This window comes from Mesobacterium pallidum (genome assembly GCF_019966535.1).
GTDB classification, from domain to species: Bacteria; Pseudomonadota; Alphaproteobacteria; order Rhodobacterales; family Rhodobacteraceae; genus Mesobacterium; species Mesobacterium pallidum.
Genome location: NZ_JAIMID010000027.1, coordinates 1 through 56,633, shown reverse-complemented (window position 1 = coordinate 56,633; position 56,633 = coordinate 1). Strand labels below are relative to the sequence as shown.

48 protein-coding genes (1 of these 48 running past the window's edge) are annotated in these 56,633 nt (G+C 67.1%); 12 read left to right on the top strand and 36 right to left on the bottom strand.

The annotated features are described in order from the left end of the window. The 11 genes from cydB to MF270_RS25270 form a co-directional block, all read right to left on the bottom strand. Window positions 1–590: the 5' portion of a cytochrome d ubiquinol oxidase subunit II gene (gene cydB / locus MF270_RS25320; protein WP_238368436.1), read on the bottom strand. It extends 574 nt beyond the left edge of the window; only the first 590 of its 1,164 coding nucleotides appear in the window; its start codon is at window positions 588–590; its stop codon lies beyond the left edge, outside the window. Between the two features lie 5 nt (window positions 591–595). After that, window positions 596–2,221, bottom strand: coding sequence for a cytochrome ubiquinol oxidase subunit I (locus MF270_RS25315; RefSeq protein WP_238368435.1), 1,626 nt, complete (start codon window positions 2,219–2,221; stop codon window positions 596–598). Window positions 2,222–2,303: 82 nt separating this feature from the next. Continuing rightward, on the bottom strand, window positions 2,304–4,022 hold the full coding sequence (gene cydC, locus MF270_RS25310) for a thiol reductant ABC exporter subunit CydC (RefSeq protein WP_238368434.1): 1,719 nt from the start codon (window positions 4,020–4,022) through the stop codon (window positions 2,304–2,306). After that, complete coding sequence (locus MF270_RS25305; protein ID WP_238368433.1) at window positions 4,019–5,638, bottom strand: ATP-binding cassette domain-containing protein; 1,620 nt, start codon at window positions 5,636–5,638, stop codon at window positions 4,019–4,021. Before MF270_RS25305 ends, cydC begins: the two co-directional genes overlap by 4 nt. 132 nt (window positions 5,639–5,770) lie before the next feature. Beyond that, on the bottom strand, window positions 5,771–6,916 hold the full coding sequence (locus MF270_RS25300) for an iron-containing alcohol dehydrogenase (RefSeq protein ID WP_238368432.1): 1,146 nt from the start codon (window positions 6,914–6,916) through the stop codon (window positions 5,771–5,773). After that, a complete protein-coding gene (locus tag MF270_RS25295) occupies window positions 6,913–8,295 on the bottom strand; it encodes an aldehyde dehydrogenase family protein (RefSeq protein ID WP_238368431.1) in 1,383 nt (460 codons plus the stop codon). Before MF270_RS25295 ends, MF270_RS25300 begins: the two co-directional genes overlap by 4 nt. 210 nt (window positions 8,296–8,505) lie before the next feature. Continuing rightward, window positions 8,506–9,870 carry a glutamine synthetase family protein gene (locus MF270_RS25290; RefSeq protein WP_238368430.1) on the bottom strand — a complete coding sequence of 455 codons (1,365 nt, stop codon included), beginning with the start codon at window positions 9,868–9,870 and terminating at the stop codon, window positions 8,506–8,508. 68 nt (window positions 9,871–9,938) lie between these two features. After that, window positions 9,939–10,970, bottom strand: coding sequence for a TRAP transporter substrate-binding protein (locus MF270_RS25285; RefSeq protein ID WP_238368429.1), 1,032 nt, complete (start codon window positions 10,968–10,970; stop codon window positions 9,939–9,941). Window positions 10,971–11,028: 58 nt separating this feature from the next. Next, window positions 11,029–12,354 carry a TRAP transporter large permease gene (locus MF270_RS25280; RefSeq protein WP_238368428.1) on the bottom strand — a complete coding sequence of 442 codons (1,326 nt, stop codon included), beginning with the start codon at window positions 12,352–12,354 and terminating at the stop codon, window positions 11,029–11,031. Then, a complete protein-coding gene (locus MF270_RS25275) occupies window positions 12,344–12,865 on the bottom strand; it encodes a TRAP transporter small permease subunit (RefSeq protein WP_238368427.1) in 522 nt (173 codons plus the stop codon). Before MF270_RS25275 ends, MF270_RS25280 begins: the two co-directional genes overlap by 11 nt. Continuing rightward, a complete protein-coding gene (locus MF270_RS25270; RefSeq protein ID WP_238368426.1) occupies window positions 12,862–13,629 on the bottom strand; it encodes an N-formylglutamate amidohydrolase in 768 nt (255 codons plus the stop codon). The genes MF270_RS25275 and MF270_RS25270 overlap by 4 nt, the downstream gene beginning before the upstream one ends. Before the next feature lie 121 nt (window positions 13,630–13,750). Between MF270_RS25270 and MF270_RS25265 the strand changes: the two genes are divergently transcribed. Beyond that, a complete protein-coding gene (locus tag MF270_RS25265) occupies window positions 13,751–14,629 on the top strand; it encodes a MurR/RpiR family transcriptional regulator (protein ID WP_238368425.1) in 879 nt (292 codons plus the stop codon). A gap of 175 nt (window positions 14,630–14,804) precedes the next feature. Here the strand turns inward: MF270_RS25265 and MF270_RS25260 are convergent, their stop codons facing one another. The 11 genes from MF270_RS25260 to MF270_RS25215 all read right to left on the bottom strand — a co-directional run bounded on the left by MF270_RS25260 (window position 14,805) and on the right by MF270_RS25215 (window position 25,235). Then, a complete protein-coding gene (locus MF270_RS25260) occupies window positions 14,805–15,269 on the bottom strand; it encodes a MaoC family dehydratase (protein ID WP_238368424.1) in 465 nt (154 codons plus the stop codon). A gap of 81 nt (window positions 15,270–15,350) precedes the next feature. Then, window positions 15,351–16,685: a sigma-54-dependent transcriptional regulator gene (locus MF270_RS25255; protein WP_238368423.1), complete on the bottom strand. Its 1,335-nt coding sequence runs from the start codon at window positions 16,683–16,685 to the stop codon at window positions 15,351–15,353. A 3-nt stretch (window positions 16,686–16,688) separates the two neighbouring features. Further along, the gene (locus MF270_RS28275; RefSeq protein ID WP_272490877.1) at window positions 16,689–16,814 is read right to left on the bottom strand and encodes a hypothetical protein; all 126 of its coding nucleotides are present in this window, start codon (window positions 16,812–16,814) and stop codon (window positions 16,689–16,691) included. Beyond that, window positions 16,811–18,079 (bottom strand): c-type cytochrome, encoded by a 1,269-nt coding sequence (locus MF270_RS25250; protein ID WP_238368422.1) that lies wholly within the window; start codon window positions 18,077–18,079, stop codon window positions 16,811–16,813. Before MF270_RS25250 ends, MF270_RS28275 begins: the two co-directional genes overlap by 4 nt. Then, window positions 18,076–19,296, bottom strand: a complete 1,221-nt coding sequence (locus MF270_RS25245; RefSeq protein ID WP_238368421.1) for a formate dehydrogenase subunit gamma — start codon at window positions 19,294–19,296, stop codon at window positions 18,076–18,078. Before MF270_RS25245 ends, MF270_RS25250 begins: the two co-directional genes overlap by 4 nt. Before the next feature lie 167 nt (window positions 19,297–19,463). Continuing rightward, entirely contained in the window at window positions 19,464–20,057 is a 594-nt protein-coding gene (gene fdh3B / locus MF270_RS25240) for a formate dehydrogenase FDH3 subunit beta (protein WP_238368420.1), read from the bottom strand. A 12-nt stretch (window positions 20,058–20,069) separates the two neighbouring features. Continuing rightward, window positions 20,070–23,054: a formate dehydrogenase subunit alpha gene (locus MF270_RS25235; RefSeq protein ID WP_238368419.1), complete on the bottom strand. Its 2,985-nt coding sequence runs from the start codon at window positions 23,052–23,054 to the stop codon at window positions 20,070–20,072. Window positions 23,055–23,200: 146 nt separating this feature from the next. Beyond that, window positions 23,201–23,386: a twin-arginine translocation signal domain-containing protein gene (locus MF270_RS25230; RefSeq protein ID WP_238368418.1), complete on the bottom strand. Its 186-nt coding sequence runs from the start codon at window positions 23,384–23,386 to the stop codon at window positions 23,201–23,203. A gap of 70 nt (window positions 23,387–23,456) precedes the next feature. Then, entirely contained in the window at window positions 23,457–24,074 is a 618-nt protein-coding gene (locus tag MF270_RS25225; RefSeq protein ID WP_238368417.1) for a TorD/DmsD family molecular chaperone, read from the bottom strand. Further along, window positions 24,071–24,646 (bottom strand): DUF3306 domain-containing protein, encoded by a 576-nt coding sequence (locus MF270_RS25220; protein ID WP_238368416.1) that lies wholly within the window; start codon window positions 24,644–24,646, stop codon window positions 24,071–24,073. Before MF270_RS25220 ends, MF270_RS25225 begins: the two co-directional genes overlap by 4 nt. Before the next feature lie 55 nt (window positions 24,647–24,701). After that, a complete protein-coding gene (locus MF270_RS25215) occupies window positions 24,702–25,235 on the bottom strand; it encodes a DUF3305 domain-containing protein (RefSeq protein WP_238368439.1) in 534 nt (177 codons plus the stop codon). 364 nt (window positions 25,236–25,599) lie between these two features. Between MF270_RS25215 and MF270_RS25210 the strand changes: the two genes are divergently transcribed. Continuing rightward, window positions 25,600–27,543, top strand: a complete 1,944-nt coding sequence (locus tag MF270_RS25210; protein ID WP_238368415.1) for a 4Fe-4S binding protein — start codon at window positions 25,600–25,602, stop codon at window positions 27,541–27,543. Here MF270_RS25210 and MF270_RS25205 read toward each other — a convergent pair. Then, window positions 27,537–28,274, bottom strand: a complete 738-nt coding sequence (locus MF270_RS25205) for a hypothetical protein (protein ID WP_238368414.1) — start codon at window positions 28,272–28,274, stop codon at window positions 27,537–27,539. The two genes, MF270_RS25210 and MF270_RS25205, sit on opposite strands and share 7 nt — an antisense overlap. Before the next feature lie 53 nt (window positions 28,275–28,327). Between MF270_RS25205 and MF270_RS25200 the strand changes: the two genes are divergently transcribed. The 4 genes from MF270_RS25200 to MF270_RS25185 are packed head-to-tail and all read left to right on the top strand — an operon-like array spanning window position 28,328 to window position 30,764. Continuing rightward, window positions 28,328–28,519, top strand: a complete 192-nt coding sequence (locus MF270_RS25200; protein ID WP_238368413.1) for a DUF6494 family protein — start codon at window positions 28,328–28,330, stop codon at window positions 28,517–28,519. 3 nt (window positions 28,520–28,522) lie between these two features. Further along, window positions 28,523–29,584 (top strand): iron-sulfur cluster carrier protein ApbC, encoded by a 1,062-nt coding sequence (gene apbC, locus MF270_RS25195; RefSeq protein ID WP_238368412.1) that lies wholly within the window; start codon window positions 28,523–28,525, stop codon window positions 29,582–29,584. 29 nt (window positions 29,585–29,613) lie between these two features. Then, window positions 29,614–30,288 (top strand): biotin/lipoate--protein ligase family protein, encoded by a 675-nt coding sequence (locus tag MF270_RS25190; RefSeq protein WP_238368438.1) that lies wholly within the window; start codon window positions 29,614–29,616, stop codon window positions 30,286–30,288. Further along, the gene (locus MF270_RS25185; protein WP_238368411.1) at window positions 30,285–30,764 is read left to right on the top strand and encodes a DUF6505 family protein; all 480 of its coding nucleotides are present in this window, start codon (window positions 30,285–30,287) and stop codon (window positions 30,762–30,764) included. Before MF270_RS25190 ends, MF270_RS25185 begins: the two co-directional genes overlap by 4 nt. A gap of 63 nt (window positions 30,765–30,827) precedes the next feature. Here the strand turns inward: MF270_RS25185 and MF270_RS25180 are convergent, their stop codons facing one another. After that, a complete protein-coding gene (locus MF270_RS25180; RefSeq protein WP_238368410.1) occupies window positions 30,828–31,817 on the bottom strand; it encodes a ParB/RepB/Spo0J family partition protein in 990 nt (329 codons plus the stop codon). Continuing rightward, window positions 31,814–33,016 (bottom strand): AAA family ATPase, encoded by a 1,203-nt coding sequence (locus tag MF270_RS25175; RefSeq protein WP_238368409.1) that lies wholly within the window; start codon window positions 33,014–33,016, stop codon window positions 31,814–31,816. Before MF270_RS25175 ends, MF270_RS25180 begins: the two co-directional genes overlap by 4 nt. A gap of 624 nt (window positions 33,017–33,640) precedes the next feature. Here MF270_RS25175 and MF270_RS25170 point away from each other — a divergent pair. After that, complete coding sequence (locus MF270_RS25170) at window positions 33,641–34,672, top strand: replication initiation protein (RefSeq protein ID WP_238368408.1); 1,032 nt, start codon at window positions 33,641–33,643, stop codon at window positions 34,670–34,672. Between the two features lie 134 nt (window positions 34,673–34,806). Next, window positions 34,807–36,768, top strand: a complete 1,962-nt coding sequence (locus tag MF270_RS25165; protein ID WP_238368407.1) for a sensor histidine kinase — start codon at window positions 34,807–34,809, stop codon at window positions 36,766–36,768. 383 nt (window positions 36,769–37,151) lie between these two features. Here MF270_RS25165 and fdhF read toward each other — a convergent pair whose 3' ends face one another. Together fdhF and MF270_RS25155 are read right to left on the bottom strand one after the other, a co-directional pair. Further along, a complete protein-coding gene (gene fdhF, locus MF270_RS25160) occupies window positions 37,152–39,914 on the bottom strand; it encodes a formate dehydrogenase subunit alpha (RefSeq protein ID WP_238368406.1) in 2,763 nt (920 codons plus the stop codon). A 356-nt stretch (window positions 39,915–40,270) separates the two neighbouring features. Beyond that, complete coding sequence (locus MF270_RS25155) at window positions 40,271–41,965, bottom strand: NAD(P)H-dependent oxidoreductase subunit E (protein ID WP_238368405.1); 1,695 nt, start codon at window positions 41,963–41,965, stop codon at window positions 40,271–40,273. Window positions 41,966–42,110: 145 nt separating this feature from the next. Between MF270_RS25155 and MF270_RS25150 the strand changes: the two genes are divergently transcribed. Next, entirely contained in the window at window positions 42,111–42,338 is a 228-nt protein-coding gene (locus MF270_RS25150) for a sulfurtransferase TusA family protein (protein ID WP_238368404.1), read from the top strand. 50 nt (window positions 42,339–42,388) lie between these two features. Here MF270_RS25150 and MF270_RS25145 read toward each other — a convergent pair whose 3' ends face one another. The 4 genes from MF270_RS25145 to MF270_RS25130 are packed head-to-tail and all read right to left on the bottom strand — an operon-like array spanning window position 42,389 to window position 46,498. Further along, a complete protein-coding gene (locus MF270_RS25145) occupies window positions 42,389–44,518 on the bottom strand; it encodes a molybdopterin-binding protein (RefSeq protein WP_238368403.1) in 2,130 nt (709 codons plus the stop codon). Next, complete coding sequence (gene mobB, locus MF270_RS25140) at window positions 44,515–45,006, bottom strand: molybdopterin-guanine dinucleotide biosynthesis protein B (RefSeq protein WP_238368402.1); 492 nt, start codon at window positions 45,004–45,006, stop codon at window positions 44,515–44,517. Before mobB ends, MF270_RS25145 begins: the two co-directional genes overlap by 4 nt. Beyond that, window positions 45,003–45,632: a molybdenum cofactor guanylyltransferase MobA gene (mobA, locus tag MF270_RS25135; protein ID WP_238368401.1), complete on the bottom strand. Its 630-nt coding sequence runs from the start codon at window positions 45,630–45,632 to the stop codon at window positions 45,003–45,005. Before mobA ends, mobB begins: the two co-directional genes overlap by 4 nt. Beyond that, window positions 45,629–46,498, bottom strand: a complete 870-nt coding sequence (locus MF270_RS25130) for a formate dehydrogenase accessory sulfurtransferase FdhD (protein WP_238368400.1) — start codon at window positions 46,496–46,498, stop codon at window positions 45,629–45,631. The genes mobA and MF270_RS25130 overlap by 4 nt, the downstream gene beginning before the upstream one ends. Window positions 46,499–46,580: 82 nt before the next feature. On the opposite strand from MF270_RS25130, the gene MF270_RS25125 reads away from it, so the two are divergent. After that, window positions 46,581–47,096: a DUF2478 domain-containing protein gene (locus tag MF270_RS25125; protein ID WP_238368399.1), complete on the top strand. Its 516-nt coding sequence runs from the start codon at window positions 46,581–46,583 to the stop codon at window positions 47,094–47,096. 374 nt (window positions 47,097–47,470) lie between these two features. Here MF270_RS25125 and MF270_RS25120 read toward each other — a convergent pair whose 3' ends face one another. After that, complete coding sequence (locus MF270_RS25120) at window positions 47,471–48,703, bottom strand: urate hydroxylase PuuD (protein WP_238368398.1); 1,233 nt, start codon at window positions 48,701–48,703, stop codon at window positions 47,471–47,473. 100 nt (window positions 48,704–48,803) lie between these two features. On the opposite strand from MF270_RS25120, the gene MF270_RS25115 reads away from it, so the two are divergent. Continuing rightward, a complete protein-coding gene (locus MF270_RS25115) occupies window positions 48,804–49,724 on the top strand; it encodes a LysR family transcriptional regulator (protein WP_238368397.1) in 921 nt (306 codons plus the stop codon). A gap of 260 nt (window positions 49,725–49,984) precedes the next feature. Here MF270_RS25115 and uraH read toward each other — a convergent pair whose 3' ends face one another. Further along, on the bottom strand, window positions 49,985–50,341 hold the full coding sequence (gene uraH / locus MF270_RS25110) for a hydroxyisourate hydrolase (protein WP_238368396.1): 357 nt from the start codon (window positions 50,339–50,341) through the stop codon (window positions 49,985–49,987). 370 nt (window positions 50,342–50,711) lie between these two features. Between uraH and MF270_RS25105 the strand changes: the two genes are divergently transcribed. Then, entirely contained in the window at window positions 50,712–52,127 is a 1,416-nt protein-coding gene (locus MF270_RS25105) for a uracil-xanthine permease family protein (RefSeq protein ID WP_238368395.1), read from the top strand. 50 nt (window positions 52,128–52,177) lie between these two features. Here the strand turns inward: MF270_RS25105 and MF270_RS25100 are convergent, their stop codons facing one another. From MF270_RS25100 to MF270_RS25090, 3 genes are all read right to left on the bottom strand, one after another. Continuing rightward, entirely contained in the window at window positions 52,178–53,005 is an 828-nt protein-coding gene (locus tag MF270_RS25100) for a bifunctional allantoicase/(S)-ureidoglycine aminohydrolase (protein ID WP_238368394.1), read from the bottom strand. Between the two features lie 285 nt (window positions 53,006–53,290). Then, window positions 53,291–54,028 carry a hypothetical protein gene (locus tag MF270_RS25095; protein WP_238368393.1) on the bottom strand — a complete coding sequence of 246 codons (738 nt, stop codon included), beginning with the start codon at window positions 54,026–54,028 and terminating at the stop codon, window positions 53,291–53,293. Window positions 54,029–54,165: 137 nt separating this feature from the next. After that, complete coding sequence (locus MF270_RS25090) at window positions 54,166–56,316, bottom strand: malate synthase G (protein WP_238368392.1); 2,151 nt, start codon at window positions 56,314–56,316, stop codon at window positions 54,166–54,168. Window positions 56,317–56,633 lie beyond the last annotated feature (317 nt).

Sequence of the window (56,633 nt, the reverse complement as noted above, 5' to 3'; positions counted from 1 at the left end):
AGCCAGGCCGCGCCATGCATCAGCAGCATCGACAGCGACACCACGCCCGCCAGCAGCGCAACGGGGCGCAGCAGGCCGAAGAGCTTGCCAAGCGCGCTGCCGTCGTAGCGCGGCATCAGCGTGTCGGTCAGGTGGAACGGCACGCCCAGCAGCACGTTGCCCACGGCCACGCCGAACAGCAACGCGGGCACCGCCCCGCCGATGAACAGCGCCCAGTCCCAGGTCTCGCGCCAGCGTTTGCCGTCGCGTTTGGAGCGGTACTTGAACGCCACCGGCCGCAGGATCAGCGCCGCCAGCACCAGGAACATGGCCAGGTAGAAGCCGGAAAAGCTGATGGCGTAAAGCGGCGGCCAGGCGGCAAAGATCGCCCCGCCGCCCAGGATGAACCACACCTGGTTGCCTTCCCAGACCGGGCCGACGGTGTTGATGGCCTGGCGCCTCTCGACATCCGTTCTGGCGACGAAGGGCAGGAGCGCGCCCACCCCCATGTCGAACCCGTCGGTCAGCGCGAACCCGGTCAGCAGCACGCCCAGCAGCACCCACCAGATCACGCGCAGGATCTCGAAATCGATCAATTCGTGCAGGATCATGTCGCTTACTCCGCCGGGGTCGAGGCGGCACCGGGCGCAAAGGGCCCCTTGCCATCATGGGTGCGCAGGCGGTGTTCGTGCCGCTCCTGCCACTTGCGGGTCTCTTCCACGTCCTGGGTCGGGCCCTTGCGGATGTATTTCACCATCAGGCTGACCTCGATCACGAAGAGCACCGTGTAGAAGATTACGAAACCGGTGAGGGTGATCAGCAGGTCCGTCACGCTCAGGTGGCTGACCGACAGCGCGGTCGGCAGCACCCCGTCAACCGTCCAGGGCTGGCGGCCGTATTCCGCCACGAACCACCCGAGCTCGGCCGCGATCCAGGGGGCGGGGATGATCGCGACGGCGCCATACAGCGACCAGCGCGGGAAGTTCATGCCCTTGAACGACGCGCGGTAGAAGAAATAGAGCATCACCGCGATGAAGCTGAACCCCAGCCCCACCATGATGCGGAACGCCCAGAACAGCGGCGCCACGCCGGGCACCGTGTCCTCGGCCGCCTGCGCGATCTGTTCCGGCGTCGCCTCGCGCGGGTCATCCACGTAGCGCATCAGCAGGAAGGCATAGCCCAGGTCGTCCGAATGCTGCTCGAAGGTGGCGCGCACCTCGGCCGGGGCGGCGTCCCGCTCGGCCCGGATGGTCATCAGCGCGTCATAGGCGATGATGCCGCGTTCGATCTTCTGCGCGTTGTCGGCCACCAGTTCGTTGATGCCCGGAATCACGGTGTCAAGCGACCGGGTGCCGATCAGCCCCATGGCCCAGGGGATGTGGATCGCGTAATGCGTCTCGCGCGCCTCCTGGTCGGGGAAGCCGACGAGGGTAAAGGGCGCGGGCGCAGGCTCCGTCTGCCACATCGCCTCGATCGCGGCGAGTTTCATCTTTTGCGTCTGGCTGGCCGAATAGCCCGACTCGTCCCCCAGCACGACCACCGACAGCGCCGAGGCGAGGCCAAAGCTGGCCGCCACGGCGATGGACCGGCGGGCGAGGTTCTCGTGCCGACGTTGCAGCAGGTACAGCGCCGAGACACCCAGCACGAAGACGCTGGCGGTGACATAGCCGGCCGAGACCGTGTGCACGAATTTCGACTGCGCCACTTCGTTGAAGAGCACGTCGAAAAACGACGTCATCTCCATCCGCATGGTGTCGGGGTTGAACTCGGCCCCCACCGGGTTGGCCATCCAGCCGTTGGCAATGAGGATCCACAGGGCCGAGAAGTTCGATCCCAGCGCCACCAGCCAGGCCACGACCATGTGCTGGACTTTCGACAGCTTGTCCCAGCCGAAAAAGAACAGCCCCACGAATGTCGCCTCGAGGAAGAAGGCCATCAGCCCCTCCATCGCCAGCGGGGCGCCGAAGACGTCGCCAACGTAATGGCTGTAATAGCTCCAGTTCATGCCGAACTGGAATTCCATCGTGATGCCCGTGGCGACGCCCAGCACGAAGTTGATCCCGAACAGCATGCCCCAGAACTTGGCCATCTGGCGCCAGATCGGGCGGTTGGTCATCACGTAGACCGTCTCCATGATCGCGACGATGAGCGACAGGCCCAGCGTCAGCGGCACGAAGAGAAAGTGGAACATGGCCGTCATCGCGAATTGCAGGCGAGACAGCTCGACGACATCGAGCTCCATGGGTGTCTCCTTTTGCTGCTGCATCTCACAAAAGAGCGTGTGAGATGCATCTTTCAAGTCGGGCTGAACCTGCGGATCAGAGTCAGCTTTGGGCCTTGCCTAGCCCGTCGGGCGGGGGGACCGTTTGATCTGGATCATGAGATATTCCGAAACCCAGATATTTCATGTCAACGACACGTGAGGCGGTGCCCCGTTCAGCCGCGCGGTGCGAGGCCATGAGCACGGCGGCCCGCGGAAGGGCGGCGCGGATGTTCGTGAGGACCTGCCGGGCCGTGGCATCGTCCAGCCCCTCGGTCGGCTCGTCCAGCAGCAGCAGCGCGGGGCGGCGCAGCAGGGCACGGGCCAGGGCAAGGCGGCGGGTCTCCCCGCCCGACAGGCCCGTGCCCCCCTCGCCCAGTACGGCACCGAGGCCGCCCGCCTGTTCGATGACGTGGTCGAGGCAGACGGTCCTCAGCACCTCCCACGCCATCGTGTCGTCGAGATCGTCGCGGGCCAGCGCCAGGTTCTCGCGGATCGTCCCGCCCACCAGCAGCGCCCGTTGCGGCAACAGGGTGACGTGCTGGCGCAGTTGCGCCTCGGGCCAGTCGGCAAGCGGCAGGCCGGACAGCAGGATCTCTCCGCCCGCAGCCCCGCGCAGCCCGGCGATCACGTCCAGAAGGCTGCTCTTGCCGCTGCCCGAGGCGCCGGTCAGCGCGACCCAGTCGCCGGGGGCGAGGGTCAGCGTGAGCGGTTCGAACAGCGGCTGGATGCGGTCCGGGGCGGTGACGGTGACGTCGCGCAACGCCAGGATCGCGCCGGGGCGGGGCGTCACGCTGCGCGGCTCGAGTGTCTCCTCGGCAACCGTTGGGTCGATCCGGCTGGCCGCGTCCAGCATCCGCCCCAGCTCGGTCACCCCCCGGCGCAGCGGCATCAGCGCCTCGGCCAGAGCCAGCGCGACGAAAAGCCCGATGGCCGCCCGCGCCGGGTCCAGCGTGCCCGCCGCGACCGCCTGCCCGCCCAGCCACAGCGCGGCCGTCCCGGCCAGCGCTATCAGCAGCGACAGGGCCAACCCCGCGCCCTCGTCCACCCGGGCCACGTGATCTTCCTGCGTGCGGGCCTCGGCATCGGCGGTGTCGATCTGCGCACGGGCCAGCGGCAGCCGCCCCTGCTGGATCACGTCGCGATGGCCGCGAAAGAGGCCCATCGACGCGTGACGCAAGGCTTGCCGGGCCTGCTCGGCCCGCCGCGCGGGGGCCGTCGAGAGCCACAGGGTGACGCCCAGCACGAGCACGCCAAAGACCAGCACCCCGCTGGCCACGGCCAGCGCGAGTCCCAGGCCCACGAGCCACCAGAGCATCAGCCCCGCCCCCAGCAGCGTCACCAGCGCCGCCAGTGCCGGCAGCACCAGCCGCAGCACCAGCCCGTCCAGCGCATCGACATCCGCCGTCACCCGCGTCAGCGCCCCCGCGCTGCGCATCCGGCGCAGGGTATCGACCGGCAGGCCTTCCATCTGCCGCAAGAGCGTCAGGCGCAGCGCCGCCAACGCGCGCAGGGTCGCGTCATGGGTCAAGAGCCGCTCGGCATAGCGCGCGCCCGCGCGGCCAAGCGCCAGGAACCGCACCCCGGCCGAGGGGCGGAAGACGTCGAAGGCGACGCCGATCCCCGCCAGCCCCGCGGCGGCCGCGGCCGTCACGAACCAGCCCGACAGCCCCAGCAACGCCGCGCCCATCATCAGCACGGCCAGCGCCGCCGCCGCGCCCCGCGCCATGGCCCATGGGTCCGCGCGCCAGAGCGTCGCGGCGATCTGGCAAAGCCGCCTCATGAGACGCCCCCCGGCATCGGCGCCGCGCCGTCCAGCGCCACGATCAGCGCCGGGTCGTGGGTGGCCGCGATGACGATGGCTCCGTCCTTCTGTGCCCGCCTCAACGCGGCGATGACCTTCGCGCCCGTGTCGGTGTCAAGATCCGCCGTCGGCTCGTCCGCCAGGATCACATCGGCCCCGGCGACGAAGGCACGGGCCAGCGCGAGGCGCCGCGCCTCTCCGCCCGAGACGCCCGCGCCGGTCTCGCCCAGCCGGGTGCCCAGGCCATCGCGCAACGCGGCGACGATGCCGCCCGCCTCGGCCTTGGCCAGCGCCTCGGCCGGGTCCACGCCCGTCGCCAGGGGATCGAGGTAGGCGCCCAGCGTCACGTCCGGCACATGCACGACCTGCGGGACAAAGGCGAGCCGCGCGCGCCATCCATCCGCTGTCGTATGGTCAAGCGCCGCGCCGTCCACCGCGAGCGTCCCACGTTCCAGCGGCAAGAGCCCGGCCAGGACGTCCAGCAGCGTCGATTTCCCGGCCCCGCTCGGGCCCGTCACGGCAAGGCTCTGACCGGCGCTCAGCGTGATCCCCGGCAGCGCGATCCCCCGCGCGACACCCCCGCACAACACCAGCGACGGCGCGCCCGCCCCCCGCCGCCCGCGCGCCCCGCGCCCGAGGATCGGCGCGCCCTGATCGGCATGGAGCGCCGCCACCTCGTCCCGCACGGCAGCGGCGGCGGCCCGGTCATGCCAGGCGGCGGCCAGATCGCGCAGGGGCTGGAAGAACTCAGGGACAAGCAGCAGCACGAACACCCCCTGCCCGGCCGTCAGCGGCGCCCCCCAGGTGCCGAAGCGGATCTCGCCCAGCAGCGAAAAGCCCACGTAGACCGCAATCATCGCCATGCCGAGCGCGGCGAAGAGCTCGAGCACCGTGGACGACAGGAAGGCGATCCGCAGCACGGCCATGGTGCGGGCCCGCAGCGCCTCCACCCGGCCCTCGAAGCCCGCGCGCGCCCGGTCGAACCCGCCCAGCAGTCGCACGTCAGGCAGCGCGGCGATGCGGTCGATCAGCACCTGGTTCACCGCGCCGACCTCGATCATCTGCGCCGCGCTCGCCTCTTTCGCGGCCATGCCGATCAGCGCCATGAAGACCGGGATCAGCGGCCCGGCGACCAGCAGCACCAGCGCCGCCGCCCAGCTTTGCGAGGCGACCAGCGCCAGCAGCACCAGCGGCACCACCCGCACCCGCGTCATGGCGATCCGGTAGCGTGTCAGCTCGGGCGCCAGCAGCGAGATCTTGTCGGCCAGAAGCGCCGCCACCTCGGCCGAGCTGATCCGCCCGGGCCGCAGGGTCAAAAGGTCCAGCAGGCGCCGCCGCTCGGCCTCCACCACCGCCTGGCCTTCGGCAAAGGCGATCCGGCCCGACAGCTGCGACAGCCCCGCCCGCAAGGCCCCGGCACCCAGGAACAGCGCCAGCCAGCCAAGGCCTGTCCCCTGCCCCGCCAGCCATCCGCCGATCACCGCGGCCACGGCAGCGGCCTGCACGGGCCACATGAGATCGCCCAGAACGCGCAGCGCGCCGGCCCGGGCCATGCGGCCCCGCGGTGCGGCGTCACTCCTGTCGGCGGTGGTCATCGGACGATCCCCCTGGGGTTACGCCCGATATAATATCAATTGAAAACTCATGAATTGCGGCATCTTGACCGCATCACGAGACCCGGCGCGAAGGCTGCCTCCGCGCCGGTCCCGCAAACCAGGAAGACGCTGTCAGATCACCGCCTCGTAAAGCGCCCGCAGGTTGTCACTCGTCAACTCGACCGGGTTGCCGCCACAGGACGGGTCGGCCAGCGCCATGGGCACCAGCTCTTCGATCCGGGACGCATCGGCGCCCATCTCGCGCAGCTTTTTCGGGATGCCGAAGCGGTCGTTGAACCCGTCGACGAACTTGCGGAACCCGTCAAAGCCGCCGTCGATCCCCAGGTACCCCGCCGCCCGGTCGAAGCGCGCCGCGATCTCGGGCGCGTTCAGCTCGAGCACGGCGGGCATGCAGACCGCGTTGGTCGTGCCGTGGTGGGTGTTGAAGACGGCCCCGATCGGATGGCTCAGCGCATGGATCGCGCCCAGGCCCTTCTGGAAGGCGGTCGCCCCCATGGCCGCCGCGCTCATCATCTGCGCCCGCGCCTCGAGGTCGCTGCCGTCGTCATAGGCGCGCGGCAGGTAGTCGATGACCAGCCGCATGCCCTCCAGCGCGATGCCCTGCGACATCGGATGGTAGAAGGGGCTCGAATAGGCCTCCACGCAATGGGCAAAGGCATCAAGGCCGGTGCCCGCGGTGATGAACTGCGGCATCCCCACCGTCAGCTCGGGGTCGCAGATCACGACCGTCGGCAGCACCTTGGGGTGAAAGATGATCTTCTTGACGTGGGTCACGCTGTCGGTGATCACGCTGGCGCGCCCCACTTCCGACCCCGTCCCCGCCGTCGTCGGCACCGCCACGATGGGCGCGATGGCATCGGCATCGGCGCGGGTCCACCAATCGCCGATATCCTCGAAATCCCACACCGGGCGCGTCTGGCCGGCCATGAAGGCGACCATCTTGCCCAGGTCCAGCCCCGAGCCGCCGCCAAAGGCGATCACGCCGTCATGGCCGCCGTCGAGGTAGGCCTTGACGCCCGCCGCGAGGTTCTGCTCGTTCGGGTTCGGATCGACCTCGGCGAACAGGGCACGGCCCAGCCCCGCCTCGTCCAGGATGTCGAGCGCGCCTTGGGTGATCGCCATCCCCGCCAGCCCCTTGTCGGTGACCAGCAGCGGCCGCGTGATCCCGGCCTGCGCACAGGCGCCGGGCAATTCCTTGATGCGTCCTGCGCCGAATTTCACGGCCGTGGGATAGGACCAGTTTCCAACGAGGCTCATTTCGTCACCTTCTTGAGATGGTAGGATTTCGGGCGGGTCAGGTTGTGGTAGCCGATGACGCTCAGCCCGCCGCCGCGCCCGGTGTTCTTGCATCCCGTCCAGCAGAGGCCGGGGTCGAGGTAATCCGCGCGGTTCATGAAGACGGTCCCGGTCTCGATCCGGTCGCCCACCGCCTGCGCGCGGTCGATGTCGCGGGTCCAGAGGCTGGCAGTCAGGCCGAACGCGCTGTCGTTCATGAGACGGATGGCCTCCTCGTCGTCCTTCACGGCCATGATGCCGACCACGGGGCCGAAGCTTTCGTCGCGCATCACGCGCATCTCGTGGGTGACATTGGTCAGGATCTGCGGGGTCAAGTAGGCCGCGCCATCATCCTCCGGGAAGGTTTCAATATGCGCGGTGGCGCCCATCGCCAGCGCCTCGTCGATCTGCGCCCGCACCTCCTTGGCAAAACGCACGTTCGCCATCGGCCCGATCGAGGTCTCGGGGTCCAGCGGATTGCCCAGCTTGTAGCCCTTCACGATGGCCACGGCCTTTTCGACGAAGGCGTCGAACAGGCTCTCGTGCACGTAGATCCGCTCGATCCCGCAGCAGCACTGGCCCGAGTTGAACATGGCCCCGTCGATCAGGGTCTCGACGGCGGCGTCGAGGTCCGCGTCCTCCATCACATAGCCCGGGTCCTTGCCGCCGAGCTCGGTGGCGACGCCGGTAAAGGTGCCGGCCGCCGCCCGCTCCATCGCCTGCCCGCCGCCGACAGAGCCGGTGAAGTTGACGAAATCGAAGGCGCGGCCCGCGATCAGCGTAGCGGTGGTGTCATGGCCAAGGAACACATTGTCGAAGACCTCCGCCGGCACCCCCGCCTCGTGGAAGGCGCGCGCCATGCGCTCGCCCACCAGCAGGGTCTGGGTCGCGTGCTTCAGCACCACCACGTTGCCGGCGATCAGGGCAGGCGCCACGGTGTTGATCGCGGTCATGTAGGGGTAATTCCAGGGCGCCACGACCAGCACGACGCCCTGCGGGACGCGGCGGATGTAGCGGGTAAAGACCGCGTCCTCCCCCACCTCGATATCCGCCAGCGCCTCGGCGGCGATGGCCGCCATGTGGCTCGCCCGCTCGTCAAAGCCGCGAAACTCGCCGCCGTAGCGCACCGGCCGGCCCATCATCCGCGCCAGCTCGGGCACCACCTCGTCGTTCATCGCGCCCACGGCCGCGACACCTGCCATGACCAGCCGCACCCGCTCGTCCAGCGGCCGCGCGGCCCAGGCCGCCTGCGCCGCCCGCATCGCGTCGATCTTCGCGCGCGCGGCCTCCAGTCCCAACGCCTCGCGCTCGGCAAACACCTCTCCGTCGATCGGAGAGACACATCTCAACACCTGGCCCATCGCCAAAGCTTTCCTTCTTCCAGAGGATCACCCGATCCCCGTCTCGTCTCAAATCAGAATGAGGGGCCTTGCCCCTCATGCCTCCGGCGGGAGTTTAATTGGCAAGATGAAAAGGGATCCTTTCTTCATCTTGCCGACTAAACTCCGGGGAGCGCGAGGGGCTGGCCCCTCGCCTGCGGGCCGCGCGCCACGGGGCGCGACGGCTGCGCTTCACGCCCGCTCGAACCCCCGCGCGATCTCGTGATCGGTCACCACGCGCTCGAACTCCTCGATCTCGACCTCGGCGGCGCGGGCGTAGTGGCGCACGACCCCCTCGCCGAACGCGTCCTTGAGCAGGTCGGACCGCATCAGCGCCTGCCGCGCGTCCGACAGGCGCACGGGCACCCGGTCGAGGTCATCGCCCTGGTACATGTCCCCCGTGGCGGGCGGGGCGAGCTCCAGCCCCTCCTCGATCCCCTTGATCCCGGCGGCGATCAGCGCGGCCATGGCGAGATAGGGGTTGAGGTCGGACCCGCCGACCCGGCATTCGATCCGCACCGCCTTGCTGCCTTCGCCGCAAAGACGATACGCCGCCGTCCGGTTATCGACCGACCAGGTGATCGAGGTCGGGGCGAAACTGCCCTTGGCAAAGCGCTTGTAGCTGTTGATGTAGGGCGCAAGGAAATACGTCAGGTCCGGCGTGTACTTGAGCAGCCCGGCCACCCAGGCCTTCATCAGCGCGGACATGCCAAGCTTGTCCGAGGGATCGAAGAACGCAGGCTCCCCGTCCTTCCACAGAGACATGTGCACGTGCGAGGACGACCCCACCCGCTCGTGGTGCCATTTCGCGAGGAACGACGCGGCATGCCCCTGCGCCCAGGCGATTTCCTTGACCGCATGCTTGGCGATGGCGTGGTAATCGGCGCAATCGAGCGCGGGCCCGTACTTGATGTTCAGTTCTTCCTGGCCCGCCTCGGCCTCGCCCTTGGTGTTCTCGACCGGGATGCCCGCGGCGTAGAGGTGATTGCGGATGGGCCGCATCACATGCTCTTCCTTGGTGGTCTGGAAGATGTTGTAATCCTCGTTGTAGCCCGAGATCGGCTTCAGCTCGCGGTAGCCGATCTCCGCCAGTTCGGTCAGCGACTTCTCGAACAGGAAGAATTCCAGCTCGGTCGCCATCATGGCGTCGAACCCCATCTCCTTCAGCCGCGCCACCTGGGACTGCAGCATCGCGCGGGGCGAATGCGGCACCGGCTGGTGCGTGTGGTGATCCAGCACGTCGCACAGCACCATCGCAGTCCCCTCGAGCCAAGGCACCGGGCGCAGCGTCTCGAGGTCGGGCTTCATGATGTAATCGCCGTAGCCGCGCTCCCAACTCGTCGCCTCGAACCCCTCGGGCGTCGACATCTCGAGGTCGGTGGCCAGCAGGTAGTTGCAGCAATGGGTCTCTTCCCAGGCGCTGTCCACGAAGTGACGCGCGTGAAAGCGCTTGCCCATCAGGCGGCCCTGCATGTCGACGATCACGGCCAGAACCGTGTCGATCTCTTGCGCGGCGACCTGCGCCTTCAGCTGGTCGAAGGAAAGCGGGGTGGGCATGGAAAACCTCCGTTGATGAGGCCCCCGCGCGGGTCTGCGCGGGGGCCGGGGTCTGGGTCCTTGCGGGATCAGAACGTGTAGGGCGCGCCGGCCGAGTTGATGACGCTGTTGTACTCGCGGAAGATGCCGACGATCTTCTGGTGCACTTCGCCTTCCTCGGCGATCTCGTCCCAGAACTTGACCGCCGCTTCCTCGACCTGCTTCCACTCGGCCGAGGGCACCTCGCGCAGCGCCAGCTTGTCGCCCTGCGCGCGCAGCCGCGCCTCGCCGCCCCAGTACCACTGGTTGCGGTAGGTGTGGCCGGCCTCGATGCCCGCCATGACCAGGGTCTTGAGGTGATCCGGCAGCTCGGCCCAGCGTTCCTCGTTGACGAAGAACGACCCGATCCAGGCGCCCGAGATGTTGTTGGTCAGGAAGTAGTCGGTCACATCCGCCCAGCCCACCGTGTAATCCTCGGTGATGCCCGACCAGGCCATGCCGTCAAGCTCGCCGGTCTGCACGGCCACTTCGGCATCCTCGTAGGGGATCGACACCGGCACCACGCCGAACTGCGCCAGGAACCGGCCCGCCGTCGGGAAGGTGTACAGCTTCAGCCCGTCGAGATCGGCGAGCGAGGTGATCTCTTTCTTGGTGTTGAAGTTGCACGGATCCTGCCCCGCGGCCGACAGCCACTTGACGCCGACCTTGGCGTATTCCTCTTCCCAGATCTCTTTCAGGCCGTACTGGTTGAACAGCACCGGCACGTCGAGGATCGTCTTGGTGGCAAAGGGGAAATAGCCGCCGAAGACGCGCAGCGGCGTGGGCGAGGCCATGGAATCGTCGTCCGAATGCACGCCGTCGATGGTGCCGCGCTGAAGCGCCTGGAACAGCTCTCCGGTGGGCACGATCTGGTCGGCGTAATACAGCTCAATCTCCATCTCGCCGTTGGCGGCGGTGTTGATGTAGTCGATGATCGGCTTGGTCACGTGCTCACCCAGCGCGGCACCGGCATAGGTCTGAAAGCGCCAGCGGATCGGCGCCTGCGCCTTGACGAGGCTCGGGGCGGCAAGCGCCGGGGCAGCGGCCGCGCCGGCCAGGATATGTCTTCTGGTAAGGGTCATGTTCTCTCTCTCCTGTGGGTTAAGGTTCAATTGCCCCTTTGCAGGGTCTGGTTTGTCGTTAATTTCCGTAGATCGTCCCGGGCAGCCACAGCGCGATCTCGGGGAAGATCATGACCAGCACAAGTGCCAGCACCATGACAAGGACGAAGGGCAGGATCGACCCGTAGATGTCACGCAGGGTGATCTCGGGCGGGGCCATCGCCTTCATCAGGAACAGGTTGTAGCCGAAGGGCGGGGTCATGTATGCGATCTGGCAGGTGATCGTGTACAGCACGCCGTACCACACCAGGTCGAACCCCAGCGCGCCGACCAGCGGTACATACAGCGGCGCGACGATCACCAGCATGGCCGTGTCGTCAAGGAACGTGCCCATCAGGATGAACGACAGCTGCATCAGGATGAGGATCATCCAGGGGGACAGGCCCAGCCGCTCGGTGAACAGCGTCTCGATCGCCTTGACCGCGCCCAGCCCGTCGAAGACGGCGCCAAAGGCCAGCGCGGCCAGGATGATCCACATGAACATGCAGGTGATGCCAAGGGTCTGGCGCACCGAGGTCTCGAACACCTCGCGCGTCATCCGTCCCTTGACCACGGCAGCGAGGAAGGCTGCGATGGCCCCCACGGCCGAGCTTTCGACGAGGCTGGTCCAGCCGTTGACGAAGGGGATCATCATGACGGCAAAGATGCCCACCGGCAGCAACCCCGCACGCAACAGCCGCAGCTTTTCGCGCATCGGCATGTCGCGTTCCTCGGCCGACAGGGCGGGGCCAAGCTCGGGCGAGATGCGGCAGCGGATCACGATGTAGATGATGAAGAGCGTGGCCATCATCAGGCCGGGAATGACCCCCGCCAGCCACAGCTGCCCCACCGGCTGCCGCGCGATCATCGCGTAAAGCACCAGCACGACCGAGGGCGGCACGAGGATGCCCAGGCTTGAGCCGGCCTGGATCACCCCCGTGACCATCCGCTTGTCGTAATTGCGCTTGAGCAGTTCCGGCAGCGCGATGGTCGCCCCGATGGCCATGCCCGCGACCGAAAGGCCGTTCATGGCCGAGATCAGCACCATCAGCCCGATCGTCCCGATGGCCAGCCCGCCGCGCAAACCGCCCATCCAGACGTGGAACATCTTGTAAAGATCGTCGGCGATCTTCGATTCGGACAGCACGTAACCCATGAAGATGAACATCGGCAGCGTCAGCAGCGGATACCATTTCATCAGCTTGATGGCGCTGGAAAACGCCAGGTCATAGCCGCCCCGGTCGCCCCAAAGCGCCAACGCCGCCACGACCGCGACGAACCCGATGGCGCCAAAGACCCGCTGCCCGGTCAGCAGCAGCGCCATCATCGTGACGAACATGAAGATGGCGATGAATTCATACGACATCGGCAGCAATCTCCTCGCCCCGCAGTCGCAGGATATCCTTGAATAATTCGGCGAAGGCCTGCAGCAGCATCAGCACGATGCCGATGCACATGGTCATCTTGATCGGCCAGAGATAGGGCCGCCAGGCGGTCGGGCTGCGCTCTCCGCCGTAGCTGAAACTGTAGATGGTGGAATCGATCCCGCCCCAAAGCAGCACGCCCAGGTAGAAGATCAGGAAGCAGATCGTCACGCTGTCCACGGCCGCCTTGCGCCGCGTGGACCATTCTCCGTACAGCAGGTCCATCCGCACGTTCGATCCCATCTGGATCGCGTAGGGCCCGCCCAGGATGTAATAGCCGACCATCACGAACTGGGCCATTTCCAGCGTCCAGAGCGACGGGGTGAAGAACACCTTGGACACCGACGACCACAGCAGGATCGCCATCAGCAGGAAGATCCCGTACATGGCCACGCGCCCGATGGCGCGGTTCATCTTCTGTACGAGGTCGATGTAGAGCCGCAGCGCGCTCATGCCGGCGCCCCCTGCCCGTTCATCGACATGGCCTGCGCCAGCGTGCCGGCCAGGTGGTCGGCCATCGCCTCGGCGCCGGCCTCGGTCTCGATCAGGTCGTTGCGGATCTCGATCATGACAGAATCGCGGCCCTTGCCCTCGGCGTGGCGGGCCAGCGTGTAGGTCACGCCATCGGCGATGGAATAGGGCGCGTTGACGGCAGCGGTGTAGCGGCCCCTGCCGGCCTCGACCGCCACGGCCACCTCGGCGATGGCGCCGGTCTCGTGGTAGAGATAGCCGAGATCCAGCTCCCTCCGCTTGCCGAAGAAGACGGGGGTAAAGCTGTGGACGGTCACCAGCGCGACCTTGCCGCAGCGCGCCTCCTGCCGGTCGAGCGTGGCGGCGACGGCGGCGTGGAACGGGTCGTGGATCGCGCGGACGCGGGCGGCCCGCGCATCGTCGCTCAGGTCGCGGTTGCCGGCGATGTCATAGATTTCCGACCGTTCGGGGATCGCCCCCGCCGCCTCGGGCGGGCGGTTGCAATCGTAGACCAGCCGCGACACCTGCCCCGCCACCAGCGGCGCATCCAGCACGGCCGACAGCCGCCGCGCCACGTCCAGCGCGCCGATGTCCCAAGCCACATGGCTGACCCGCGCCGTTGCATCGAGGCCCAGCCCGTTCAGCGCCGGGGGGATGAAGGCCGAGGCATGTTCGCAGACCAGCACGACGGGCGCGCGCCCGCCAGCGTTCCAGCTTGCCACTGCCGGCCATCCCGGATCTTCCATCACGCGCCCCCTGTCCCCGATGTTCCGATCTGGTCAACCCGACCGGCTTGTGTAAAGATCAATACAACGGCAGCCGCGCTGTCAACATCGTTTCCCTGCTCCGGCCAAGGAGAGGCCCCGCATGACGCCGAATTCACCAGAGCCGGGCGCGCCTCGGTTGATCCGCGACATGCTGCGCGACCAGCAGGCGACCCTCACCGCGGCCGAGCGGCGGTTGGCGGCGACCCTGCTGGACGATTCCCTGATGCCGGGGCTGCTGTCGATCACCAAGCTGGCCGAACGGGCCGAGGTCTCGACCGCCTCGGTGGTGCGGCTGGCGCGCAAGCTGGGCTTCGACGGCTTTTCCGATTTCCAGGGCGCGGTGCGCGAGGAGGTCTCGGCCCGCGTCAAGCAGCCGCTGGCCAAACTCGCGCCCCCCGACCAGGGCGACGACCATATCGTGTCGCGTTTTGCCCGCGCCGCGTCGCGCAACATCAACGCCACCATCGACCGGCTCGACCCCGGCACCTTCGACGCGGTGGCCGCCCTGCTGGCCGACCCGGCGCGGCAGGTCCACCTGCTGGGCGGGCGCATCACCCGGTCGAACGCGCAGTACTTCTTCAACCATTTGCAGATCATCCGGCCCGGGGTGGCGATGCTTGACAGCTCCCCCTCGGTCTGGCCGCAATCGCTGCTCGACATGGGGCCGACGGCGACGCTGGTGATCTTCGACATCCGCCGCTACGAGAAACAGCTCGAGCGGCTGGCGGAACTGGTGGTGCGCCAGGGCGGCTCCATCGTGCTTTTCACCGACCAATGGGGCTCCCCGATCGAGCGCCACGCGGCCCATACCTTCCGCGCCATGGTCGAGGCGCCCTCGAGCTGGGATTCCACCCTGCCGATCAACTTCCTGATCGAGGCGCTGGTGGCCGAGATCCAGGCCCGCAGCCCCTCGACCAGCCGCATCGCCGCGCTGGAAGAGATGATCGGCGAGGCCCGGATCTTTCGCGGCGAACCCTGAAGGCCGCGCCCGTGGCCTCTGTCGGAGTGAGGGGCCAGCCCCTCACACTCCCCGGAGTTTATTGGCAAGATGAAGGGGAGACCCGATCCCTCTTCATCTTGCCAGTTAAACTCCCGCCGGAGGCTTTCGCGCCCTTGCGCGAAATCAATGCGACAGGGGCCAGACGGTGCGCGGCCTATTCGGCGCCGCCGCGGCGGAACATGCCGCGGGCGATGAAGGTGAGGACGGGCGTGTCGCCGCCGCGCAGGGTCGTGACCCGCTGGAACACCACGCCGACATCGGGGCGCTTGCCCGAGGGTTTCATGTCCAGCACCTCGGTGCGGACCGAGAGCACGTCGCCGGGGAAGACCGGGGTCAGCCAGCGCACCTCGTCCACGCCCGGCGAGCCGAGCGTGGTGCCGGTCTTTTTCTGCTGTTCGACGAGCATTGCCATGGTCATCGCGCAAGTGTGCCAGCCGCTGGCGCAGAGCGCGCCGAAGAGCGAGTCCTTGGCCGCTTCGGCGTCCAGGTGAAAGAACTGCGGGTCGTATTTCGACGCGAACTCCACGACTTCCTCCGCCGTCACCTCGTAGCGGCCGAAGGTGGCGACCTGGCCGATCTCGAAACTCTCGTAGGGCAGGAAGGGCGGGCGGTCGGACATGGGGCGGCTCCTAGTGGTCAGCCGCGTCACCTTGCCGGGGAGAGGATCGCCTTGCAAGCCGGGCCGGGGCGGGACGTGCCGTCAGTCGGACCAGGCCGAGACCTTGCGGTCGATGGTCTTGCGCGACACGCCCAGGCGCCGCGCCGCCTCGGCCCGGTTGCCGTCGCAACTGTCGAGCACGTGCAGGATGTGGCGCTGCATCACCAGGTCCAGGTTCTCGATCGCCTCCACGCCGGTCACGTCCCCCTGCCCCGCGAATTCCTCGGGGAAGGAGCCCAGGATCACCGAGCGTTCGATCATGTTCTTCAGCTCGCGCACATTGCCCGGCCAGGCGTAGCGGCGCAGGTTCAGCAGCACCTCGTCGTTCAGCTCGAGCCCCGGCATCCCAAGCGCGGTCTGGAACTGCGCCAGGAACAGCGCCGCCAGCTCGACGATGTCCTCAGACCGGTCGCGCAGCGGCGGCATCTCGATCCGCATGACGGTGATGCGGTGGTAGAGGTCGGCGCGGAACCGCCCCTCGGCCACCGCGCGGTCGAGATCGGCATTGGTGGCAAAGAGAAACCGCAGGTTCAGCGGGATCTCGCGCTCGGCGCCTTCGGGGCGGATCTTCTGGTCTTCGAGCACGCGCAGAAGCGCCGCCTGCAGGCTTTCCGGCATCTGCGCCACCTCGTCGAGGAAGAGCGTGCCGCCATCGGCCAGCAGCAAGAGACCCGGTTTCAGCCGCGAATCCCCCTCGACCGCGCCGAAAAGCTCGCGCACCGTGCGGTCGGGCGAAATGGCGGCGCAATTGACCGCGACAAAGGGCTTTTCGGCCCGGTCCGACAGCAGGTGCAGCTGGCGCGCGGCCAGTTCCTTGCCCGTGCCGCTTTCGCCGGTAAACAGCACCGGGGTCGGCAGCGACGACAGCTTGGCCAGCAGGGTCCGCACCTTGCCAAGCGCGGCCGAGGTCCCCAGCAGCTGGCCGGGGGCCGAGCCGGCGTAAAGCTCGCGCCGCAAGAGCGCATTGTCCCGCCGCAGGTTCTTGCGGTCGAGCGTGCGCGCCACGGCGCCGAGGATCTGGTTGGCGCGGAACGGCTTCAGCACGAAATCGCTGACCCCCGCCCGCAAGGCGGCAATCGCGGTTTCCAGATCGGCATAGGCGGTGATCAGGATCGTGTCGGCAAAGAACCCCTTGCGGCGCTGCTCGGTCACCCAGGCCAGCCCCGTCCCCCCCGGCATGATGTTGTCCAGGATCACGACGTCGAAATGCGCCTCGTCCAGCACGCGCGTCGCCTCGGCCGGAGAGGCCGCCTCGGCCACGCGCTTGACCCGTGGTTCGAGGATCTTGGTCAGGAAATGGCGCATCCCCGGCTCATCGTCGATGACCAGCACCGAGGCGCCCGAAAGCGCGCCGCCGTATTCGTCCTTGGGGGTCATGGATCACTCCAGCCGCACGTTGTCCCCCGAATAGCGATCCTGCGACGAGAACCCGATCTCGTGCAGCCCGTAATAGGCGCCCACGGAGATCACGATCATGGCGGCGAAACCGGCAAACATGGCTTTCATTCGGGTGCCCCTCCTGCGGTGGCGGTCTTGAGAAAGGCGATCAGGTCGGCGCGATCATCCGCCCCGGCGATCACCTGCATGGGCATCTTGCTGCCCGGAATGTAGTGGTCGGGGCCCTGGTCGAACAGGGCGTCGATGGTGGTTTCGTCCCAGGTGAGGACCGACCCGTCCAGCGTGTCGGAATAGGAATAGCCCGGCACCGTCCCGGCGCGGCGGCCAAAGACCCCGTGCAGCGTCGGGCCGGCCTTGCGCGACGGGCCGGGGGTCAGGGCGTGGCAGATCGAGCACTTGCGCATGAACTGCCGTTCGCCGTTCGTCATGGTCGCGGGGTCGGCCAGGAAGCTGCGTTCGCCCGTGATGCCGGGCGCGAAGGCGTCGAGGCTGGCGACCGGCCAACCATAGGCCACGTCGTCGATCCCGCCCGCAAGGATGGTCGCGCCGTCGGGGCTGAAGGCCAGCGCCCAGACCGGTCCGGCCCGCGTGGCGCGGAAGTCGCGCGCGATGCTCCAGGTGTCGGTGTCCACCATCATGATATAGCCCTCACCGTCGCCCACGGCGAGTTGCGCCGTGCCCGCGTGATACGCGAGGGCCAGGACCGGGCGGCGGTCGAGGGTGAAATCGGCGATCTCGGTCCCGTCATGCGTGACGATCCGCGTGCCGCCATCGACGGCGCCATAGGCGATCCAGTCCTCGGTGACGACAAGGCGGTTGATGCCGAAGCCATGGCGGATCAGCGGCAGGGGGGCTGCGCCCTTGGCCAGGTCATAGCGGATGAGATCACCACCGATTGTCCCTGCATAGAGACTGTTTCCCGGCCCGAAGGCCACCGCGTTGACGCCCGATCCGGGGGGCGGCAACGCGCGCGGCTCGCCCGCGTCCAGCGGCCAGAGGAGGATTGTCCCGTCCCAGCTGCCCGAGGCGACCAGCGCGCCGTCCGAAGAGACGGCGACCGATTGCACCTTGCCCGCGTGGCGGCCCAGCTCGCGCGCCTGATCGCCCCAGAGACGCACGGCGAAATCGTCGCCGCCCGAGACCAGCACTTCGCCCCAGCTGATGGCCGTGACGGCGGCGTCATGCCCTTCCAGCCATTCGGGCGCGCCATCGGTCCAGACCCCCACGGAATTGTCGAAACTGGCCGTGGCCACGCGGCCCTCGGGCGACACGGCAATCCCCATGATCGGGCCGCCGTGCCCCTTTAGGGTAAAGAACTCCTGCGCCGAGACAGCCCCGGCGCAGAACATAAGCGCGGCCAGCAGCGGTTTCATTCGGCCGGCGCGCTGCCTTTGGGCGCGCTGCCCTCCATGGCCTTGACCTCGTCCAGCCAGATCGAATGGTGCTGATGCGCCCAGTTCTCGTCGACCTCGCCGGACCCCATGGCCTCGAACGCACCCTCCATCCCGACCGAGCCGATGTAGATATGCGCCAGGATGATCGCCATCATCACGAATCCGACGATGGCGTGCCAGAGCTGGGCGAACTGCATTTCTTCCTGCGGCGACAGCTCGACCGGGAAGGGTTGCAACCCGACCCAGTCGTAGACGCCCCACCCGTTCAGGATGCCGAAGGTCTTGGCGAACAGCGGCAGCTCGAAGGGAAACAGCAGCGACAGGCCCGAGACTGAGATGGACGCGCCCAGCACGATCACCGACCAGAAGATCAGCTTTTGCCCGGCGTTGAACTTCTTGGCGGGCGGGTGCTTGTTGCCGATGATCCCGCCGGCCTGGGCGAACCAGGTGAGGTCGGTGCGGTCGGGCAGGTTGTGCCAGACCCACATGACGAAGACCATGATCAGCCCCAGCATGAAGGCCCAGCTGACGTTGTTGTGCACGTATTTCGACGCGATCAGCAGCTGCGCGTTGAAGTCGAGCCCGAAGTAGGGCGCCAGCACCTTGCGGCCGAAGAGCGTGAGCAGGCCGGTGAGGCCCAGCAGGACGAAACTGCCGGCCATCATCCAATGGGCAAAGCGTTCGATGAACTGGAACCGGGTCACCGTGCGCCCGGTCTTGCCGCCGTCGATCCTGATGCGGCCGCGCAGCAGCAGGAAGACGGCGAGGAAGGCGATGGTGCCGACCAGCAGCCAGCCACCGTAGACGCGCAGCGGGCCCTCGCGGAACTGCAGCCACCACATGCCGCCGTCCTGCACCAGCACGCGGCCATTCTTGTTGTAGGTCGAGACGGTGACATCCGCCTCGTTGTAGCGCAGGGCGCGCCAGAGCTCGGGGTCGGACGCGCCGCCAAGCGGCCCGAGGCCGGGGGCGGAGACCGCGTCGCCGCCGATATCCTCGCGGCGGAAGGTGTCGTCGACCGGCAGGCCCTGCTGCCGGCGCAGGATGTCTTCGAGCGTCTGCGCCCCGCCGGTGGCGGAGCGGTCGATCACCGGGGCCTGGCCTTCGATCGGCGCCTCGGCGGGTGGTTCGGATTGGGCCAGGGCGGGGCCGGCCGTCACGGCCAGCAGGAGAAGTGCCATCAGGTGGCGCAGCATGGAATGCCTCCGGTCAAATCGGGGTCTTCCCGCGGTGGGGCAAAACCCCACCCTACATCATGCGGTAGGGTGGGGTTTTACCCCACCACGCGGGGCGATTGCAGAGGCCACCTAGGCGGCCCCTGCGAAGGGTCAAGGCGGGTTACCCGCCTCCCGTGCGCGGGGACTCAGCCGCCCTTCTGGTCGTAGGCCGTGCCCCAGCCCCAGGCGCCCGAGCCGAAGCCGCGGGCGACCACGCGCTCGCGGTAGATGGCCGACACCACGTCGCCATCACCGGCCAGCAGGGCCTTGGTGGAACACATCTCGGCGCAGATCGGCAGCTTGCCCTCGGCGATCCGGTTGCGGCCGTACTTGGAGAACTCTGCGTTCGAGTTGTTCTCCTCGGGGCCACCGGCGCAGAAGGTGCACTTGTCCATCTTCCCGCGCGAGCCGAAGTTGCCCGCCTGCGGGTATTGCGGCGCGCCGAAGGGGCACGCGTAGAAGCAATAGCCGCAGCCGATGCACAGGTCCTTGGAGTGCAGGACCACGCCTTCCTCGTTCTGGTAGAAGCAATCCACCGGGCAGACGGCCATGCAGGGCGCGTCCGAGCAGTGCATGCAGGCCACCGAGATCGAGCGTTCGCCCGGCATCCCGTCCTGGATCGTCACCACGCGGCGGCGGTTGATCCCCCAGGGCACCTCGTGCTCGTTCTTGCAGGCGGTGACGCAGGCGTTGCATTCGATGCAGCGCTCGGCGTCGCAGAGAAATTTAGCTCTAGCCATTCTGTCTTCTCCTTATGCCGGCATGATCTTGCAGAGGGTGGCTTTCGTTTCCTGCATCTGCGTGACGGAATCGTAGCCATAGGTCTGCGCGGTGTTGGTCGACTCCCCCAGAACGTAGGGGTCGGCGCCGTCGGGGTACTTGGACCGCTGGTCCTCGCCCTGGAAATGGCCGCCGAAGTGGAAGGGCATGAAGGCCACGCCCGTGCCCACCCGTTCGGTCACCATCGCCATCACCTTGACCTTGCCGCCTTCGGGACCTTCCACCCAGACCTGCGACCCGTCCCGAACGCCAAGGTTGTTGGCGTCGCGCGGGTTGATCTCGATGAACATGTCCTGTTGCAACTCGGCCAGCCAGGGGTTCGACCGGGTCTCGTCCCCGCCGCCCTCGTATTCCACGAGACGGCCCGAGGTCAGGATGATCGGGTAGTCCTGGCTGAAGTCGTTCTTCTGGATCGACGCGTACAGCGTCGGCACCCGCCAGAACGTCTTGTCCTCGTAGGTCGGGTAATCGGCCACGAGGTCGCGGCGGTTGGTGTAAAGCGGCTCGCGGTGCACCGGCACCGGGTCCGGGAAGGTCCAGACCACCGCCCGCGCCTTGGCATTGCCGAAGGGCGCACAGCCATGGGCGATCGCCACGCGCTGGATGCCGCCCGACAGGTCGGTCTTCCAGTTCACGCCGCCGATCTTGTCCTGCCAGTCCGACGGGTAGGGCCCTTGCTGGTCCTGCTCGCCGACTTCGGCACCTTCGCCGGTCCGGTTGCCCTCCATGTCACGGTAGCCCGCGACATACTCGATGGAGGCACGCTCTTCGGGGGTCAGGTCGCCGTCCCAGCCGAGATCCTGCAGCATCTGCATGGTGAACTCGGGGTAGCCGTCCTGGATTTCCGAACCCACGGAATAGACCCCGTCGGCCAGCAGGTTATCGCCGTTCCTCTCGACCCCGAAACGGGCGCGGAAGGTCAGGCCGCCTTCGGCCACCGGCATCGACATGTCGTAGAGGTTCGCCGTCCCCGGGTGGTTCATCTCGGGCGTGCCCCAGCAGGGCCACGGCATCCCGTAGAAGTCGCCATCAGCGGGGCCACCAACTGCCCGCAGCGTCGTGCGGTCAAAGGTGTGCTGGTTGGCCATGTGCAGCTTGATCCGCTCCGGGCTCTGGCCGGTGTAGCCCACCGTCCACATGCCGCGGTTGAACTCGCGGGTCAGGTCCTCGACGTTGGGCTCTCCGTCCTCGACCGCGATGTTGCGGAACATCCGGTCGGCAAAGCCGAACTTCTCCGCGAACATGTGCATGATCGTGTGGTCGGGCTTGGATTCGAACAGCGGATCGACCACCTGCTCGCGCCACTGGATCGAGCGGTTCGAGGCGGTGACGGAGCCGCGGGTTTCGAACTGCGTGGCGGCGGGCAGCAGATAGACGCCATCCGTCCGGTCATGCAGCACGGCAGAGACGGTCGGGTACGGGTCGACCACCACCAGCATGTCCAGCTTTTCCATCGCGCCCTTCATCTCGACCATGCGGGTCTGCGAGTTGGGGGCGTGACCCCAGAGCACCATGGCCCGGGTGTTGTCGGGCTGCTCGAGGTTTTCCTTGTCCTCGAGAACGCCGTCGATCCAGCGGGACACGGGGATGCCCGTTAGGGTCATCATGTCCTTGTCCTTGCCGTCCTTGCCTTTCATCGTGGCAAAGCGGCCCTTGAGCCAGTCGAGGTCTTCTTCCCACACCCGCGCCCAATGGGCCCAGGACCCGGCGGCCAGGCCGTAATAGCCGGGCAGCGTGTCGGCGAGCACGCCGAGGTCGGTCGCGCCCTGCACGTTGTCATGGCCACGGAAGATGTTGGTGCCGCCGCCGGCGACGCCCATGTTCCCCAGCGCCAGCTGCAGGATGCAGTACGCCCGGGTGTTGTTGTTGCCGTTGGTGTGCTGGGTGCCGCCCATGCACCAGATCACGGTGCCGGGACGGTTGTTGGCCAGCGTGCGGGCCACACGCTCGAGTTGGCTGCCCGGCGTGCCGGTCACGCGCTCGACCTCTTCGGGGGTCCAGCGGGCGACTTCCTCGCGGATCTGGTCCATCCCCCAGACACGGGTGCGGATGAACTCCTTGTCCTCCCAGCCGTTCTCGAAGATGTGCCACAGGATGCCCCAGACCAGCGCCACGTCCGACCCCGGACGGAACCGCACGTATTCGTCGGCATGCGCCGCGGTGCGGGTGAAGCGCGGATCGCAGACGATCAGCGGCGCGTTGTTCTGTTCCTTGGCGCGCAGCACGTGCAGCAGCGACACCGGGTGCGCCTCGGCCGGGTTGCCGCCGATGATGAAGATCGCGCGCGACTTGTGGATGTCGTTGTAGCTGTTGGTCATGGCGCCGTAGCCCCATGTGTTCGCAACGCCCGCAACGGTGGTCGAATGGCAGATCCGCGCCTGGTGATCCACGTTGTTCGTGCCCCAGTAGGCGGCGAACTTGCGGAAGAGGTACGCCTGTTCATTCGAATGCTTGGCCGAGCCCAGCCAGTAGACGCTGTCCGGGCCGCTTTCGTCCCGGATCTTCATCATGCCGTCGCCGATCTCGTTGATCGCCTGTTCCCAGCTGATGCGCTTCCACTCGCCGCCCTCTTTCTTCATCGGGTACTTGAGGCGGCGCTCGCCGTGGGCATGTTCGCGGACCGAAGCGCCCTTGGCGCAATGGGCCCCGAGGTTGAACGGGCTGTCCCAGCCGGGCTCCTGCCCGATCCAGACACCGTCGCTCACCTCTGCCATGACGGTACAACCGACCGAGCAGTGGGTGCAGACGGATTTCTTCAGCTCGACCTTGCCCATCACGGCCTGCGCGCTGGCAGGCTGGACGGTGCCGCCGGTGGCGGCAATCGCCGCGAGGCCACCGATGGCCAGGCCGGACCCGCGCAGGAATGCGCGCCGGTCCACCGACGTGTTGGCCACATCGGACAGGATCGAAGTCCGCTGGGGGCGTCGCGCAACCCCGTTGGTCTTTTTCCTCAACATGGTTCTGTCTCCTTGCTAGCCGGCCGGCCCCGAATGGTCCTGCCGCTCGCTTGGTTCTCTCCTTGACCTCTGGCAGTCGGGCGTCACGCAACCAGTCGCCTTCGGTCCCCTCCCCTGCCCGGCACCGTGCCGGGCAACGCGGTTTTTCAGAACTTCGCGCTGGCGAAGTAGGCCCTTGTATGGGCGGTGTCCTGCATCTTGTCGGACGAAAGGTCGGGCGTCGCCGCCTCGGCCTCGCTGCCGCTGGTGGCAACCGCGACCGCCGCAATCGGCGCCGTGGTTCCGGCCAGCTTGAGGAAATCGCGGCGCGTGGCCTCTTTTTCCTGTGCCATCAGGATGTCTCCTTGTCGGCGTGATGGGCGGTTGCCCGCCCCTTGATGCCCGCCGTGGCGGGCGGCTTGGTCACGATCCGAGGCGGAAGGCCTCGGTCTCGATCTCTATGAAGGCGCGGCCGATGGTGCCCACGGGCGCGTAGAAGACCGAGTTCTTGGCCCCCTCGAGATCGGCAAAGAAATGCCCCGCCCAGGGGGCGATATGGCGGCTGAAGAATTCCTTCTGGCGCTCCAGCGCGGCGGTGCGGCCAAAGCGGCCGACGATGACGGCGCCCATCATCTCCATCAGGCTGGCGATGTTGTCCTCGGGCTCGAACACGTTTTCGGCGCGTTCCAGCCCCAGCCGGTTCATGTCCTGGCGCAGCAGGGCCAGCGGCTTTTCGTTCAGGAAACCGGTGAGGTAGTAGGAGGCATAGGGCAGCAGCTCGCCGCGCCCGAGGCCGATGAAGAGGCGGTTGTATTCCGACTCCACCGCCGCGGGCTTGGTCACCTTGGCGAGTTTCGCCAGGGTGGTGATCGCGCGGCCCAGGTCGCTGTCGTCGCCGGTCAGACCGGCGGTCTGGTCCAGCAGCATCCGGTCGGCCGGACGGGCCAGGATCAGCCCGAGGAAGTTGTAGAGATCGGCGCGCAGGCGGTCCTCTTCGCTGACGGCAAGGTCTGTGGCTGGGGTCATCTGGCTCTCGGTCATGTGTCGAAACGAAACCGCATCCTGCGGGAGGCGGCGGGAATGGGGTCGGGCGCGTCGGTGGCGGCAAGGACGGGCTGGGGTTCGGGGTCGGCGATCGCGTCGGGCGTATCCCCGGCCACCTCGACCGGCTCATCGGACGCGGCCACCTCCGCCGCGCCTTCGGTCTCTCCCAGCCCTTCGACCATTTGCTGCAGGTCGTGGAAGATGCCCTTGCCCACCACGTAAGAGGTGCGCACGGCATCGCCCATCTCGGCGGCCGTGGTGTAATCGTCGTCGTAATCGTTCAGCCCGTCGACGCAGGCCAGCACCGGGTTCGACCGCCACATGCTGCGCAGCGCGCGGTTCTTGAGCCGCTGCGGCACTTCCGAGCGCAGGAAGGCCTGGATCATCTCGGCACTGTCGACGCGGTCCGGGTCGGGCAATCCGGCCTCGGCCAGCAGCTCGTCATCGGGGCGGGCTTCCTGTAGGGCGCGCGCCTCGGCCTCCTCCGCTTCGCGGCGGGCGGCTTCCTCGGCCTGCGCCTCCTTGGCGACGGCAGCCTTGCGGGCGGTCCATGCGGAGAGGCGGCTCATGCCTTCCCCCCGCTATTGCGAACGGAAAACCGGCATTCACTTTTCCTGCACTCGCTCATTGCAGCCGCCTCCGCTTCAGCGCCGGAGAGGCGTAGATATCCGCCGCCTTCTCGACGCGCGGATCACCCAGGCCGTCCTCCTTGAGGTCCACCCGCGTGCGGTCGCGCCGGCGCTTGATGAACACCTCGTCCTCGTGGAACTCGTCGACGAAATCGCGCACCCAGGCGATCAGGCCGACAGGCATCGGCACCTTCTCGACGATGTCCTCGCCGCTGTCGCAATAATCCTGCGCCTCGTAGGGGGAGGCCGTGACCAGCACCACCTCGAGCGGGATCTCGCCCAGCTTCGGCCGCATCACCACGTAGACCGACGGCGTCCGCGCGCCGAGGCCGTGCAGGTAGGCCTCCGTCTCGGCGCCGTGCAGTTCGAGCGTCAGGGTCGCGGCGTGGTATTCGACCGCCTCGCCTTCCTGCCGGATCACCCGCCAGTCGGCCGGGGGCGCACCGGGCAGCACCGCGCTGGCGGTCCAGTGCCACGCGGCCCACCGCGTGACGCCGGGCGTCTTGCGCAGCACGATTCCGACCGGCATCGTCCGGTACATGTCCGGATTGTGGATCATGAACTATGCTCTCCCTTGGCTTTCGAGAGTGACCGAGCGGCCCGGCCCATCCAAGGCAAATCTTTGCGACGGCGCGAAAATCGCGGCACCTCGGACAATTTGGCCGGGGTGGACGGGGCCGCTCCCCGGCCTTGGACGAATTGTCTAACCTGAGTGTTTCTCTTTGGTTTACCACGGCATACCACGGCCCGAATCAGCGCCGCGATTCGGGGGGTCGCGCCGGGAGGCCGGCGCAAGAAAACCGGTTGTGAAGCGCATCGAATCGCGTCTAGCGTCGCCGCTGAACAGGTCGTCGGACGGCCCCGCACCGGGCCGGCTACGAGAGGGGAAAACCATGTCCAAGACGTTGATTCCATGCGATTGCCTGGGGACCAACCCGATTGATTCGGAGGCGCTGGCCAAGACCACCGGCTGGCGCGTCGCAAAGCCCTGCACCGCCCTTTGCACCACGCAGGTCGAGCGTGCCGCGAGCGCCCTGCGGGACCCGGACACGGTAATTTGTTGCACCCAGGAACAGCGCACCTTCGAGGCCTTGGCCGAGGAAATCGGCGCCCCCGCGCCCGCCCTTCTAGACCTGCGCGACCGGGCCGGGTGGAGCGCGGACCCCGCGTCCAAACTACCCAAAATGTCCGCCCTGGTGGCCGAGGCCGCCCTGCCCCACCGTCCCGACCGCACGCTCGACGTGATGTCCGAGGGGCTGTGCCTGGTGCTCGGCCGGGCGGAGGTCGCGCTGGAGGCCGCCGCGCAGCTGGCCCCGCACTTGGGCGTAACGGTGCTGCTGGAGGACGGCAGCGAGCTGCCCGATGCGCGCGATTTCGACGTGATCACCGGCAAACTGCGCCGCGCCACGGGCGCCTTCGGCAATTTCTCGGTGGTGATCGACGCGCTGCGCATGGTCGAACCCGGCGGGCGCGGGCCGCTCACCCTGACCGAGCCGCGCGATGGCGGCATCAGCGAATGCGACCTGATCGTCGACCTGCGCGGCGCGAGCCCGCTGTTCCCGGCCCATGACAAGCGCGACGGCTACTTGCGGGCCGATCCTGCCCATGCGCCTTCGGTCGCGGCGGCGGTCATGGCCGCGTCGCACATGGTCGGCACGTTCGAAAAGACCCTGCACGTGCGGACAGAGCCGCTGCTGTGCGCCCATTCCCGCGCCGAGCAGACCGGCTGCACCCGCTGCATCGACCTCTGCCCCACGGGCGCGATCTCTCCGGCCGGAGAGCATGTGTCCGTCGATCCGATGATCTGCGCGGGCTGCGGGGCGTGCTCGTCCGTCTGCCCCTCGGGCGCGATCAGCTATGACGCGCCCCCCGTAGACCGGACCATGGCGCGTGTGCAGACCCTCGCCAAGGCCTTCCTCGAGGCCGGGGGCACCGGGCCCCGCTTGCTGGTCCATGACAGCCACGGGGCCGAGATGATCCGCCTGTCGGCCCGCCACGGCCGGGGCCTGCCCGCCGACGTGATCCCGATGGAGCTGCCCGCGCTTGGCGCCTTCGGCTATGCCGAGGCGGTGGCCGCCCTTGCCGCCGGGTTCGCGACCGTGACCCTGCTGCCCGGCCCCCATGCCGACCGCGACGCGCTGGCCGCGCAGGTGGCCCTTGCCCGTGCCATCGGCGGCGAGGGGACCGCGCTCCTGGACACCACCGACCCCGAGGCGATGGAGGAGGCGCTTTACGACGCCGCCCCCCTGCCCCCGGTCGCAAGCCCCGTGCGCCCCATGGGCACCCGGCGGCAGATCACCCGGCAGGCGGCCCGCGCGCTGCATCCCGGCGTCGAAACCCTGCCCCTTCCGCAAGGCGCACCCTACGGAGCCGTATTGGTCGATACCGACGCCTGCACCCTGTGCCTGTCGTGTGTGTCGCTTTGCCCCTCGGGCGCGTTGGGGGACAACCCGGACATGCCGCAGCTGCGGTTCCAGGAAGACGCCTGCCTGCAATGCGGCCTTTGCGCCAACATCTGCCCCGAGGACGCGATCACCTACCAGCCCCGGCTTGACCTGACCGAGGCCGCGCTGTCGCAACGCATCCTGAACGAGGAAGAGCCCTTTGCCTGCATCGAATGCGGGTCGCTCTTCGGCGTGAAATCCACGATTGACCGGATCACGGCCAAGCTGGAAGCGCATCCCATGTTCTCGGGCGACAAGCTGCGGATGATCCAGATGTGCGACGATTGCCGGGTGAACGCGCAGTTCCATGCGACCGACAACCCGTTCCAGGGCGGCGAACGGCCCAAGCCGCGCACGACCGAGGATTACCTGTCAAAGCGGCGCGATCATTGAGACTGGATCGGCGCCCCCAGGTCCGCCGGCGGCATGGCCGAGACATAGGCCAGCACGGCCTCGACCTCGTACAGCGTCATGGCGATGGGGACGATGGGTGGCGGGCGGTCCTCGGGGAAGGGGTCGGTCACATCGGCGATGACGGTAAAGGACGGATGCGGGTTCAGAAGGTAAAATCCGGCAAAGCGCGCGTCCCAGTCCGGGAAGGTCCGCATCACCGCGAAGGACGGGGTCGAGCCGATGCCGCCCAGCGTCCGGTCGTCGACCTTGTGGCAGCGGCCGCATTTGGCGCGGCTGACCGCGAGGCCCAGCTCCACGTCGCCATTATAGCTGACCTCGGCCGCGACCTTGGCCTTGGGCTGCGGCAGGGTGAACAGCGCCGCGCCCTCCGGCGCATAGGCCAGCACGGTGTTGCGCCCGACCTCACCGGTCAGCCAGTCGGCCAGCTTTGCGGCACCCTCGTGATCGCCGGTCCGGTCCATGTGCCAGACCTGCCCCGCCCCTTCGAACAAGGCGCGGCCGTCATCGCCCAGCACGATGTCAGCGCCTTCGGGGTCTGCCACGATCTCGACCCGCACCCGGGTCTTCAACGAGAAGCGCGGCAGGATATATTTCATCACGCCGGTTTCCATCAGCGCTTCGGGCGCATAAAGCCGGACGGGACGATCCTGCGCCATGGCCCCCTGGGCCAAGGCCAGCACGACACAGGTTATCAGCATGAGACGGCGCATGCGGCCAGTCTAGGCCCCTGCCCCGCCTTCGGTCAAATGAACAGGAGATCATCATGAGCGATGAGTTCAACATGTCGATGCGCAAGTTCCTCAAGCAGGTGGGCGTCACCTCGCAACAGGCCATCGAGGAGGCGATGCGGGGCGCCGACACCGCCGGCAAAAGCTATGCCGTAAAGGCCGTCATCACCATCGAAGAGCTCGGCCTGACCCACGAAGTCACCGGCGACATCAAGGGACAGGAGTGAACCTTGGCTGACAGAGATACGGTTACCGCCGCGCTGAAGACCCTGACCGACCCCGTCTCGGGCAGCGATCTCATGGCCTCGGGCGTGGTGCGCGCGCTGAACGTCGACGGGGGCGCCGTGCGCTTCGTCATGGAGATCGCGCCGCAGCACGCCAAGGCCTACGAGGCCGTCAAATCCGAGGCCGAGACGCTTCTGGGCGGGCTCGAAGGGGTCGAGAAAGTTTCCATCGTGCTGACCGCGCACGAGGAAAAGGCCCCGCCGCCCGACCTGAAACCCGCGCGACCCAAGCCCAAGGGGGCGGAAAAGGTGCCGGGCGTGGCGCATATCATCGCCGTCGCCTCGGGCAAGGGCGGGGTCGGGAAATCGACCGTGTCGGCCAACCTTGCCTGTGCGCTGGCCGCGCAGGGCCGCCGGGTGGGCCTGCTGGACGCCGATGTCTACGGGCCCTCGCAGCCGCGGATGCTGGGCGTGTCGGGCCGGCCCGCCAGCCCCGATGGCAAGACCATCCTGCCACTGCGCAACCACGGCGTCACCATGATGTCGCTGGGCCTGATGACCAACGAGGACCAGGCCGTGGTCTGGCGCGGGCCGATGCTGATGGGCGCGCTGCAGCAGATGCTGTTCCAGGTGCAATGGGGCGCGCTTGACGTGCTGATCGTCGACCTGCCGCCGGGCACGGGCGACGTGCAGATGACGCTGGCGCAGAAGACGCATGTGGACGGGGCGGTCATCGTCTCGACCCCGCAGGACGTGGCGCTGCTGGATGCCCGCAAGGGGATCGACATGTTCAACCAGCTCAAGGTCCCGCTGCTGGGCCTGATCGAGAACATGTCGACGCATATCTGTTCGAACTGTGGCCACGAGGAACATGTCTTTGGCCATGGCGGCGTGCGGGCCGAGGCCGAAAAGCTTGGCGTGCCCCTGCTGGCCGAGATCCCGCTGCATATCGACATCCGGCTGGCCTCGGACGGTGGTGCGCCGATCGTCGTCAGCCAGCCCGACAGCGCCCAGGCCCGCGCCTTCATGGACGTGGCCAACGCGCTGGTGGCGCAGGGCGTGGCGTGAGCGCGGTCGCGCTTACCCTGCCCCCGCTGATGTGGGACGAGGCGGCGCATGGTGCCGCCTTCGACCACGCGGTGGGCCGCGCCGTGCAGGGCTGCGACGCGGGGCTGATCGCCCACCGACTGATGCCCGAACGGATGGAGGCCGCGCTGGTGCTGGCGCCCGAGGTGTCCTTGGCGAAAGCCATGGCCATGCTGCCGGCCTGCGCCGTCGGCTTCCAGAACGCGCTTGGCGTGCTGGCCCCGCCCGAGGTGGCCGTGCATCTCGACTGGGACGGTGGCATCCGCATCAACGGCGCCGCCTGCGGGCGGTTCCGGGTGATGGCCTCGGGCGACGATGGGACCGCGGTGCCGGATTGGCTGGTGGTCGGGTTCTCCCTGCCCCTGCTGCCCGGCTCGGAAGACGGCGGGCTGACGCCCGACCAGACCGCGCTTTACGCCGAAGGCTGCGCCGAGGTCCACCCCCCCGCGCTGGTCGAGGCCTGGGCGCGCCACACGCTGAACTGGATCACCCGCTGGGACGGCGGCGACGCCCAGGCCCTGCACGAGGAATGGCGCGGGCTCGCCTGGGGGATCGGCGAAGAGGTCTCGGCCCTGGGCCAGTCCGGCACCTTCCTTGGCATCGACGAAGATTTCGGCATGCTGCTGCGGTCAGGTGACGACACGCAGCTCATCCCGCTCACCCGGTTGTTGGAGGACGCCCCATGAAACTTGCCCGTGCCATCCATTTCGACGACAGCGACACGCGGGTCTTCGCCTCTCCGGCGCGGACCGGGGAATGGTGCGTGTCGGGCGGGTTCGAATTCTCGAACTGGACGACGGGCGACCTGACCGGCAAGGCGCGGCAGGCCTTTGCCAACGGCTGGCTGGGGCTGGAAACCTTCGGCCGCGCGACCTTTGTCGCCGTGACCGAGGCGCAGGAAGCGGAGGTGGCGGCGCTGACCGACGCGCTCGCCGCGCATTTCGTCAGCTACTACGGGGCGCCCTCGGTCGAGGCTGCCCGCCCTGTCGCGGCCGAGGAAATCGCCCACATGGGCGAGCTTTGCGAAGACCACAAGCCCAACACCCTGCTCACCGTCGCGCGGGAGTTGACCGAGGCCGGCGTGCGCGAATCCTACCGGATGATCGAGCCGTCCGATGCCGGTCTCGAGCAATTCGCGATCCACGGAGAGTTGGACGAGTAAGAAATTGCCCATGGGCAACTCGGGGGCTGTCCCGCAGAGTTGCCCATGGGCAATTTTCACGGATCACGCGTTGAAGCGATCCGAGAGATAGGCGGCAAAGGCCGCCTCGAGCTGGGATTTCGTCATGGAATCCTCGAACTCCACCACCACTTTCCGGCCCTTCTTGCGCACGCTGATCCCGCGTTCGGCGGCACTGCGGGCATAGGTCTTGCCCTCGTCCGGCGCTCTGGCGACCGTGGGCTTGCCCGCCTTGACCAGCCGCCGCATCACCGCCACGCCGTCCATGTAACCGCCGCGCCCCTGCCGGGCGAGCGCCTGTTCCCGGGCGATCACGGCGGCCTCTTCCATGACGCGCTGCGCCGCATCGGGATCGCTCAGCAGCGGCTTCAGCTCGCGCGCATTGCGCTCGCGGATGTCGCGGACCGACGGAAAGGCCGCCACGATCCCCTCGGGCAGTTTCGCCAGTTGCAGGTAGCGCGAGAGCCAGGGCTGCGAGACCTCGAGCCGTTCGGCCATCGCTTTCTGCCGGCCGCCGTAATAGCGCTCCACCGCGTCGGCATAATCGATGGCCCGCTCGTAGTCGGAAATATCCTCGCGGTCGCGGTTCTCGATATCGGCGAGGCGAAAGGCCTCCTCGTCCGTCATCTCGCGCAGTTCGACCAGGTACTTGAACTGCGTGTAATTGTTGGCCCGCAGCCAGGTCACCGCGAAATGCCGTCGGGCGCCACAGATCACCTCGAAATCGAACCCGGGCTCGGAGGACGGCCGCACGATCGCCGGGAATTCCTGACGGCCCTGCGACCGGATCCCGTCGATCAGGTCGCGGCAATTGTCCTCGGTCAGCAGTTCGTAATCGCGGTTGTGACGGTCCCACATGCGGCAGCGCGCCGGATCGACCCAGCGCAGGGTCTTCTCTTCCAGCTCGCCCGAGAGCCGTTCCGAGATCGTCGTGGTCCGCTTGAGGAACCGCGTCCCCGCCCGCTCCTCGGCCGGGGCGGGGGCGTCGAGCCCGCTGAGCACGTCGTCGAAGATGGCATCGTGTTTCCGGGTCATAGCACTCCCTCCTTGCGCAGCTGCGCGTGATGGCTGGGCCAGGTCTTGCGGATCAGCACCTCGATTTCGCGGCCCACGGCGTCGAGGTAGGCGCGGCAGCGCTTGTGCGTCTCGGTCCGCGTCGCGGCGCCGGTCAGCTCGTAGACGGTGCTGAGGTTCGCCGTGGCATTGTCGATCTCGGCGCTGTCCTTCTGCACGCTCAGCAACATGTCCATCGGGAACACCGCATCCATCATCCGCTTGATCGCCACATGCGCCGACTTGGTGTCGTTCATCTTGGTCGCGAGAATTTTAACAAAAGAATAATCCCGCGCGCCGCCAGCCTGGGCGAGCTCGTTCAGCGTGGCGCCCAGCATCTTGAGGAAATGCGCGGTCGAGCCGAAGTCGATGTTGTTCGGCGGGGCCGGGATCACCAGCGCATTGGCCGCCCGCAGCACCGAGAGCGACAGCATCCCCAGCGCTGGCGGCGGGTCCAGCAGGATGACATCGAACCGGTCCTTGATCGTCTCTATTCCGGCCCGAAGCCGGTCCAAAACGAAAGCCTGCTCGCGCGCCATGCGGGCCGCGAATTCATACTCGGCATCGTAAAGCCCGAGGTTCGCGGGGATCAGCGCGATGTTGGGCCAATAGGTCGCGCGCAGGGCATAGCTGAGGTCGGGCGGCCCGCCGTGCCGGAAGAAGGGGTAGAGCGTATCCTCCTCTTCATCCACATCGACGTCAGGGTTCAGCCCGAACATCGAAGTGGTCGAGGCCTGGCTGTCACAATCAATCACGCAGACGCGGTAACCCTTGAGCGCGAGATACTGCGCGAGATGACAGACGGTGGTCGACTTGCCGACCCCGCCCTTGAAGTTCTGGATCGCGAGGACCATCGCCGGATCGCTCGGTGCGCGGTGGGGCAGGGTGCCGAACACCTGCCGCATGCGGTTCACATCCGCCAGGCTGTAACCGGTGCGGCGCCCGGTGTCGGGGTCCTTTTCCGGCTCCGGCAGCCGGCCATCGGCCTCGGCATCGCGGATCAGTTTCTCGCTGCGGCCGACCATCTCGGCCGCGCGGCGCACGTTGAATTGCAGCTCGAGCCGCTTTTCGGTGCCCGGCGCGTAGAGCCGGTCGCGCAGCCGCGCGATCACGGTCGAGGCGCGGCCGGCCAGTTGGTCAAGCTCGCGCAGGGTGACGGGGGGAAGGGCTGACTGCTCCATGTCCATCCTCTGGTGGGTGGTGTCGCGCGAATCATGGACTGTCGTGCCATCCGCCTCAAGTGCGAAGTTTTCGCAGGATCGCCGAAAAAAGCGGAAATCGGGGCAGGAGGGCGAAATGCCGGGAAACAGGAGGTAGTGGCCGGAATTTCCGAACCTTGGCAGGGTTTCGTATCGCCATGCACCCGATTTGTAAGGAATAGGCGTCATGAGGCCAGGAAGGGAGCTTTCCACGGGTCCCAAACACCTCAAATCAAAAAACACAAAACCCCTTCTGTTCTGGATTCTTAGATTCCCTGTTCGGGCCGCCTAACCCCTTGTCGCACCAACCATAACCGCACCAGGCCTTACATTTCGGGACCGCTTGGCCTACGCATCGGGACGGTTATCCTTACCTTCCGGGACGGCTGCTCTTACGGATCGGGTGGCCTTGAAACCTTACGTTTCGGGTGTCGTCGGATCCCTCGAAAACCCCCGGAAAAAAGGCTTGCAGGGCAGCATGTTGCGAATCACTTCGCGACGTTCCGCCCTCTGAAACCTTACGTTTCGGGTGATGGACGCGCCCGGCGCGCTCTGATACCTTACGCGCAAAGGCCTACAAAAGTAAGAGCAGGCGGGTAATCGCACATGGCCACCGGACCGAATACAGGACCCAATACGGGCAAACCTTACCGCACCATCGAGGCGCGGCCAAACGCCGAGTCGCTCGTCAAACCGGGCGAACTGGTGGACCTTGTCGAGGTCACGCCGCTGACGCTGGCCGACCGGCGGATCTACAACCAGCTTTTGGAAAACGCCTGGGATGCCATCGACAAGCCGGTGACGCATGTCATCGCCAAGGCCGATCTGCGCGGGTCGCACAATTCCAACGACCGGGTGGGCGAAAGCGTGGAGCGGCTGATGTCGGCCATCGTCAAGGTGCGTGTCACCCGCGACGGGGAGGATGCGATCGAGCGGGTGCAGCTGTTGGGCGGCAACATCGAGACGACCCGGCGCGATGGCCTTCTGGAATACGAGATCCCGCAGCGGCTGCGGCGGATCATCAAGGACAGCACGGTCTTTGCCCGGCTGCAGCGCGAGGTGATGTTCGCGCTGAGCTCCAAGTACGCGCTGACGCTTTACGAGATGATCCAGAAACGGGGGAACCTGCGGTACCGGTCCTCGGAAAAGTTCTCCATCGACGACCTGCGCGGCATCCTCGGGGTGGCCAAGGGCAAGCTGACCTCTTGGTCGAACCTCAAGTTGCGGGCCATCGACCCTGCCGTGGCCGAGGTCAATGCGCTGAGCGATTACGTGGTCGAGGTGGCGCCGCTCAAGACCGGGCGGCGGGTCACGCATGTCGAACTGCGCTGGTGGCGCAAGGACGGGCAGGCGAGCGCGGGGGCGGAGCGGGAGCTGGCCTTTTCCAAGGTCGGCCGCAAGGCGCGGATGGAGGGGCGGGTGGACGAGGTCAAGCCGCGCCCCGCCTGGCTGGACAGCCGCGGTCCGGCGCTGCGCACAGAGACCTACGAGACCGCGCGGCTGCGGCATCCGGGCTATGACATTTACCATGTCGAGGGCGAATGGCGGGCCTGGGCGCAGGGGCGGGAGGCGCCGCGCGACCCGGACCGGGCCTTCCTCGCCTTTTTCCGCAGTTTTGCCGAGAAGAACCCGATTTGAGGCAAGTTAGAGACGGGTCTGGCGCCGCGCTTGTGGCGGGCCGGGCTTGAGTATTTGTGGAATAATGAAAGGGGCAAGGGCGCGGGATGACAGGGCGGGGGCTTGGCGATAGATTTGGCCAGGGAGGACCCGTGATGCGCTCCGTTCGTTTGCGCCTGCTGATCCTGGCGCTTGCGCCGTTGATCCTGCTCATGCCGCTGCTGTTGCTGCTGGGCATGACGCGCTGGACGGCGGATTACGACAAGGTGCTGATCGCCAATGTCGAGAGCGACCTGCGGATCGCCGAGCAGTACCTGGCGCGTCTCATGGCCGACACCGGGGAGGAGCTGCACGGCATGGCCGGGTCGGTCGCCTTTGCCGAGATGCTGGAGCAGGGGGCCGAGGCGCAGGCGGGCTATTTTCGCCGGAACAGGGACGCATTGGGGCTCGATTTCCTCTATTACCTGCCGCGGGCCGAGGCGGGGGAGCTGGCCGAGGCCTGGCCGGTGATCCAGGCCGGGCTGCGCCGGCCGGACACGCAGATCGACATCTTTCCGGGCGAGGTACTGGCGGGTCTTGGTCCTGACCTCGCGGCGCAGGCGCGGATCGACCTGATCGAGACCGAGGCCGCCGTGCCCACCGACCGCCGGATCGAGGATCGGGGCATGGTCGTGCATTCCGCCAGTCCGGTGACGCGGGCCGGGCACGAGGGGGTGCTGGTCGGGGGGATCCTCTTGAACCGCAATCTCGATTTCATCGATTCGATCAATGCGCTGGTGTATCTCAACGCCGTCACGGGCGGGGAGCGGCAGGGGACGGCGACGCTGTTCCTTGACGATGTGCGGGTCAGCACCAACGTGCGGCTCTTCGAGGATGTGCGGGCGCTGGGGACGCGCGTCAGCGCCGCCGTGCGGGCGCGGGTGCTGGGGGAGGGGCAGACCTGGCTCGACCGCGCTTTCGTGGTGAACGACTGGTATATCTCGGGCTACCTGCCGCTGAGCGACAGCTTTGGCGAGCGGGTGGGGATGCTGTATGTCGGTTTCCTCGAGGCGCCGTTTACCGCCGCCAAGCGCGAGGCCTTCCTGTGGATGATGGCGGCGTTCTTTGCCGTGCTGCTGCTGTCGGCGCCGGTCTTCCTGTGGATGGCGGGGGGGATCTTTGCGCCGCTGGAGCGCATGACCCAGACCATGGGCCGGGTCGGGCGGGGGGACCTGTCGGCGCGGATCGGGGCGATGCGGCGGGGCGACGAGATCGCCGCGGTGGCCGGGCATCTCGACGACTTGCTGGACCAGGTGCAGGACCGCGACGCGCGGCTGCGGGCCTGGGCCGACGAGCTGAACGCACGGGTCGAGGAGCGGACCGGCGAGCTGCGCGAGGCGAATGCCAAGCTGGAGCAGACCTTTCGCCAGCTGGTGATGAGCGAGAAGCTCGCCTCCATCGGCGAGATCACGGCGGGGGTGGCGCATGAGATCAACAACCCGGTGGCGGTGATCCAGGGCAACCTCGACCTGCTGCGCGAGGTGCTGGGCGAGGAGGCCGTGCCGGTGCAGATGGAGCTGGACCTGATCGACGCGCAGGTGACGCGGATCCAGGCCATCGTCGGCAAGCTGCTCAAGTTCGCGGGGCCGGGGGAGGAGGGCTATGGCGGCTCGGTCGACCTGGCGCCGGTGGTAGGCGATTGCCTGGTGCTGGTGGAACACGTGCTCTCCAAGGCCGGGGTGCGGGTCGTCACCGACCTTGGCGATGTGCCCGAGGTGCGGATCGCGCCCGGGGAGATGCAGCAGGTGGTCGTCAACCTGCTGGTCAACGCGGTGCAGGCGATGGGGCAGGGCGGTGTGTTGCGGTTGGTGCTGATCCGGGCGGTGCGCGAGGGGCGGGCCGGGGTCTGCCTGACCGTTCGGGACAGCGGGCCCGGAGTGCCGGAGGCGATGCTGGGCCAGGTCTTCAACCCATTCTTCACCACGAAACAGGGCGAGGGGACGGGGCTGGGCCTGTCGATCTCGCAGACGCTGATCCAGCGGGCGGGGGGGATCATCTCCGTGCGCAACCCCGAGGGCGGGGGCGCGGAATTCGCGATCTGGCTGCCGGTTGGGGAAGAGGAGATGGCGGCAGAGTAGCCCGGAAATGTGTCTCTAACGTGGGATTATTGAGCCCTTCCTGGCGATACGGTCATGAGATGCGGTAATGGGCACGCCGGACCCTGGGGTGACGGTCGTCTCGGAAAAGGTCCAGTGGACCTTTTCAGGCCGGAACGGGCGGAGCCCAGGGGGCGCTGCAAATGTGCCCTCGTCGTGCCGGAGGCACGCCATCCGCAGGCACGCCTACGGTGTGACGGGAGGGTCGGGCGCGGCCCGTGTTTGCAACACGGGCCAGACGTGGGAACGGTGTTGCGACAAGAGCCGGTCTTCGGCCCGTTGAGGGGGCGGAAGTGAGTATTTGGAGAATAATGAAAGGGATGAGGGCCGGCCCGGGGGTGAGGTCGGGCCGGCCCTGTCCGACGTCAGGCTGCCGTGACGCGCACGGCCGAGAACTTGAACTCCGGGATCTTGCCGAAGGGGTCCAGCGCCGGGTTGGTCAGGATGTTCGCCGCCGCCTCGACATAGGCGAAGGGCAGGAACACCATGTCCGGCGCGATGGCGCGGTCGGCGCGGGCCATGACCTCGATCGCGCCGCGGCGGGTTTCCAGCCGGACCATGCCGCCCGGCTCGACCCCCAACTTGCGCAGGGTCGAGGGGTGGAGCGAGCAGTTGGCCTCCGGCTCGACCGCGTCGAGCACCTTGGACCGGCGGGTCATCGACCCGGTGTGCCAGTGTTCCAGCTGCCGGCCGGTGGTCAGCACCATCGGGTAGTCGGCATCGGGCGTCTCGTCCGGCGGGATCACCGAGGCCGGTGTGAACTTCGCCCGGCCGCCGGCGCGCGGGAAGCCGTCACCGAAGACGATGGGCTGGCCGGGGTCGTCCATGCTGAGCGACGGGTAGGTCACGGCGGTCTGTTCCAGGCGGTCCCAGGTGATGTTCGTCAGCGACTTCATGCCCTGCTTCATCTCGGCGAAGACCTGGCTTGGGTGCGCATAGGTCCAGTCGAGGCCGAGGCGCTGCGCCAGATCGACGGTGATCGCCCAGTCCTCGCGCGCTTCGCCCGGGGGTGTCGCGGCGGCGCGGCCCATCTGTACCTGCCGGTTGGTGTTCGTGACCGTGCCGTTTTTCTCGTAGAAGGCGGCGGCGGGCAGGATCACGTCGGCGTAGTTCGCCGTCTCGGTCAGGAAGATGTCCTGCACCACGAGGTGTTCGAGGCTGGCCAGCGCTTCGCGCGCATGGGTCACATCGGGGTCGGACATGGCCGGGTTTTCGCCCAGGATATACATGCCGCGGATCGTGCCCGCATGCACGGCGTCGAGGATTTCCGTGACCGTCAGCCCCTTCTGGTTCGAGAAGTCGCCCGATTGCCAGATTTCCAAGAAGGCCGAGCGCACGCCGTCATCCGTGACCGACCGGTAGTCGGGCAGGAACATCGGGATGAGGCCCGCATCCGACGCGCCCTGCACGTTGTTCTGGCCGCGCAGCGGGTGCAGGCCCGCGCCGGGTTTGCCGACATTGCCGGTCATCAGCGCGAGGCTGATCAGGCAGCGGGAATTGTCCGTGCCGTGGATGTGCTGGGACACACCCATGCCCCAGAAGATCATGCCGTTGCCGGTCGAGAAATCGCGCGCGACGGCGCGCACGGTCTCGGCGGGGATGCCGGTCAGGTCCTCCATCGCCTCGGGGGCGAAACCGGCAAGGTGCTGTTTCTCGACCTCCCAATTCTCGGTGAAACGGTCGATATAGGCCTGGTCATACAGCCCTTCCTCGACGATCACGGACATGATCGAGTTCAGCAGCGGCACGTCCGCGCCGGGGCGGAATTGCAGCATGTGGGTCGCGAAACGGCGCAGGCCGACGCCGCGCGGGTCCATCACGATCAGCTTGCCGCCGCGCTTGGTGAACTGCTTGAAATAGGTGGCCGCGACGGGGTGGTTCTCGACCGGGTTGGCGCCGATGACGATGGCGACGTCGGCGTTTTCGATCTCGTTGAAGGTGGCGGTCACGGCGGCCGAGCCCACGTTCTCCATCAGCGCCGACACGGACGAGGCGTGGCAGAGACGGGTGCAGTGGTCGACGTTGTTGTGGCCGAACCCCTGGCGGATGAGCTTCTGGAAGAGGTACGCCTCTTCGTTGGTGCACTTGGCCGAACCGAAGCCGGCGACCGTCTCGCCGCCCTGCTTGCGCAGGTCCGCCAGGCCCTTGGCGGCGAAGTCCATCGCCTCGTCCCAGGTCGCTTCGCGGAAATGGGTGAGCGGGTTGGCCGGGTCGACGTTGAGCCCCTTGGGCGCGTCCTCGCGGCGGATCAGCGGTTTGGTCAGCCGGTGCGGGTGGTGGATGTAGTCAAAGCCGAAGCGGCCCTTGACACACAGGCGGCCTTCGTTCGCGGGGCCGTCGATGCCCTCGACATACTTGACCTTGCCGTCCTTGAGTTTCAGCGAGACCTGGCAGCCGACGCCGCAGAAGGGGCAGACGGATTTGACCTCTTGGTCGAAATCCTTGCTGTCGCCCTGCTGCTGGTCGTCGAGCACGGTGGCCGGCATCAGCGCGCCGGTGGGGCAGGCCTGGACGCATTCGCCGCAGGCGACGCAGGTCGAGGCGCCCATCGGGTCGTCCATGTCGAAGGTCGGAAAGCTGTCGTGGCCCCGGTCCGACATGCCGAGCACGTCGTTCACCTGGACCTCGCGGCAGGCGCGGACGCAGAGGTTGCACTGGATGCAGGCGTCGAGGTTGACGCGCATGGCGACGTGGCTGTCGTCGAGCAGCGGGATGCGCTCGGCCTCCATCGTCGGGAAGCGGCTTTCCGTGACGCCATTGAGGTCGGCCATGTCCCAGAAGTGGGACGAGGAATCATGGGCGGCATTGCGTTCCGGCTGGTCGGCCAGCAGCAGTTCCATGACCAGGTTGCGCGACTTCTCGGCGCGGTCGCTGGCGGTGTTGACCACCATGCCCTCGGACGGCGCGCGGCAGCAGGAGGCGGCGAGGGTGCGTTCGCCCTCGATCTCGACCATGCAAGCGCGGCAATTGCCGTCGGGGCGGTAGCCCTTGGCGTCCTTGTGGCAGAGGTGCGGGATCAGGGTGCCCTCGCGCTTGGCGACGTCCCAGATGGTTTCATCGCCCACGGCGGTGACGTCGCGCCCGTCGAGGGTGAAGGTGGTTTGCTTGATCGCGTTGCCGTCGGCCATGGGTCAGACTCCGATCTGGCTGGAATGGGGGGATGCCGAGGGTTCGGCATGAAGGGCGTCATGGGTCTGCCGGTTGCTGCAAGACCTTGTCCCTACGGGTGCGGCGATAGAGCTGAGGGCTGCCCCCGGCCGCGGGCGGGGGAGAAGCCCCCGCCCGGGGGGGCGGTCGGGGGCTGCCCGGCCCGAGGCCGGGCGGGCCGGTTGATGTTCCGGAGCCCCTATGCAGGCGTCGCGCGTGTCGAGAGCGCGATGTGAGTATTTGGAGAAAAGTGAAGGGGCCGGGGCGCGCGTCATCGCCAGCGGCCGCGCGGTGGGGCGGGCCGGGGATGCATATTTGTGGAAAGATGAAAGGCAGATCATCCGATTTCCTCGGGGAAGTGCTTGATCACCATCTTGATCGGGTTCGGCGCCGCCTGGCCCAGCCCGCAGATCGAGGCGTCGACCATCACGGTGCAGAGATCCTCGAGCAGCGGCTGGTCCCAGCTGTCGGCCTGCATCAGCTTGACCGCCTTTTCGCAGCCGACCCGGCAGGGGGTGCACTGACCGCAGCTTTCATCCTCGAAGAAGCGCAGCATGTTCAGCGCGGCGTCACGGGCGCTGTCCTTGTCCGACAGGACCACCACGGCGGCAGAGCCGATGAAGGTGCCATGCGGTTGCAGCGTGTCGAAGTCGAGCGGAATGTCGTCCATCGAGGCCGGCAGCAGCCCCGAAGAGGGCCCGCCGGGCTGGTAGGCCTTGAAGACATGCCCCTCGGCCATGCCCCCGGCGGCGGCGATCAGTTCGGAAATCGTGGTGCCGGCGGGCAGCAGGTAGACGCCCGGATTGGCCACCCGGCCCGACAGCGAGTAGCTGCGGAGCCCCTTGCGGCCATTGTGTTCGGTGCCCGAAAGCACCTCGTCCCCCTCGCGGCAGATGCGGGCGATCCAGTGCAGGGTTTCCACGTTATGCACCAGCGTCGGGCGGTTGAAGATGCCGACCTGCGCCACGTAGGGCGGGCGCAGGCGGGGCAGGCCGCGCTTGCCCTCGATCGATTCGATCATCGCGGATTCTTCGCCGCAGATATAGGCGCCCGCGCCGCGGCGCAGGTCGATGTAGCCAGGCTCCACGAGGCCCGCCGCTTCCAGCGCGGCGATCTCCGCCCTGAGGATCTTCAGCACGGCCGGGTATTCGTCGCGCATGTAGATGAAGCACTTTTCCGCCTCGACCGCCCAGGCGGCGATCAGCATCCCTTCGAGCATCAGGTGCGGATTGCGCTCGAGGTAGTAGCGGTCCTTGAAGGTGCCCGGCTCGCCCTCGTCGCCGTTGACGGCCAGGTAGCGCGGGCCGGGGTTGGCGCGCACGAAGCCCCATTTCTTGCCCGAGGGGAAACCGGCGCCGCCCAGGCCGCGCAGGCCGGCGGTCAGCAGGGTTTCCTGCACCGCTTCCCAGTCGCCGCCGTCGCGCAGCGTCTTCAGCTCGGCATAGCCGCCACCAGCAACATAGGCGTCGAAGGTTTCGTAGGCGGGCATGACCGGGTGGAAATCGCCCGCGTCGAGGGTGGCCTGGATCAGGTCCGGCGTGGCGTGGTCGACATGGCGATGGCCGATCTCGGCCACGGGGGCGGTGTCGCAGCGGCCCATGCAGGGGGCGCGCAGCACGCGGATTTTCGACGGATCGTGCCCGGCGGTGAGTGCGTCGAAGAGCTGTTCCGACCCGGCCAGTTCGCACGATAGCGAGTCGCAGACGCGGATCGTCAGGTCGGGCGGCGGGGTGTCGTCCTCGCGCACCGCGTCGAAATGGGCGTAGAAGGTCGCGACCTCCCAGACCTCGGCCATCGAAAGGCGCAGTTCCTCGGCCAGCGCCCGCAGATGGGCGGCCGAAAGGTGGCCGTAGGCGTCCTGCACGAGATGCAGAAATTCGATCAGCAGGTCGCGGTTGCGGGGTCGGTCGCCCAGCAGCGCGCGGACCTCGGCCCAGGCCTGGTCGTCAAGCTGCCGGCCCTTGGGCGTGTGCCGGCCCTTGCCGCCCCCGCGCCCCGAGGTCCAGATGCCCTTTTGCTGGTCGAGTGCCATGTCGCGCCTCTTTGAATCTTGCAATGGTTTGCGGGGTTCTGCGGGCCCGTTGATGCATGGTCAATATCGCAGTTCCGTTGATCGATAGAGAATCCCTATCAAACTTGCCGTGGACGGGGCCATGTGGGCGCGGTATTCAGGCGCCATGGAGTACGATCACGAGCTTGATGCGGTGGGTCTTTTGTGCCCGCTGCCGGTGCTGAAGGCGCGCAAGCGGCTGCAGGGGTTGCAGCCGGGCCAGGTGCTGCGCGTGCTGGCGGACGATCCGGCGGCGGTGATCGACGTGCCGCATTTCTGTGCGGAAAGCGGGCACGAGCTGGCCGGGCAGGGGGATGAGGGCGCGGTGCAGGTGTATTACATCCGCAAGGTTTGAGCCCGGAGTCTCCGGTCGGATCTTGAGTATTTATGGAATAATGAAAGGGATCAGGTGATCCCGAAGCCCGCGTAGGGCAGGAAGCCCACCGGGGTGCCGGGCGCGATCTCGACCGCCTCGTCCGGCAGTTCGACAAGGCCGGTGGCCCAGCTGAGGCTCGAGATGCGTCCCGACCCTTCGGATTTGAAGACCTCCGCATGGCCTTCGGGCGTGAGCCGCGCGCGCAGGTATTCGCGGCGGCCCGGCTTCTTGCGCTTCGTAAACGCCGCTGGAACCGTCATGGCCAGCGGCGTGGTCCACCCCGCGCCCGACATCAGCGACACGGCAGGGCGCGCGAAGATCAGCGCGCAGACCAGCGCCGCGACCGGGTTGCCGGGCAGGCCGAAGACCGGCACGCCCTGCCACAGCGCCAACGCCAGCGGGCGGCCGGGTTTCAGCGCGATGCGCCAGGCCTGGAGGTTGGCGCGTTGGCGCAGCAGGGCGGAGACGTGGTCTTCGTCCCCCGCCGAGGCGCCGCCGGAGGTGAGGATCAGGTCGGCCTTGGCCGCGCCGTCGTCCAGCCGGCGGGCGATCTCGGCCCTGTCATCCGGCGCATGTCCCAGATCGACCGCCGCGCAGCCCCAGTTGCGCGCCAGCTCCAGCAGCATCGGCCGGTTGGCGTCATAGATCTGGTGCGGCCGGGCGGGGGCGGCGGGGTCTCCGATCAGCTCGTCGCCCGTGGACAGGACCGCGATGCGCAGGGGGCGCAGCGTCTCGACCGCGCCGATGCCGAGCGCCGAGAGCAGGGCGAGGTCGGGGGCGCGGAGGCGATGGCCGGCGGGCAGGGCCTCGGCGCCTTCGGTCACGTCCTCGCCCGCCTTGCGGGTGTTGGCGAAGGGTTTGACGGGGCCGTCGAACGCGACAGTCGTGCCGTCGGTCGCGGTGTCTTCCTCGAGCACGACCGTGTCCACGCCGTCGGGCAGGATCGCACCGGTGAGGATGCGGATGGCGTGGCCCTCGGGGACCGCGTGCGCATAGGGCTGGCCGGCGGCGGCGCGACCGGCGACAAGCGGCAGGCGCTGCACGCCCGGGCCGGTGGCGGCATGGGCAAAGCCGTAGCCGTCCACGGCCGAATTAGGGCGCGGCGGGTTGGAGCGCCGGGCGGTAACCGACGTGGCCAGTACACGGCCGCCGGCCCGGGCCGTGGGCAGGGTCTCGCGGTCGGTGATCGGAGCGAGGGCGGCGCGCAGTTTGTCGAGCGCGGCATCCACCGGCACCCAGTCGACGCCCTGTGGCATGGTAAAGCAATCGTCCTTGAGCCGGGGCGGGGTCAGCGGCGACAGGGCCCGGCGGGCGGCTTGATCCAGCACCGCCTCGTGGCCGAGGCCGAGGATGTGACCTTCGACGGCATCGCCTTCGCGGGTCATGGCGTCGAGCGTGGCGGGGTCGAGCGCGCGCAGGGTTTCGGCCAGGATACGGACCTGGGCACGGTCCTTGATTTCGCCTGTTTCGGCCATGTCAGAGACTGTTTTCGCGATCAGCGAGGGGAAAAGCTCGACCAGCGTGATCGGCGTCTCGTGGGTTTGGAAGGGGCGGACGGAGAGGGTGCCGCCGAAGGCATCCCGCAGGGCCTGCAGGCGGGGAATGCCGAGCAGCGCCTGGGAGCCGACGGAGCCGGTCGTGTAGAGCTTCCAGCAGGGCTGCGCACCCGGGGCGCCTTCGCAGCTGCGCCGTTCGGGCAGGCCGTGGCCATGGCGCGCGGTGCCTTTCGGCGGCAGGCGCGGGTCGTCGAAGGTGCTTGGGCAGCCCCAGAAGGGGCCGAGACCGGGAAAGAGATCGTTCAGCGCAGCGGCGGCGGCAAAGCGGTTGTTGGCATTGTCCGGCCCGTCCTCGATCCGGGCTGCGAGCGCCGGCCAGAGGCCAAGTGGGTCGTCGGAGTTGGTGAGCGCGCGAGCAAAGCCGACCGGGTAGGCGAAGGGGAAATCGAAGCCCGCCAACACGCGACGACCGGCGGCGATTTCAGCCTCGAACAGCCCGTGTAGAGACTGACATGCGTCGTCGCGCGTGCGGTGGTAGCTGGCCGAGGCGGGGCCGTCTCCGTGCCGGGCCACGCCGATCCAGATCGCATCGGCCGAAGGGCGCGCGGGCGAAGGCGTGGCCGCGCCGGACCAGTCCACGACGACGATCGTGTCGAAACTCACCGGGTCACCTCCGCCCAGATGAAATCGGCAATCGCGGCGGTGTCGTCGAGATCGAGCCGGGGCAGGGGGGTCGTGACCTCTCCCTTGATGGCGAGGGCGCGGATGGTGGGGTTGGTCTCGGCGATGGGGGGCTTGGCGTTTTCGACACGCCAGGCCTCGACCTTGGGGTGGGGCGCCTGCTTGTAGCCTTCGACCAGCACCAGGTCGCAGGGGGCGAGCTGGGTCAGCAGCTCCGCCAGCGGCGGCTCATCGGCCCCGCGCAGCTCGGTCATCAGCGCCCAGCGGTTTGGCGAGGCCAGCAGCACCTGCCCCGCGCCCGCCTGCCGGTGGCGATGGGAATCCGTGCCGGGCTGGTCCACGTCGGTGGAATGATGCGCGTGCTTGACGGTCGAGACCGTCAGGCCGCGCGCGGTGAATTCAGCCACCAGCCTCTCCATCAGCCCGGTCTTGCCGGCGTTCTTCCAGCCGGTGACGCCATAGATCCTCATGCCAGCGCCTCGGCGCGGGCGAGGTCCTCGGGCGTGTTGACGTTGAAGAAGGGATCGAAGGGGTCCGACGGGAAGAGGCATTCGCGGCCCCCGTGCCGGTCGGTCCAGAGGACGACCTTTTTCAGCCCGCCTTGCAGCGCGTCCCGCAGGTCGTCGCGCAGCGCCACCGGCCAGAGACCGAAGGTGGGGTGACGAATGAGGCCCGAGCGGGATTTCGATTTCGTCTCGGCATCGCCCTTGGTCGCGGCCAGCACCAGCGAATGCGTCTGCCCTTCGGAGGCCAGCAGCAGGCGCGGGACGAGGTCGCAGGGAAAGAAGGGCGTGTCGGCGGCGACGGTCACGATGGCCTCGGCGCCTTGGGTCGCGGCCCAGTCGAGACCGGCGAGCACACCGGCCAGGGGCCCCGGAAAGCCCTGTATCGTGTCTGCAATGACCGGCAGACCAAAGGCGCCAAACCGTTCCGGATCGCCGTTGGCATTCAGCGCCACATCAGCGACCTGCGGGGCCAGCCGCTCTTCGACCCGGGCCAGCAGGGTCTGGCCGCCGAGCGTCAGCAGGGCCTTGTCGCCCCCGCCCATGCGGGTCGCCTGGCCGCCCGCCAGGATCACGCCGAGCGGCTGCTTCATTCCGCCGCCTTCCGCGCCGATTTGCGCGGCTCGTCGGGGATAGACTCCGGGTCGATGTCGCGCACCAGCCGTTCCTCTCCGCTGAGGCAGGTGAACCGCTTGCCGCGCATCCGGCCGATGCAGGTGAGCCCGACCTGTCGGGCGATTTCCACCCCCCAGGCCGTGAAGCCCGAGCGCGACGCCAGCACCGGAATGCCCATCAGCGCGCATTTGATCACCATCTCGGAGGTGAGCCGCCCGGTGGTGTAAAGGATCTTGTCCTCGGGCGTGATCCCGTGCCGGAACATGAACCCGGCGATCTTGTCGACCGCGTTGTGGCGGCCGACATCCTCCATGTAGACCAAGGGCTTGTCGCCCTGGCACAGCACCGTGCCATGGATCGCGCCTGCCTGGAGATAGAGCGACGGGGTCGTGTTGATCTGCCGCGCCAGCGCGTAGAGCCACGAGGTGCGCAGCTCGGCCGCAGGCAGGGTCAGCCCCTCCAGCCCCTCCATCATGTCGCCAAAGACGGTGCCCACCGCGCAGCCGCTGGTGCGGGTCTTGCGTCGCATCTTCTCTTCGTAGGAGGTCTGCCGCACCGTCCGCACCACCACCGTCTCGATCTCGTCGTCGTAATCGACGCCGGTCACCTCGTCATCGGCCAGCAACATCCCCTGGTTGCGCAGGAACCCCAGCGCCAGGTACTCGGGGTAATCGCCGATGGTCATGGCGGTGACGACTTCCTGCCGGTTGAGGTAGATCGTCAGCGGGCGCTCCTCGACGACGCTCACCTCGACGGTGGCGCCGGTCTGGTCGGTTCCGGTGACGGCACGGGTCAGGCCCGGGGCGGCAGGATCGGGCAGGAGCGGCAGGTCGGGCGCGCGCATGGGGGGCCTTTCGCGGGAGAGTGACTTTCGCTTCGGAGTGTCATCTTGTAGATCGGTCAGGCGATGTGCAAGGGGGGAGCCCATGCTGGGATACGTGGTGGCGACGGGCCGGGGGGCGGCCGACGAGTTGATGCGCGAGGTGGCGATGGCGCTGCGTGCGTCGGGTCTGCGCGTTGCCGGGGCGGTTCAGGTCAACGTGGACATCGACCCGAGCAAGAAGTGCCAGATGGATCTGCATATCCTGTCGGGCGAAAACGTCGTGCGCATCAGCCAGGACCTTGGGGCGCTGTCGCGCGGCTGCCGGCTGGACCCGAACGGGCTGGAACAGGCGGTCGGGCTGGTCGCGGCGGGGCTGGATGCCGGTGCCGACCTGCTGGTAGTCAACAAGTTCGGCAAGCAGGAGCTGGACGGGCGCGGCTTCCGCCCGCTGATGGGCGAGGCGCTGACCCGCGGCGTGCCGGTGCTGACGGCGGTCAACGGCGGCAATGTCGACGGGTTCGAGGCCTGGGCCGAGGGCATGGCCACACGCCTGCCGCAGGACGCCGCCGCCGTGATCGACTGGTGCCGGGCGAAGGCGGCCGAGGCCTCGGCGGTCTGATCGGGCGACGCGCCTGCGGTGCGGGCGGGATTTGAGTATTTGAGGAAAAGTGAAAGGACGTGCGAGGCGCCTTTCACCAGCGTTGCGCAAGGCCGAAGCCTTGCAGTGCATATTTTCAGAAAGATGAAAGCAGGGCGGCTGATCCCCCTTCATTGTTTTCCAAATACCTCGGGGAGTTTGAGGGGCAGCGCCCCTCATCTACTACGCCTGCCTTGAGAAGCAGACCGCAGGGCAAAGGGCTGATTGGTCCTTCTTTGGCCCCGAAATACCTCGGGGAGCGCGAGGGGCAGCGCCCCTCGCATCTTTTTGGTGCCGCACCTGCGGCGCGAGGGGCTGGCCCCTCGCTCCCGCATCCAGCCAAAACCGCCGGCGCGTCAGTTCCCGCGCACCTCGCGGACCCAGGCGACGATCAGCTCGCGCGCCTCGGGCTCCATCTGGATCGCGTTCGGCGGCGGCATGGCGTGGCTGCGGCCGGCCTGCAGGTAGATCTGGCTGGCATGGCGGGCGACATCGGCCTGTGTTTCCAGGTAGACCCCCTTGGGGGCCCAGTGCAGCCCGTCCCACGAGGGCTCGCGCGCGTGGCACATCGAGCAATTGCCAACCACGGCGTAGAAGGCGTCCTCGAACCCCTCGGCCTCGGCGAACTTCTGTTCCTGTGGCGACAGGGCGCGCGCCTCGCTTTCGTCGTAGGTCTCACCCGTCTGAAAGGTCGACAGCCAGGCGATCAGCACCATCAGCAGCGCGGTCACCAGCCAGGTCCAGAGCGGCCCCTTGCCGGTCTTGTGCATGGTGTTGAAGTAATGCCGGATCGTCACCCCGGTCAGGAAGATCAGCGACGCGATGATCCAGGCGTATTGCGTGCCGAAGGCCAGCGGGTAGTGGTTCGACAGCATCAGGAAGACGACCGGCAGCGTCAGGTAGTTGTTGTGGGTCGACCGCAGCTTGGCGATCTTGCCGTACTTGGCGTCGGGTTTCCGCCCGGCCTTGAGGTCGGCCACCACGATGCGCTGGTTCGGCATGATCTGGAAGAACACGTTGCCGGTCATGATCGACGCGGTAAACGCGCCAAGGTGCAAGAGCGCCGCGCGGCCGGTGAAGACCTGGTTGTAGCCCCAGGACATCACCACGAGGATCGCGAAGAGGATCAGCATGAGCGTCGTGGGGCTTTCGCCCAGCTTGGACTTGCAGAGCGCGTCATAGGCCAGCCAGCCGATGGTCAGCGACCCGCCCGAGATCAGCACCGCCTGCCACAGCGCGAGATCCGCCTTGGCCGGGTCGATCAGGAACAGCTCTCCGCCCACCCAGTAGACGATCATGAGCAGCGCCGCGCCCGAGAGCCACGTCGAATAGCTTTGCCATTTGTGCCAGGTCAGGTGCTCGGGCAGGCGGTCGGGCGCCACCAGGTACTTGGTCGTGTGGTAGAAGCCGCCGCCATGCACCTCCCATTCCTCGCCATAGGCGCCTTCGGGCATGTCGGGGGCCGGTTTCAGCATCAGGTCCAGCGCGATGAAATAGAAGGACGCCCCGATCCAGGCCATCGCCGTGATCACGTGCAGCCATCGGACACAAAAGGCGATCCAGTCCCATAAGATGGCCATGTCGTACATGCGTTGTCCCCTCGGATGCGTTGTCGCCGCCAGTCTAGGCGAGGCGAAATTGCTCTGCTATCGCTGGTAAAGACCAAGCAGCATCAAAAATAACAAGATAATGTCCTATCTCGACAATATCCGCACCTTCGTGCGTGTCTACGAATTGGGCAGCATGTCCGCCGCCGGGCGCGATCTGCGCATTTCCCCGGCGGTCACGTCCTCGCGGATCTCGCAGCTCGAGGAGCACCTGGGCGTGCGCCTGTTCCAGCGCACCACGCGCAGCCTGACCCCGACCGAGCAGGGGCAGGCGTTCTATCGCGGCGCGACGGATATCCTCGAGGCTGTGGAATCGGCCGAGGCGCAGATCGTCAACCTGACCGAGAACCTGCGCGGCTCGCTCTACGTCGCCGCGCCGTTGGGGGCCGGGCGGCGGCTGATCGCGCCGCAGGTGCCGGCGTTCCTGGCGGAATACCCCGAGGTCAGCGTGCGCCTGCGGCTGACCGACCGCAAGGTGGACCTGACGACCGAGGGGCTGGACCTGGCCTTTTTCCTTGGCCAGCCCGAGGACAGTACCTTGCGCATCCGCAAGATCGCCGACGTGCCGCGCGTGCTGTGCGCCGCGCCGTCCTACGTGGCCGCACGGGGGATGCCGGCCGATGGCGCCGCGCTGTTGGCGGAGGGGCACGAATGCCTCAGCCTGCGCTTTCCCGGCGCGACCGAGTTCCAGTGGCGGCTCAGCACCCCCGAAGGCCCGCAGCGGTTCCGCGTCTCGGGCCGGTTCGAATCCGATGATGGCGACGTGCTGACCGACTGGGCCCTCGCCGGGCACGGCATCGCACTGAAGCCCGTCTTCGAGATCGCCGAGCACCTGCGCTCGGGCGCGCTGGTCCCGGTGGCCGAGGCGACGCCGCCCGAGCCGATCCAGATGGCCTGTCTTTACACCCACCGGCGGCGGCAGGACCCCAAGACGCGGCTGTTCATGGAGTTCGTCATCGACCGGATCGGCGCGGCGGTGCGGGACAGCGGAGCGGTGGGGTAGGGGGTCGGGCCCCTGCTTTCATTATTCCTCAAATACTCATTCAAACCGCGCCATTAGCGAAGCGGCAGAAGTGACGCCGAGACCTAGCAACTGTTCCGCCCGGCCTTGGGCCGGGCAGCGCCGACACGCCCCCCCCCGGGGGCGGCGCTTCACGCCACCCCGCGTGTCGGCACTGCCCTCAGCGCTTTGGCGGAGAGGGGTGGTCTTGGCATTGATGGGCAAAAGAACGCGAGTGGAAGTCGGGTTGGGTGCGCCCCCGCTCAACTCCCGCGATACGTGCTCATCCCGTAGGGCGACAGCAACAGCGGCACGTGGTAATGCGCCGCCGGGTCCGACATGCCGAAGCGGATCGGCACCTGGTCGAGGAACAGCACCTCGCCCTCTACCTGGCCCGTCGCGCGCAGGTAATCGCCGGCAAAGAACACCAGCTCGTAGGTCCCGGTCTTGAACTTGTCCGCCGGCAGGATCGGCGCGTCGGTGCGCCCGTCGTCATTGGTCACCGTCTCGGCGATCTTCTTGTGCGAATTGCCCGTGACCCGGTAGAGCGCAATCTTGATCCCCTCGGCCGGGCAGCCGCGGGCAGTGTCGAGGACATGGGTCGTGAGATAGCCGGTCATGTGCGGGGTCCGTGAGTGGCTGGGGCCGTGAGTGGCGCAGGACCCTTGTATCCTCCCCGTCGCGCCACAGGCAAACGAAGGCGACAAAAGGCTCCTTTCGGCATTTTTTGAAAAGCCTCCGCGATTTTATGGTTTATCCTCGTTTCATCCGAAAACCGGGGGCGGGGCGGTCCCGTGCGGCGGCGGTTTCCCGTAGGGCGGGCAGGGCCTGTGCCGAAATGCGCGTCACTTGCCGCGAAAATGGGCCGCCAGGTCCACGCGGCGCTCGACAGGGGCGCCGCTTGGCCGGACGCTCAAGGCACCGCCCAAGGATCGGAGCAACATCGATCCGGCGCCAAAGCCGGACCGGGACAAACAGGAAGGACACCTCATGGCCGATGCCTCCATCGGAACGCCGGAACAGCTGCGCGATCCGGATTACACCCCGCCCCTTGCCACCGCGATCCCGCTTGGCATCCAGCACGTGCTGGCGATGTTCGTCAGCAACGTGACGCCGGCGATCATCGTCTGCGGCGCCGCCGGTTTCGGCTTCGGCTCGAACAGTCCCGATTTTCCACAGATGATCTACATGATCCAGATGTCGATGTTCTTTGCCGGCATCGCGACGCTGATCCAGACCATCGGCATCGGCCCCGTGGGCGCCAAGCTGCCGATCGTGCAGGGCACCAGCTTTGCCTTCATCCCGATCATGATCCCGCTGGTCGCGGGCAAGGGCGTCGACGCCATCGCGGTGCTGATGGGCGGCATCCTCGTGGGTGGTCTGTTCCATGCCTGCCTCGGCCTCTTCATCGGCAAGTTGCGCTTTGCCCTTCCGCCGCTGGTCACCGGCCTTGTCGTCACCATGATCGGCCTCGCGCTGGTCAAGGTCGGCATCCAGTACGCGGCCGGGGGCGTTCCGGCCATCGGCACGGCCGAATACGGCTCTGGCATCAACTGGCTGATGGCGGGCACGGTGATCATCGTCACGCTGGCGCTCAAGTTCTTCACCCGCGGGATGCTGTCGATCTCGGCCGTGCTGGTGGGGCTGCTGGCGGGCTACGCTCTGGCCTTCGTACTGGGCCAGGTGAACCTGGGCAACGTGGGCCGCGCGGCCAGCTTTGCCCTGCCGAACCCGCTGCATTTCGGCCTCGAATTCTCGGTCGCGGCGATCATCGGCTTCTGCCTCATGGGCGTCGTGTCGGCCGTGGAAACGGTCGGAGACGTCAGCGGCATCACCAAGGGCGGCGCCGGGCGCGAGGCGACGGACAAGGAGATCCAGGGCGCGACCTTCGCCGACGGTCTGGGCACCGCGGTCTCGGGCCTCTTCGGCGCGCTGCCCAACACCTCGTTCAGCCAGAACGTCGGCCTCATCGCCATGACCGGCGTCATGAGCCGCCACGTGGTCACCATCGGCGGGATCTTCCTGATCCTCTGCGGGCTGGTGCCCAAGATCGGCGCCATCATCTCCTCGGTCCCGATCGAGGTGCTGGGCGGCGGCGTCATCGTCATGTTCGGCATGGTCGTGGCCGCCGGCATCTCGATGCTGTCGGACGTGAACTGGAACCGCCGCAACATGGTGATCTTTGCCATCGCCCTGAGCCTCGGCCTCGGGCTTCAGCTGGAACCCGATGCGCTGCAATACCTGCCCGCGACGCTCAAGGTGCTGGCGACCTCCGGCATCCTGCCCGCCGCGCTGATCGCCATCGTGCTGAACCTGGTCCTGCCCGAGGAACTGGCCAGCGAGTCGACCGAGGAGGTCTCGGGCGGTTTATCCGGTCACGGGACGGGGTCCCTGCCCGGCGAATGACCCCCCTTGCCTGAACCGACAGCGGGCGCCCCCCGGGGCGCCCGTTCACCTTACCGCATCGGCCGCAGCGGCATATGCCGGTTGACGTCCTTGTAGAGCAGGTAGCGGAACGGCCCCGGCCCCCCGGCATAGCAGGCCTGCGGGCAGAAGGCGCGCAGCCACATGAAATCGCCGGCCTCGACCTCGACCCAGTCGTTGTTCAGCCGGTAAACGGCCTTGCCTTCCAGCACGTAAAGCCCATGCTCCATCACATGCGTCTCGAGAAAGGGGATCACGCCGCCCGGCTGGAAGGTCACGATGGTGACATGCATGTCGTGGCGCAGATCGCTGGGGTCGACGAACCGCGTCGTGGCCCAGGTGCCGTTGGTGCCGGGCATCTCAGACGGGGTGATGTCCTTTTCGTTGAGGATCAGCACCTCGGGAGTCTCGATGCCCGGCGCGGGCTGGTAGGCCTTGCGGATCCAGTGAAAGCGCAGGGCCTCGTCGCCCCGGTTATGCAGCCGCCAGCCCGAGGAGGGCGGCAGGTAGGCATAGCCGCCGGGGGTCAGCTGATGCGTCGCGCCGTTCACCTCGAGCGTCGCGGTCCCCTCGACCACGAACAGCACCCCCTGCGCCTCCGGGTCGGTTTCCGGCTGGTCCGAGCCGCCGCCGGGCTGCACCTCCATGATGTACTGGCTGAACGTCTCGGCAAAGCCCGAGAGCGGCCGGGCGATGACCCAGAGCCGCGTGTCGGTCCAGCCGGGCAGGAAACTGGTCACGATATCCCGCATCGTGCCCCTGGGAATGACCGCATAGGCCTCGGTAAAGATCGCGCGGTCGGTCAGCAGCTGGTCCTGGCCGGGGTGGCCGCCATGCGGGGCGTAATAGGGGGCGGACATGCGGGCTCCTTTGCTGGTGTCGGGGGAGTGTCGCATGGGGGAGCCGAGGGGGCCAGCGGGGATGTGCGGACAGGTGTGTTTGGGAAGATTTGAAAGTGGGGGGAGGTGGTTTCAGGTTTCGATCCGAAACGCACCCTGACAAACCATTCTCTATACTGCGGTGATCATGTCATTACGGACTCTCGCCAAGGCTGCAATAGCATTGAAGCGTCGAGCTCGCTCTTTAGCGCGCAAGTCAGGTCACATTGACGAGCTTTCACCTTCAGACCATTGTCGGCGCGATTACTATTTGCTCCTGAAGGGATTGTTCCTGTTCCAGATGGCTTGTAATTCTTCATACTTGTCAAAATACGCGCAAGCGCAGCTTAAAAAATTGAGCAGATCAAGGCTAACATTCCAGGGAATGGAGTTTCGGCTGCCGGTCAAATGCACATATTGGGAAATGAAGCCGACGCCTACTAGATCAGTCTCTACCGCGCTCTCCGAAGAGCCATGAAAATGCATGTCTTCAACATGAATGACCTTATTGCAGACCTCTCTGAGACTAAGAGTAACAGTCCTACAGCTTCCTCCCTCACCTTCAACCCCCGAGGCAATGAAGCCACTTCTAGTCCTCGATATTACCCGCAGTTCTTCTTTTATCTTTTCAATTCTCTCTTCCGCGCGGCGTCCGATACCAACCATTGGTCCGGCTCTGTTCTCTTGCAATGCAGCATCGTCTAAGTTCCGGATATTAATTGCAAGCAAAAGCAAGACTCTTTGCACTTCCACTTCGACATAATTGTACATTAATTTTTGGAGCTGATTGCCTTTTTCAAATCCATCCAGTTTTCGCCAAGGTAGCTTCAATTTCCGAACTTTTTCTTCGGCAATAGCCTTTGCAACGGCGCGGCTTCCTATTGTGTAATGCATGATGCGAAAAGCCTCCATTCTACAATCTTCCAAGTCTATCTGGATGCCAGAGGTGGGGTTTATCACTAGGAGCATTGGGAGTTTTTCAGGATTGAACAAATACTTGGTCAATCTGGCCTCCTAAGAATGTATGGGAACGATCCTGCCTCAAACGGAGATTCTCCAGGAGCGTTTAGGTTTCAGGAGGTCAAGTGGTTATCCAAACACCCTGCGAGTGCAGCAAAGGATCATTTCGTCCGCCTCCCCCCTCACCCCTTCAACTCCAACCGCCGCCGATGCAGCACCGGCTCCGTGTAGCCCGAGGGCTGGACGCGGCCTTCGAACACCAGATCACACGCCGCCTGGTAGGCCACCCCGTCGAACCCCGGCGCCATGGGCGCGTAGAGCGGATCGCCCGCGTTCTGGCCGTCCACCACCTCGGCCATCTGCTGCATGATCTGTGACACCTCCTGCCGGCTGACCACGCCATGGTGCAGCCAGTTGGCGATGTGCTGGGCCGAGATCCGGCAGGTCGCGCGGTCTTCCATCAGGCCGACGTTGTTGATGTCCGGCACCTTCGAACACCCGACCCCCTGGTCGATCCAGCGCACGACATAGCCCAGGATGCCCTGCGCGTTGTTCTCGACCTCGCGGCGGATTTGCGCGGGCGTCCAGGCGCGGTAGGTGGCCAGCGGGATGTCCAGCAGCGCCTCGACATAGGCGCGGCGGCCGCCTTTCGCGAGGTCCGCCTGCACCGCCATCACGTCGACCTTGTGGTAATGGGTCGCGTGCAGCGTCGCCGCGGTGGGCGAGGGGACCCAGGCGCAGTTCGCCCCGGCGCGGGGGTGTTCGATCTTCTGTTCCAGCATCGCGGCCATCTTGTCGGGCATGGCCCACATGCCCTTGCCGATCTGCGCCCGGCCCGACAGCCCGCATTCAAGGCCGATGTCGACGTTCTGGTTCTCGTAGGCCGTGATCCAGCCCTTGCGCTTGATGAAATCCTTGCGGGAGAACGGACCCGCCTCCATCGAGGTGTGGATTTCGTCCCCCGTGCGGTCAAGGAAGCCCGTGTTGATGAAGCAGACGCGGTTCTGCGCCGCCCGGATGCATTCCTTGAGGTTGACGCTCGTCCGCCGCTCTTCGTCCATGATGCCCAGCTTGACGGTGTATTTCGGCAGGCCGAGCACGTGTTCGACATGGGTAAAGACCATGTCGGCAAAGGCGACCTCTTCGGGGCCGTGCATCTTGGGCTTGACGACATAGACCGACCCGGCGACCGAGTTGCGGGGGCCGGCGGTCTTGTTCAGGTCGTGGCGGGCGATGAGCGCAGTGATCATCGCGTCCATCAGCCCCTCGTAGATCTCGCCGCCCTCGCGGTCGAGGATCGCGGGGTTGGTCATCAGGTGGCCGACATTGCGCACCAGCAGCAGCGACCGGCCCTTGAGCGTCAGATCCGACCCGTCCGGCGCGGTGTAGGTCCGGTCGGCGTTCAGGCGGCGGGTCATTGTCTTGCCGCCCTTCTCGAAGGTCTCTTCGAGGTTGCCCTGCATCAGGCCCAGCCAGTTGGAATAGGCGAGCGTCTTGTCCTCGGCATCGACGCAGGCGACGGAATCCTCGCAGTCGATGATCGCGGACATGGCCGATTCGAGCAGCACGTCAGCCAGGCCCGAAGGGGTGGTCTTGCCGATCGGGTGGGCGCGATCAAAGACCAGCTCGACATGCAACCCGTTGTTGCGCAACAGGACCGACGTCGGGTTCGCCGCGTCGCCGGTGTAGCCGAAGAAGGCCTCGGGGGTCTTCAGCGCCGATCCGTCCACGGTGAGCGCGCCGTCCTTGACCGAATATTGCGTGGCCTTGACGTGGCTGGTGCCGGTCAGCGGGAAGGTTTCGTCCAGGAACACCGCCGCCCGTGCCACGACCCGCGCGCCGCGACCGTCGTCGAACTTGCCCGAGGGCACCGGGCCCATGGCGTCGGTGCCATAAAGCGCGTCGTAGAAGCTGCCCCAGCGGGCATTCGCGGCGTTCAGGACGAACCGCGCATTGGTGACGGGCACGACCAGCTGCGGGCCGGGAACGGTCGCGATCTCGGGGTCGACGTTGGCGGTGCCGATCTGGAAATCGTCGCCCTCGGGGACGATGTAGCCGATCTCTTGCAGGAAGGCCTTGTAGGCGGCGCGGTCATGGGGCGTGTCGCGGTTGGCGATGTGCCAGGCGTCGATCTGGCTCTGGATCTCTTCGCGTTTCGCCAGCAGGGCGCGGTTGCGAGGCCCGAAGTCATGCACCAGCTGCGACAGGCCCGCCCAGAAGGCGTCCGGGTCAACCCCGCTGCCGGGCAGAGCTTTGGTTTCGAGGAACTCGGCCAGCTCGGGCGCCACCTGCAATTCGCCGCGGGAAAGGTAGGTCTTGGGTGCTGCGGTCATGATGCGGCCTCGCGTCTGGTCGTGGGATCCGTGGCGCGGTCGCGCCGGTTGCCCAAGCTATAGCCCAAGCCGGTGGCGGGCGTCAGTCTCTGATCGCGCAGAATTACGGGGTGGCAGAAAGAAGGACTATCAAATGAACACGAAAGGTGCTGCGTGCATTATGGGCGATCAGGCGAAAATGGCCGCAAGCCGCGTGCGCAGTCAACATAATCCGGCTTACGCGGAGTCTTCAAGGCGCCGGGTGCGCGCTACCTTGAAGTGCGACTCCTATTAGAAACCAATGGGTTATCTAATCAGGAGATCGTGCCATGGGAACC

What these genes read in the sequence shown, in the direction of transcription:
- MF270_RS28275 (WP_272490877.1), bottom strand. Translation starts at nt 16,814, where the DNA reads ATGAAAGCCATGTTTGCCGGTTTCGCCGCCATGATCGTGATCTCCGTG.
- MF270_RS25125 (WP_238368399.1), top strand. Translation starts at nt 46,581, where the DNA reads ATGCTGGGATACGTGGTGGCGACGGGCCGGGGGGCGGCCGACGAGTTG.
- MF270_RS25120 (WP_238368398.1), bottom strand. Translation starts at nt 48,703, where the DNA reads ATGTACGACATGGCCATCTTATGGGACTGGATCGCCTTTTGTGTCCGA.
- MF270_RS25150 (WP_238368404.1), top strand. Translation starts at nt 42,111, where the DNA reads ATGGAGTACGATCACGAGCTTGATGCGGTGGGTCTTTTGTGCCCGCTG.
- MF270_RS25315 (WP_238368435.1), bottom strand. Translation starts at nt 2,221, where the DNA reads ATGGAGCTCGATGTCGTCGAGCTGTCTCGCCTGCAATTCGCGATGACG.
- MF270_RS25225 (WP_238368417.1), bottom strand. Translation starts at nt 24,074, where the DNA reads ATGACCGAGAGCCAGATGACCCCAGCCACAGACCTTGCCGTCAGCGAA.
- MF270_RS25285 (WP_238368429.1), bottom strand. Translation starts at nt 10,970, where the DNA reads ATGACCCTTACCAGAAGACATATCCTGGCCGGCGCGGCCGCTGCCCCG.
- MF270_RS25260 (WP_238368424.1), bottom strand. Translation starts at nt 15,269, where the DNA reads ATGTCCGACCGCCCGCCCTTCCTGCCCTACGAGAGTTTCGAGATCGGC.
- MF270_RS25215 (WP_238368439.1), bottom strand. Translation starts at nt 25,235, where the DNA reads ATGCCGGTCGGAATCGTGCTGCGCAAGACGCCCGGCGTCACGCGGTGG.
- MF270_RS25295 (WP_238368431.1), bottom strand. Translation starts at nt 8,295, where the DNA reads ATGGGCCAGGTGTTGAGATGTGTCTCTCCGATCGACGGAGAGGTGTTT.
- MF270_RS25100 (WP_238368394.1), bottom strand. Translation starts at nt 53,005, where the DNA reads ATGTCCGCCCCCTATTACGCCCCGCATGGCGGCCACCCCGGCCAGGAC.
- MF270_RS25230 (WP_238368418.1), bottom strand. Translation starts at nt 23,386, where the DNA reads ATGGCACAGGAAAAAGAGGCCACGCGCCGCGATTTCCTCAAGCTGGCC.
- MF270_RS25205 (WP_238368414.1), bottom strand. Translation starts at nt 28,274, where the DNA reads ATGCGCCGTCTCATGCTGATAACCTGTGTCGTGCTGGCCTTGGCCCAG.
- MF270_RS25220 (WP_238368416.1), bottom strand. Translation starts at nt 24,646, where the DNA reads ATGAGCCGCCTCTCCGCATGGACCGCCCGCAAGGCTGCCGTCGCCAAG.
- MF270_RS25275 (WP_238368427.1), bottom strand. Translation starts at nt 12,865, where the DNA reads ATGAGCGCGCTGCGGCTCTACATCGACCTCGTACAGAAGATGAACCGC.
- mobA (WP_238368401.1), bottom strand. Translation starts at nt 45,632, where the DNA reads ATGAAGCAGCCGCTCGGCGTGATCCTGGCGGGCGGCCAGGCGACCCGC.
- fdh3B (WP_238368420.1), bottom strand. Translation starts at nt 20,057, where the DNA reads ATGGCTAGAGCTAAATTTCTCTGCGACGCCGAGCGCTGCATCGAATGC.
- uraH (WP_238368396.1), bottom strand. Translation starts at nt 50,341, where the DNA reads ATGACCGGCTATCTCACGACCCATGTCCTCGACACTGCCCGCGGCTGC.
- MF270_RS25130 (WP_238368400.1), bottom strand. Translation starts at nt 46,498, where the DNA reads ATGCGCGCGCCCGACCTGCCGCTCCTGCCCGATCCTGCCGCCCCGGGC.
- MF270_RS25105 (WP_238368395.1), top strand. Translation starts at nt 50,712, where the DNA reads ATGGCCGATGCCTCCATCGGAACGCCGGAACAGCTGCGCGATCCGGAT.
- MF270_RS25300 (WP_238368432.1), bottom strand. Translation starts at nt 6,916, where the DNA reads ATGAGCCTCGTTGGAAACTGGTCCTATCCCACGGCCGTGAAATTCGGC.
- MF270_RS25250 (WP_238368422.1), bottom strand. Translation starts at nt 18,079, where the DNA reads ATGAAACCGCTGCTGGCCGCGCTTATGTTCTGCGCCGGGGCTGTCTCG.
- MF270_RS25090 (WP_238368392.1), bottom strand. Translation starts at nt 56,316, where the DNA reads ATGACCGCAGCACCCAAGACCTACCTTTCCCGCGGCGAATTGCAGGTG.
- fdhF (WP_238368406.1), bottom strand. Translation starts at nt 39,914, where the DNA reads ATGGCCGACGGCAACGCGATCAAGCAAACCACCTTCACCCTCGACGGG.
- MF270_RS25245 (WP_238368421.1), bottom strand. Translation starts at nt 19,296, where the DNA reads ATGCTGCGCCACCTGATGGCACTTCTCCTGCTGGCCGTGACGGCCGGC.
- MF270_RS25180 (WP_238368410.1), bottom strand. Translation starts at nt 31,817, where the DNA reads ATGACCCGGAAACACGATGCCATCTTCGACGACGTGCTCAGCGGGCTC.
- mobB (WP_238368402.1), bottom strand. Translation starts at nt 45,006, where the DNA reads ATGAGGATCTATGGCGTCACCGGCTGGAAGAACGCCGGCAAGACCGGG.
- MF270_RS25155 (WP_238368405.1), bottom strand. Translation starts at nt 41,965, where the DNA reads ATGGCACTCGACCAGCAAAAGGGCATCTGGACCTCGGGGCGCGGGGGC.
- MF270_RS25305 (WP_238368433.1), bottom strand. Translation starts at nt 5,638, where the DNA reads ATGACCACCGCCGACAGGAGTGACGCCGCACCGCGGGGCCGCATGGCC.
- MF270_RS25165 (WP_238368407.1), top strand. Translation starts at nt 34,807, where the DNA reads ATGCGCTCCGTTCGTTTGCGCCTGCTGATCCTGGCGCTTGCGCCGTTG.
- MF270_RS25255 (WP_238368423.1), bottom strand. Translation starts at nt 16,685, where the DNA reads ATGACCCCCAAGGACGAATACGGCGGCGCGCTTTCGGGCGCCTCGGTG.
- MF270_RS25175 (WP_238368409.1), bottom strand. Translation starts at nt 33,016, where the DNA reads ATGGAGCAGTCAGCCCTTCCCCCCGTCACCCTGCGCGAGCTTGACCAA.
- MF270_RS25210 (WP_238368415.1), top strand. Translation starts at nt 25,600, where the DNA reads ATGTCCAAGACGTTGATTCCATGCGATTGCCTGGGGACCAACCCGATT.
- MF270_RS25170 (WP_238368408.1), top strand. Translation starts at nt 33,641, where the DNA reads ATGGCCACCGGACCGAATACAGGACCCAATACGGGCAAACCTTACCGC.
- MF270_RS25270 (WP_238368426.1), bottom strand. Translation starts at nt 13,629, where the DNA reads ATGGAAGATCCGGGATGGCCGGCAGTGGCAAGCTGGAACGCTGGCGGG.
- MF270_RS25185 (WP_238368411.1), top strand. Translation starts at nt 30,285, where the DNA reads ATGAAACTTGCCCGTGCCATCCATTTCGACGACAGCGACACGCGGGTC.
- MF270_RS25115 (WP_238368397.1), top strand. Translation starts at nt 48,804, where the DNA reads ATGTCCTATCTCGACAATATCCGCACCTTCGTGCGTGTCTACGAATTG.
- MF270_RS25290 (WP_238368430.1), bottom strand. Translation starts at nt 9,870, where the DNA reads ATGCCCACCCCGCTTTCCTTCGACCAGCTGAAGGCGCAGGTCGCCGCG.
- MF270_RS25235 (WP_238368419.1), bottom strand. Translation starts at nt 23,054, where the DNA reads ATGTTGAGGAAAAAGACCAACGGGGTTGCGCGACGCCCCCAGCGGACT.
- MF270_RS25200 (WP_238368413.1), top strand. Translation starts at nt 28,328, where the DNA reads ATGAGCGATGAGTTCAACATGTCGATGCGCAAGTTCCTCAAGCAGGTG.
- MF270_RS25280 (WP_238368428.1), bottom strand. Translation starts at nt 12,354, where the DNA reads ATGTCGTATGAATTCATCGCCATCTTCATGTTCGTCACGATGATGGCG.
- MF270_RS25190 (WP_238368438.1), top strand. Translation starts at nt 29,614, where the DNA reads ATGTGGGACGAGGCGGCGCATGGTGCCGCCTTCGACCACGCGGTGGGC.
- MF270_RS25265 (WP_238368425.1), top strand. Translation starts at nt 13,751, where the DNA reads ATGACGCCGAATTCACCAGAGCCGGGCGCGCCTCGGTTGATCCGCGAC.
- cydC (WP_238368434.1), bottom strand. Translation starts at nt 4,022, where the DNA reads ATGAGGCGGCTTTGCCAGATCGCCGCGACGCTCTGGCGCGCGGACCCA.